General features: G+C 65.9%; 47 protein-coding genes (2 of these 47 only partly in view). 22 read left to right on the top strand and 25 right to left on the bottom strand.

What is annotated here, in order from left to right:
* A protein-coding gene (tssC, locus tag ACIPK7_RS15845) for a type VI secretion system contractile sheath large subunit (protein ID WP_192432656.1) crosses the window boundary here: on the bottom strand, positions 1-1,505 show its 5' portion. It extends 34 nt beyond the left edge of the window; only the first 1,505 of its 1,539 coding nucleotides appear in the window; the start codon lies at positions 1,503-1,505; the stop codon falls past the left edge of the window.
* 10 nt (positions 1,506-1,515) lie between these two features.
* Positions 1,516-2,025: a type VI secretion system contractile sheath small subunit gene (tssB, locus tag ACIPK7_RS15840; protein WP_401088792.1), complete on the bottom strand. Its 510-nt coding sequence runs from the start codon at positions 2,023-2,025 to the stop codon at positions 1,516-1,518.
* Positions 2,026-2,659: 634 nt separating this feature from the next.
* Between tssB and ACIPK7_RS15835 the strand changes: the two genes are divergently transcribed.
* Positions 2,660-3,856 (top strand): MFS transporter, encoded by a 1,197-nt coding sequence (locus ACIPK7_RS15835; RefSeq protein ID WP_401088790.1) that lies wholly within the window; start codon positions 2,660-2,662, stop codon positions 3,854-3,856.
* Between the two features lie 126 nt (positions 3,857-3,982).
* Here ACIPK7_RS15835 and ACIPK7_RS15830 read toward each other — a convergent pair whose 3' ends face one another.
* Positions 3,983-4,897 carry a LysR family transcriptional regulator gene (locus ACIPK7_RS15830; RefSeq protein ID WP_401088788.1) on the bottom strand — a complete coding sequence of 305 codons (915 nt, stop codon included), beginning with the start codon at positions 4,895-4,897 and terminating at the stop codon, positions 3,983-3,985.
* A gap of 180 nt (positions 4,898-5,077) precedes the next feature.
* Here ACIPK7_RS15830 and ACIPK7_RS15825 point away from each other — a divergent pair, with 180 nt between their 5' ends.
* From ACIPK7_RS15825 to ACIPK7_RS15815, 3 genes are read left to right on the top strand one after another with little or no spacing between them, the layout of a single operon-like run.
* A complete protein-coding gene (locus ACIPK7_RS15825) occupies positions 5,078-6,415 on the top strand; it encodes a nucleobase:cation symporter-2 family protein (protein ID WP_401088786.1) in 1,338 nt (445 codons plus the stop codon).
* A gap of 56 nt (positions 6,416-6,471) precedes the next feature.
* Positions 6,472-6,981 carry a nucleoside deaminase gene (locus ACIPK7_RS15820; protein WP_401088784.1) on the top strand — a complete coding sequence of 170 codons (510 nt, stop codon included), beginning with the start codon at positions 6,472-6,474 and terminating at the stop codon, positions 6,979-6,981.
* Positions 6,978-7,328: a hydroxyisourate hydrolase gene (locus tag ACIPK7_RS15815; RefSeq protein ID WP_401088782.1), complete on the top strand. Its 351-nt coding sequence runs from the start codon at positions 6,978-6,980 to the stop codon at positions 7,326-7,328. Before ACIPK7_RS15820 ends, ACIPK7_RS15815 begins: the two co-directional genes overlap by 4 nt.
* 33 nt (positions 7,329-7,361) lie before the next feature.
* Here the strand turns inward: ACIPK7_RS15815 and ACIPK7_RS15810 are convergent, their stop codons facing one another.
* On the bottom strand, positions 7,362-8,135 hold the full coding sequence (locus tag ACIPK7_RS15810; protein WP_401088780.1) for an ABC transporter ATP-binding protein: 774 nt from the start codon (positions 8,133-8,135) through the stop codon (positions 7,362-7,364).
* Positions 8,136-8,252: 117 nt separating this feature from the next.
* Between ACIPK7_RS15810 and ACIPK7_RS15805 the strand changes: the two genes are divergently transcribed.
* The 4 genes from ACIPK7_RS15805 (at position 8,253) to ACIPK7_RS15790 (ending at position 11,798) form a co-directional block, all read left to right on the top strand.
* Complete coding sequence (locus ACIPK7_RS15805) at positions 8,253-8,594, top strand: hypothetical protein (protein WP_192432664.1); 342 nt, start codon at positions 8,253-8,255, stop codon at positions 8,592-8,594.
* Between the two features lie 291 nt (positions 8,595-8,885).
* Complete coding sequence (locus ACIPK7_RS15800) at positions 8,886-10,679, top strand: acyl-CoA dehydrogenase (protein WP_192432665.1); 1,794 nt, start codon at positions 8,886-8,888, stop codon at positions 10,677-10,679.
* Positions 10,680-11,006: 327 nt separating this feature from the next.
* The gene (locus ACIPK7_RS15795) at positions 11,007-11,453 is read left to right on the top strand and encodes a hypothetical protein (RefSeq protein ID WP_192432666.1); all 447 of its coding nucleotides are present in this window, start codon (positions 11,007-11,009) and stop codon (positions 11,451-11,453) included.
* 165 nt (positions 11,454-11,618) lie between these two features.
* A complete protein-coding gene (locus ACIPK7_RS15790) occupies positions 11,619-11,798 on the top strand; it encodes a hypothetical protein (protein ID WP_024762799.1) in 180 nt (59 codons plus the stop codon).
* 33 nt (positions 11,799-11,831) lie between these two features.
* Here ACIPK7_RS15790 and ACIPK7_RS15785 read toward each other — a convergent pair whose 3' ends face one another.
* The 9 genes from ACIPK7_RS15785 to ACIPK7_RS15745 form a co-directional block, all read right to left on the bottom strand.
* Positions 11,832-12,941, bottom strand: coding sequence for a M14 family metallopeptidase (locus tag ACIPK7_RS15785; protein WP_401088777.1), 1,110 nt, complete (start codon positions 12,939-12,941; stop codon positions 11,832-11,834).
* 57 nt (positions 12,942-12,998) lie between these two features.
* Positions 12,999-14,273 (bottom strand): MFS transporter, encoded by a 1,275-nt coding sequence (locus ACIPK7_RS15780; protein ID WP_401088775.1) that lies wholly within the window; start codon positions 14,271-14,273, stop codon positions 12,999-13,001.
* The gene (locus ACIPK7_RS15775; protein ID WP_192432669.1) at positions 14,270-15,478 is read right to left on the bottom strand and encodes a M20 aminoacylase family protein; all 1,209 of its coding nucleotides are present in this window, start codon (positions 15,476-15,478) and stop codon (positions 14,270-14,272) included. The genes ACIPK7_RS15780 and ACIPK7_RS15775 overlap by 4 nt, the downstream gene beginning before the upstream one ends.
* Before the next feature lie 108 nt (positions 15,479-15,586).
* Entirely contained in the window at positions 15,587-16,504 is a 918-nt protein-coding gene (locus ACIPK7_RS15770) for a LysR family transcriptional regulator (protein WP_192432670.1), read from the bottom strand.
* Positions 16,505-16,731: 227 nt separating this feature from the next.
* Positions 16,732-17,565: an HpcH/HpaI aldolase/citrate lyase family protein gene (locus ACIPK7_RS15765; RefSeq protein ID WP_401088770.1), complete on the bottom strand. Its 834-nt coding sequence runs from the start codon at positions 17,563-17,565 to the stop codon at positions 16,732-16,734.
* 14 nt (positions 17,566-17,579) lie between these two features.
* The gene (locus ACIPK7_RS15760) at positions 17,580-18,770 is read right to left on the bottom strand and encodes a CaiB/BaiF CoA-transferase family protein (RefSeq protein WP_192432672.1); all 1,191 of its coding nucleotides are present in this window, start codon (positions 18,768-18,770) and stop codon (positions 17,580-17,582) included.
* 80 nt (positions 18,771-18,850) lie between these two features.
* Positions 18,851-20,200, bottom strand: coding sequence for an MmgE/PrpD family protein (locus tag ACIPK7_RS15755; RefSeq protein WP_401088768.1), 1,350 nt, complete (start codon positions 20,198-20,200; stop codon positions 18,851-18,853).
* Positions 20,201-20,218: 18 nt separating this feature from the next.
* The gene (locus ACIPK7_RS15750) at positions 20,219-21,379 is read right to left on the bottom strand and encodes an acyl-CoA dehydrogenase family protein (RefSeq protein WP_401088766.1); all 1,161 of its coding nucleotides are present in this window, start codon (positions 21,377-21,379) and stop codon (positions 20,219-20,221) included.
* Positions 21,380-21,426: 47 nt separating this feature from the next.
* Entirely contained in the window at positions 21,427-22,254 is an 828-nt protein-coding gene (locus ACIPK7_RS15745; RefSeq protein ID WP_192432675.1) for a MaoC family dehydratase N-terminal domain-containing protein, read from the bottom strand.
* A 154-nt stretch (positions 22,255-22,408) separates the two neighbouring features.
* On the opposite strand from ACIPK7_RS15745, the gene ACIPK7_RS15740 reads away from it, so the two are divergent.
* Positions 22,409-23,323 carry a LysR substrate-binding domain-containing protein gene (locus ACIPK7_RS15740; RefSeq protein ID WP_401088764.1) on the top strand — a complete coding sequence of 305 codons (915 nt, stop codon included), beginning with the start codon at positions 22,409-22,411 and terminating at the stop codon, positions 23,321-23,323.
* A gap of 465 nt (positions 23,324-23,788) precedes the next feature.
* Here the strand turns inward: ACIPK7_RS15740 and ACIPK7_RS15735 are convergent, their stop codons facing one another.
* Positions 23,789-24,622: an oxidoreductase gene (locus ACIPK7_RS15735; protein WP_401088762.1), complete on the bottom strand. Its 834-nt coding sequence runs from the start codon at positions 24,620-24,622 to the stop codon at positions 23,789-23,791.
* Between the two features lie 92 nt (positions 24,623-24,714).
* Between ACIPK7_RS15735 and ACIPK7_RS15730 the strand changes: the two genes are divergently transcribed.
* From ACIPK7_RS15730 to ACIPK7_RS15710, 5 genes are all read left to right on the top strand, one after another.
* Positions 24,715-25,668: an AraC family transcriptional regulator N-terminal domain-containing protein gene (locus ACIPK7_RS15730; RefSeq protein WP_401088760.1), complete on the top strand. Its 954-nt coding sequence runs from the start codon at positions 24,715-24,717 to the stop codon at positions 25,666-25,668.
* A 182-nt stretch (positions 25,669-25,850) separates the two neighbouring features.
* Complete coding sequence (locus tag ACIPK7_RS15725; RefSeq protein WP_192432679.1) at positions 25,851-26,597, top strand: helix-turn-helix transcriptional regulator; 747 nt, start codon at positions 25,851-25,853, stop codon at positions 26,595-26,597.
* Positions 26,598-26,698: 101 nt separating this feature from the next.
* Positions 26,699-28,186 carry an efflux transporter outer membrane subunit gene (locus ACIPK7_RS15720; protein ID WP_401088758.1) on the top strand — a complete coding sequence of 496 codons (1,488 nt, stop codon included), beginning with the start codon at positions 26,699-26,701 and terminating at the stop codon, positions 28,184-28,186.
* On the top strand, positions 28,183-29,328 hold the full coding sequence (locus ACIPK7_RS15715) for an HlyD family secretion protein (protein ID WP_401088756.1): 1,146 nt from the start codon (positions 28,183-28,185) through the stop codon (positions 29,326-29,328). Before ACIPK7_RS15720 ends, ACIPK7_RS15715 begins: the two co-directional genes overlap by 4 nt.
* Positions 29,321-30,865 carry an MDR family MFS transporter gene (locus ACIPK7_RS15710; protein ID WP_401088755.1) on the top strand — a complete coding sequence of 515 codons (1,545 nt, stop codon included), beginning with the start codon at positions 29,321-29,323 and terminating at the stop codon, positions 30,863-30,865. The genes ACIPK7_RS15715 and ACIPK7_RS15710 overlap by 8 nt, the downstream gene beginning before the upstream one ends.
* Positions 30,866-30,868: 3 nt before the next feature.
* Here the strand turns inward: ACIPK7_RS15710 and ACIPK7_RS15705 are convergent, their stop codons facing one another.
* The 3 genes from ACIPK7_RS15705 to ACIPK7_RS15695 are packed head-to-tail and all read right to left on the bottom strand — an operon-like array spanning position 30,869 to position 35,833.
* A complete protein-coding gene (locus ACIPK7_RS15705) occupies positions 30,869-31,273 on the bottom strand; it encodes a g-type lysozyme inhibitor (RefSeq protein ID WP_192432683.1) in 405 nt (134 codons plus the stop codon).
* 29 nt (positions 31,274-31,302) lie between these two features.
* Positions 31,303-32,859, bottom strand: coding sequence for an EAL domain-containing protein (locus ACIPK7_RS15700; RefSeq protein ID WP_401088753.1), 1,557 nt, complete (start codon positions 32,857-32,859; stop codon positions 31,303-31,305).
* A 49-nt stretch (positions 32,860-32,908) separates the two neighbouring features.
* A complete protein-coding gene (locus ACIPK7_RS15695) occupies positions 32,909-35,833 on the bottom strand; it encodes an autotransporter outer membrane beta-barrel domain-containing protein (protein ID WP_401088751.1) in 2,925 nt (974 codons plus the stop codon).
* Between the two features lie 149 nt (positions 35,834-35,982).
* Between ACIPK7_RS15695 and ACIPK7_RS15690 the strand changes: the two genes are divergently transcribed.
* From ACIPK7_RS15690 to ACIPK7_RS15680, 3 genes are all read left to right on the top strand, one after another.
* On the top strand, positions 35,983-37,722 hold the full coding sequence (locus ACIPK7_RS15690; RefSeq protein ID WP_401088749.1) for a response regulator: 1,740 nt from the start codon (positions 35,983-35,985) through the stop codon (positions 37,720-37,722).
* A 91-nt stretch (positions 37,723-37,813) separates the two neighbouring features.
* Complete coding sequence (locus ACIPK7_RS15685) at positions 37,814-38,077, top strand: DUF2892 domain-containing protein (RefSeq protein WP_401088747.1); 264 nt, start codon at positions 37,814-37,816, stop codon at positions 38,075-38,077.
* Positions 38,078-38,221: 144 nt separating this feature from the next.
* Positions 38,222-40,795 (top strand): PAS domain-containing protein, encoded by a 2,574-nt coding sequence (locus ACIPK7_RS15680; RefSeq protein WP_401088745.1) that lies wholly within the window; start codon positions 38,222-38,224, stop codon positions 40,793-40,795.
* A gap of 171 nt (positions 40,796-40,966) precedes the next feature.
* Here ACIPK7_RS15680 and ACIPK7_RS15675 read toward each other — a convergent pair whose 3' ends face one another.
* Positions 40,967-42,007, bottom strand: a complete 1,041-nt coding sequence (locus tag ACIPK7_RS15675) for an ABC transporter substrate-binding protein (RefSeq protein ID WP_192432689.1) — start codon at positions 42,005-42,007, stop codon at positions 40,967-40,969.
* Positions 42,008-42,269: 262 nt separating this feature from the next.
* Between ACIPK7_RS15675 and ACIPK7_RS15670 the strand changes: the two genes are divergently transcribed.
* Positions 42,270-43,745 (top strand): PucR family transcriptional regulator, encoded by a 1,476-nt coding sequence (locus ACIPK7_RS15670; RefSeq protein ID WP_401088743.1) that lies wholly within the window; start codon positions 42,270-42,272, stop codon positions 43,743-43,745.
* On the opposite strand, the gene ACIPK7_RS15665 is transcribed toward ACIPK7_RS15670, so the two are convergent.
* The 4 genes from ACIPK7_RS15665 to ACIPK7_RS15650 all read right to left on the bottom strand — a co-directional run bounded on the left by ACIPK7_RS15665 (position 43,735) and on the right by ACIPK7_RS15650 (position 48,429).
* On the bottom strand, positions 43,735-44,079 hold the full coding sequence (locus ACIPK7_RS15665) for a cupin domain-containing protein (protein ID WP_192432691.1): 345 nt from the start codon (positions 44,077-44,079) through the stop codon (positions 43,735-43,737). The two genes, ACIPK7_RS15670 and ACIPK7_RS15665, sit on opposite strands and share 11 nt — an antisense overlap.
* 10 nt (positions 44,080-44,089) lie before the next feature.
* On the bottom strand, positions 44,090-45,475 hold the full coding sequence (locus ACIPK7_RS15660) for an NAD(P)/FAD-dependent oxidoreductase (protein ID WP_401088741.1): 1,386 nt from the start codon (positions 45,473-45,475) through the stop codon (positions 44,090-44,092).
* Between the two features lie 134 nt (positions 45,476-45,609).
* Positions 45,610-46,233: a hypothetical protein gene (locus ACIPK7_RS15655; RefSeq protein WP_192432693.1), complete on the bottom strand. Its 624-nt coding sequence runs from the start codon at positions 46,231-46,233 to the stop codon at positions 45,610-45,612.
* A 198-nt stretch (positions 46,234-46,431) separates the two neighbouring features.
* Positions 46,432-48,429, bottom strand: coding sequence for a TonB-dependent receptor family protein (locus tag ACIPK7_RS15650; RefSeq protein WP_401088993.1), 1,998 nt, complete (start codon positions 48,427-48,429; stop codon positions 46,432-46,434).
* Between the two features lie 352 nt (positions 48,430-48,781).
* Between ACIPK7_RS15650 and ACIPK7_RS15645 the strand changes: the two genes are divergently transcribed.
* From ACIPK7_RS15645 to ACIPK7_RS15630, 4 genes are all read left to right on the top strand, one after another.
* Positions 48,782-51,208: a glucose/quinate/shikimate family membrane-bound PQQ-dependent dehydrogenase gene (locus ACIPK7_RS15645; RefSeq protein WP_401088739.1), complete on the top strand. Its 2,427-nt coding sequence runs from the start codon at positions 48,782-48,784 to the stop codon at positions 51,206-51,208.
* Positions 51,209-51,315: 107 nt separating this feature from the next.
* Positions 51,316-52,581: a carbohydrate porin gene (locus tag ACIPK7_RS15640; RefSeq protein WP_401088737.1), complete on the top strand. Its 1,266-nt coding sequence runs from the start codon at positions 51,316-51,318 to the stop codon at positions 52,579-52,581.
* A gap of 148 nt (positions 52,582-52,729) precedes the next feature.
* A complete protein-coding gene (locus tag ACIPK7_RS15635; protein WP_192432696.1) occupies positions 52,730-53,062 on the top strand; it encodes a hypothetical protein in 333 nt (110 codons plus the stop codon).
* Positions 53,063-53,422: 360 nt separating this feature from the next.
* Positions 53,423-54,994, top strand: coding sequence for a diguanylate cyclase (locus ACIPK7_RS15630; protein ID WP_401088735.1), 1,572 nt, complete (start codon positions 53,423-53,425; stop codon positions 54,992-54,994).
* Here the strand turns inward: ACIPK7_RS15630 and ACIPK7_RS15625 are convergent.
* The 3 genes in view from ACIPK7_RS15625 to ACIPK7_RS15615 are tightly spaced (at most 2 nt apart) and all read right to left on the bottom strand, a layout consistent with a single transcriptional unit that may run on beyond the window.
* Positions 54,991-55,887, bottom strand: coding sequence for a LysR family transcriptional regulator (locus ACIPK7_RS15625; protein WP_401088733.1), 897 nt, complete (start codon positions 55,885-55,887; stop codon positions 54,991-54,993). The genes ACIPK7_RS15630 and ACIPK7_RS15625 overlap by 4 nt on opposite strands.
* A gap of 2 nt (positions 55,888-55,889) precedes the next feature.
* Positions 55,890-56,210: a DUF202 domain-containing protein gene (locus ACIPK7_RS15620; RefSeq protein ID WP_401088731.1), complete on the bottom strand. Its 321-nt coding sequence runs from the start codon at positions 56,208-56,210 to the stop codon at positions 55,890-55,892.
* Positions 56,207-56,254: the final stretch of a YidH family protein gene (locus tag ACIPK7_RS15615; protein ID WP_401088729.1), read on the bottom strand. 318 nt of this gene lie beyond the right edge of the window; 48 of the gene's 366 nt are visible here — the last part of the coding sequence; its start codon lies off the right edge, out of view; its stop codon occupies positions 56,207-56,209. Before ACIPK7_RS15615 ends, ACIPK7_RS15620 begins: the two co-directional genes overlap by 4 nt.

The following is a 56,254-nucleotide window of genomic DNA, read 5'->3' as shown; positions in this document are numbered from 1 at the left end:
GACAGGTTGACGTCCATGCCTTCCACCTGGAAATGCGGGATGGCATAGAGCTTCACGCGGAAGAAGCCGGGGTTGTCTTCGATGTCCTCTACCGTCACTTTGGCATCGCGCAGCGGATGCGATGCCTGCAGGTCGTCGCTGGGATCGGTCATCTCGGTGACCAGGCCACGGATCCAGTTGTTCAGCTCTAACTCCAGGACGCGACGGTCCTTGGTGGTGCCGATGTTTTCGCGCTGGATCAGTTTCAGGTAGTGAGCGATGCGCGAGAGCAGGAAGATATACGGCAGGCGCGCGTTAATGCGGCTGTTTGCGGTTGCGTCGGCGGTCTCGTACAACGCCGGTTTCTGTGCGCTATTGGCGGAGAAGAAGCAGGCGTAGTCGCGGTTCTTGTAGTACGAGAGCGGAATGAAGCCGAGGTTGGCGAACTCGAATTCGCGGGTTTCCGGGATCATCACTTCCGACGGGATTTTCACCTGGTTGCCAGTGCCAAGGTCATACAAGTGAATTGGCAGGTCGGTAACCGCCCCGCCCGCCTGCGGACCGCGAATCTGCACACACCAACCGTTGTTGATGAAGCTCTTCACCATATTGGCGGCGAAGGCGAAGGAGGCATTGGTCCAGAGGTATTTGTCGTGGTCCGGCCCCTTCACGCTTTCGATGTAGTTGAAGCTGCGCACCGGCACGGTATCAGGCCCGTACGGCAGACGCCCCAGTACTCGCGGCATGGTCAGTCCGATGTAACGGGCATCATCGGAATCGCGAAATGACTTCCACTTCAGGTACTCGGCGCGATCAAAGTAGTTGCCGATGTCCTTGATCGCGGCCACTTCCTCCATGGTGTCCTTGCCGAAGAAGGCCGGCCCGACAGCGCCAATGAACGGCATGTGCGCCGCCGCCGCTACTTTGGAAATGCTGCGCAGCAGCGCGATATCCTGCGGACCCCGATCGAACTCGTAGTTGGAGATTGCCGCCGCGATCGGTTCGCCGCCGGGGGTGTCGTACTCCTGGGTATAGGCGTGGACGTACAGACCGCTCTGGGCGATTTCGGGAGCATCCTCGAAATCCTGCACCAGGTCGTCCTTGCTGATGTCCAGCAACTCGATGCGCACGTTGCGACGGAAATCGGTCTGATCGACCAGCGACTTCACACCACGCCAGGTGGACTCGACACGCTGGAAGTCAGGGTGATGCATGATTGCATCCAACTGGCGGCTGATCTGCCCGTCCAATTGGGCGATGTGCTCATCCAGCAGGGTCTTGTCGAGGCGTTCGACTTTCTGCGAAGAGCGCTTGAGCAGATCGAGGAAGACACTGACCGCTGCGGTGACGCGCTCGTCGGCGGATACATCGGAAAGCGCATCGGTATTCTGGAAGACCTCGATATCGGTCAGGGAAGACACCGGGCTGAGGTTGATCCTGTCGAACAGCGTGGCATAGACACCCTGCCCATCACGGGCCAGGACGGTGCTGCCGGCGGCGGATACGGTGCTGGTTTCTACGGACATGTCACTCTCCTTATTGTTTTGCTTCGTCGTACGGAGCCAGCGCGGCCAGTTCGGCGCGCAGTTCATTGCTCAGGGCGTCATCCTTTAGGATTCGCTCCAGCTCACGACGGAAAGTGACGTTGTCCAGAAGGTTCGACTTGAGGTCACGCAGCAGGTTGCGCATGGCCAGTAAAGCGCGAAGTTCGGGCAACTGGCGCGCTACCTGCTCCGGCTCGAAGTCCTTCACGTGGCGGAAAGTGAGTTCGACGCTGGTGTCAGAACCATCGCCGGTCAGTGTATTGGGAACCGCCAGTTTCACGCTGGGGCGAAACTCGCTCAGTACACTATTGAAATTATTCTTGTTGATATCGACTTTGCTGCGCTCCGACAGCGGCCGGTGCTCTCGGCCGTTACTGTAATCACCCAGCATCAGCAACTTTAGCGGCAATTCGACCTTCTTTTGCGCGCCGCCAGTATGCAAATCAAGCTTTATATTGACGCGAGCCTTTGGAACTTCATTCTGAAAACTATCAGACGCCATGATCACCCTGCCTTACAATCCCTTTGTTAATGCAAGCACGCACCGCGGCCAGCACTGAAAGTACGGACCGACATACGAGACGAATCGAAAAATCGAGTTACTTGAATCACCCGAACTATCGACCAGATATTCAGGCCACCTCTTAAGCTCTCTCTGGAAAATCCAGAAATTCGAATACTGAACAATCACCCTTGCCTTCTGAAAGAGGCTCAAGACTGCCATGAACCTTTCTTAATTCAACCCCACCTACAATGGATAAATAAATCTAGGAAACAGCCTACAAATCCGAATCGAAAATCGCTTCTAACAAGTAGAAATTCAAACTCCCAAAGGACAATTCGCCGCAAGAAAAATCAGAGCAGGCCAAATTCAAACCGCGGAGACCACGCAATTCATTCGCGCAGATCGAATCAGTCAGAACCCGCATCCCATTAATTTCATTCCACCGAGCGCCAGTCAGAAGGCTCAGGGCTCGGCCCGCTCTGCTGGCGGAACTGAGCACCTTCGGGTTGATCTCCGCTCTGCTGGGCGATGGAGCTTTCGACATGTAGTCGCGGATTTCCCTTGGTGTTCCGCTGCTGCTGATCGTCTTTGTAGAGGAGAATGCCTCGCCATCCCAAGGAGCCACGCTGAAATGACTGCCATGCCGCCCCAGGCGCCCCCGCTCAACCTGCGCCCACTGATGTTCGAAACCTTCGTCTGCACGGTGGCGGTAATGTCCTTCGTCGCACTGATTGGTCCGGTAGCGCGCACCCTGGGCCTGGCACCCTGGCAGGCGGGGATGACGGTCACTGTCGGCGGCATCGCCTGGATGCTCATGGCGCGTGTCTGGGGTATCGCCAGTGACCGCCTCGGCCGCCGTCGCGTGCTGCTCAGCGGCCTGGCTGGCTTCGCAGTGACCTACGCGCTGCTCTGTGCGTTCATGGCACTGGCACTGAACACCTCCATGTCACCGCTGCCGGCCTTCATTGGCATCGTTGCACTGCGCGGGTTGGCGGGAGGTTTCTATGCCGCCGTGCCGGCTTGCTCCGCGGCGCTGGTCGCGGACCATGTGAGCGCGGACAAGCGCGCCTCGGCCATGGCCGGGCTGGGGGCCGCCAGCGCCGTGGGCATGGTAGTCGGGCCGAGCTTCGCGGGCCTGCTGGCCATGCTCGGTCTGGCACTGCCGCTGCTGCTCACCTGCCTGCTGCCGCTGCTTGCGTTGGCCGTGCTGTGGAAGTGGCTGCCGCATCACGAGCGCGCCCACCAGCGCAAGGGCCCAGCCCTGGCGATCAGCGACAAACGTCTGCGCCGCTCGCTGACCCTCGGCTTCATCGCCATGGTGTGCGTGACCGTGGCGCAGATGACTGTCGGCTTCTTCGCCCTCGACCGGCTGCAACTGCCGCCGGCGGACGCCGCCCGCGTGGCCGGCATCGCGCTCACGTCAGTGGGTGTGGCGCTGATCTGTGCGCAGATGCTGGTGCGCAAGCTGAACTGGGCGCCGCTGCGCCTGATCAGCGTTGGTGGCACCGTCTCCGCGCTGGGCTTCGCCACGGTGTGCTTCGCCGTGGCACCCTGGATGCTCTACGCCTCCTGCTTCGTCGCTGCCGCCGGCATGGGTTGGGTCTTCCCCGCCGTCTCGGCGCTCAACGCCAATGCCGTAGAGGCAGACGAGCAAGGCGCCGCTGCCGGCAGCCTGGTGGCCGTGCATGGGCTAGGCATGATCAGCGGCCCGTTGCTGGGCACCCTGCTGCATCAGATGGACAGCCGCGCTCCCTATGTACTGGTCGCCGCACTTCTGCTTTGCGGCGTCGCCTGGACCATGCTGCCGTGCAAGAGAGCCGTTAGGTGACCTATACCAACATTGCGCCGTAGATGCGCAGCGGCAGCAGGTCCAGTGGCGCATTGATCGATACACCAACAACGCTTGTACTGGAGCACTTCGACCACTACCTAAGCCCCTGTCGGCTGATTACCTTCACAAGGTCGTGGACACGCCTCGCCGATCCAATTCGAACACCTTGCTGCGCTGCAGGCATTCGCGTAGCCAGCGCTCGGCCTTGCCTGGCCGTCGCTGGCGTTGCCAGAGCAGGTCGACGCCCACCAGCCAATCGGTGTGCGGGTAGGCCTCCAATTGCAACTCCACCAGCTCGCCCGCCGCCAGCTCACGCTGGATCAGTTGCCGGGGAAGCGTTGCCCAGCCGAGCCCGGCCCGGACCATTTCCACCAGCGCCAGGTAGCTCTCCGCCTGCCAGACCTGGGTGGCGCGAAGGTATTCGCTGCTGGGAAGCTTGTGGGCATGCGCAACGTAGGCCAGGCGACGGTGCGCGCGCAGGTCTGCGAATCCGACCTGTTCGCGCTGCGCCAGCGCGAACTGCGCATTACAGACGTGAGCCATGATCAGCTTGCCAAGCTGCTGGAAAGCCAGTTCCTGCGGGTATTCCGGCTGGGAGAACGCCACACCGAGGTCGGCCTCCCCCTTGAGCACCAGCTCGCTGACGTCGCCATGCACGGGGTGGCGGATCAGCAGGTCAACGAAGGGAAACACCGCGTCGAACTCACGCAGCGCCGGGATCAGGGAACCGTACGGCACCTCGATAGCGAGGGTCAGCGATGGCTCGATCTGCTCTGCCAGGCTGTCGGCACTGCCCTCCAGGGCATAGCAGCGCTCCAGTACTGCTTCCGCCTGCAGCAGCAGTTTGCGACCCGCCGCGGTGAGTGCCGGGATCCGACTGGAGCGGTCGAACAGCTCCACCCCCAGGTCCGCCTCCAGGTTGGCGATCGCCGCACTGACCGTGGACTGTGTCCGTCCCAGGCGCCGCGCCGCTGCGGAGAAGGACCCTGCCTGGACCGCCATGACGAACACCTGTAACTGCTCCAGCGAAAAGCGCATGGTGATTCCTTTCCTGACTCGATCCATCGATGCTAGCGATGGTTATTCATTTGTTCCATCGCTTATTTCGCAGGACTATCTCCCGCGACATCGGCAGCAGCTGCCCCCGACCACTGTGCTGCGTGTCACTCCGGGCGCCCGTAATAACAATAAGAGCCGCACCTTCAGGAGATTCATGACATGAGCCTTACCCGCGTTCACCCGGTGGACGAGATCCTGCCCCTGCGGCAGCTCTTCACCTTCGGCCTGCAGCACGTCCTGGTAATGTACGCCGGCGCCGTCGCCGTGCCGCTCATCCTCGGCAGCGCCCTGGGCCTGACCCAGGCGCAGATCGTCACGCTGATCAACGCCAACCTGCTCACCTCCGGCATCGCCACGCTGATCCAGACCCTCGGCTTCTGGCGCTTCGGCGCGCGCCTGCCGTTGATCCAGGGTTGCTCCTTCATCGCCCTGGCACCGATGATCATGATCGGCAAGCAGTTCGGCCTGCAGGAAGTGTTCGGTGCGGTGATAGCGGCCGGTGCCATCACCATCGCCATCGCGCCGGTGTTCAGCCGGATGCTGCGGTTCTTTCCGCCGGTGGTCATCGGCAGCCTGATCACCATCATCGGCATCTCGCTGATGCCTGCCGCCGCCATCTGGCTGGGCGGCGGCAATCCGGGCTCGGAGGACTTCGGCAAACCAGCCAACCTGCTGCTGGGCATGACTACGGTGGCGATTACCCTGGTGATCTACGCACGCTTCTCGGGGTTCATCGGCAACCTCAGCGTGCTGATCGGGCTGATCGCCGGCAGTCTGGTCGCCGCCGCCTTCGGCATGACCCACTTCGGCCAGGTGGGCGAAGCAGCCTGGTTCGAGCTGAGCCCGCCAATGGCCTTCGGTGTCCCGCAGTTCTCGCTCACACCGATCCTGATCATGGTCCTGGCAATGCTGGTGATCATGGCCGAGACCACCGGCAACTGCTTGGCCATCGGCAAGCTGGTGGGCAAGCCGACCGACCAGCGCACCCTGGGCAACGCCTTCCGCGCCGACAGCCTGTCAACCCTGCTCGGCGGAATTTTCAACAGCTTCCCCTACAACGCGTTCACCCAGAACACCGGACTGATCGCCCTTTCCAACGTGAAGAGCCGCTTCGTGGTCGCCGCCGCTGGCGCAATCATGGTGCTGATGGGGCTGTTCCCCAAGCTCGGCGCACTGATCGCAGCAGTCCCCACGCCGGTGCTGGGCGGCTGTGCCATCGTGATGTTCGGCATGACCACCGTGGCCGGCATCCAGGAACTCTCCCGCGTGCGCTTCGAAGGCACCCGCAACGGCATCATCGTCGCGGTCTCGGTCAGCGTCGGTGTGCTGCCGATGTCCTTCCCGGCCCTTTTCGAACACGCCAGCGGCCCGCTCAAGCTGGTGCTGGAGAGCGGCATTTTCCTCGGCGCGATCACCGCCATCCTGCTCAATCTGCTGCTCAACAACGACAAGAGCCCTGCCGCCAAACCCGCCGGCCAGGCCAGCGTCACCGAGTGACCATTCCGGCGTGCGCCTGCGGGCGCACGCACTACTTCACTGCCCACGGATCCCCTATGACACACTTCAACAAACTCACCCCCGCCGGACTTTCCGAACTCGATCTCGACCTGCTGCGCCAGTCGATCCGCCTTTCCGAGGAATCCCGTGAACGCGGACGCCATCCTTTTGCCGCACTGGTGGCCGATACCCAGGGGCGGGTGATCGCCAGCGCCGGCAACAACTCCATGCCGCCCGAAGGTGACCCGACCCAGCACGCCGAACTGGTGGCAGCGGCTCTTGCCGCACGTCAGTTGAGCCCGGAAGAGCTGGCCGACTGCACGCTCTACACCAGCGCCGAGCCCTGCTGCATGTGTTCCGGGGCGATCTACTGGACCGGCATCGGTCGGGTGGTCTACGCGCTCTCCGAGCACTCGCTGCTGGGCCTGACTGGCGCACATCCGGAGAACCCGACCTTCTCCCTGCCCTGCCGGGAAGTCTTTGCCCGTGGCCAGCGTGTGATCGACGTGCACGGTCCAATGCTGGAGGACGAGGCGGCGACGGCCCATGTGGGGTTCTGGGAATGAATGGCGGCCTCTCCATCCATGTCGTCGACATCGCCAGTGGGCATGTCGCGCAGGGGCTGGAGCTATGCGTGAAGCGGCAGGATGGCGACGTCATCCTGCGCGGCAGCATCGATGGGCGAGGACTGCTACCGGGGCTGGAGGCGCTCGCCGAGCAGTTTGGCAGCGGGGTCTACGAAGTGCGCCTGCAGGTCGCCGACTTCTATCGGGCAAACGGAACTGCGCTGCCCGAAACTCCCTTTCTCGACGAGCTGATCTATCGCTTCGGCATTGGCGATGCGCACCAGCACTATCACCTGCCGTTCAAGCTCACCGCCTGGGGCCTTTCCTGCTTCCGTGGCGGAGCCTGACCAGCGCCGGGGTTGCGAAAGCCCTGGCGCTGCTCAGGCATGCCAGCAGCGATACCAGCCATCCTGCTCAGTCACTTTCAACGGTGCCTGGTACAGCGCGGACAGGTGCTCGCTGGTGAGAATCTCGGCCTTTGGCCCGTCAGCCACCACCTTGCCGTTGGCGATCAGCACCACGCGTTCGATTTCCGGGATGATCTCGTCCAGGTGATGGGTGGTGATGATCATTGCGTGCTCCGGGCCACAGAAGCGCCGCAGCAGGGTAAGCATCTGCAGGCTGGCGCCCATGTCCAGGCCATTGGCCGGCTCATCGAGGATCAGTGCCCGGGGCTCGTGGATCAGCGCACGGGCCAACAGCAGGCGGCGCTTCTGGCCGGTGGACAGGCGCTGGAACATGCGCTCGGCATAGTCGCCCATCTCCACGGCGGCGAGCATTTCGCGGGACTTTTCGACCTGTTCTGGCGTCGGTTGCAGGTGGCTGTGGCTGCCGATGGCGCCGAAGAAGCCCGAGATCACCACATCCAGCGCCTGGGTGAACGGCGTATAGTCTTCCTGGAGGTCCTGGGAGACGAAGCCGATGCGGCTGCGCAGGTCCCACAGGGTGACGTTCTGCAGGCCGAACAGGTTCAGCAAGCTGTCCGGGCGATCCACCGGGTAAAGCTCGCGGCTGATCAGCTTGAGCAGTGTGCTCTTGCCGGCGCCGTTGGGACCGAGGATGGCGACCTTCTCGCCTTCGCCAATGTGCAGGGAAAAGCCATCCAGCACGCGGGTCTGCTGCTGGTAGGCGGTGACGTTATTGAATTCGATCATGGACTTTTCATATCGGGCTGAGGGCAGCCGCTGACAGTAGGCGCGTTAGGCCTGGCACTCAAGTCTTCATCGAATCGCAACTACGCTTTCGGTATTTCCCACAAGCGGGCGCGCCCAATGAGCGAACATGAACCTCCCAGCCTGGATGACGATATCTGCGTCCACATCTTCTCCGTCTCCGCCACCATGGTCGGCGTTTGCCTGACGGTGATTGGCATCATCCGGGTGATCCTGACGCTGCGTCATGATGACTTGATCATCGACGACCTGGTGGCGGTGAATATGCTTCTCTACGTCGTATCCGCTTTCTGTGCCTACTGGAGCCTGCGCGCCCACCGCACACGCCGCGGCCAGATCATGACCCGCATCGCCGACAGCGTATTTCTTGGTGCCCTGCTGTTCACCGCGGCCAACGCCAGCTTCATTACTTGGGCAATGACCTCCACACCCACCACCTGACCCGCTCGACCGCAACAGGCACACTGAACCGCAATTAAATGCCCCGTAGTCCAGCGATATAGAGCGGCGCGCCGCACCCGAGCGCCCAATCTCCGTCTCGACCTCCAACTTCCTCGCTCGCTCGAAAATTACCCTTCAAAACTTCCAGCGCCCAAAACAGGTCCACTGTCTGACCCTGCCCGATCGGCACCCACTCGAAGAGAGGGGCGAAGCACCGCTCGTCCCCCCTTCTAATGGGGTCTTCGACCAATCTGGGCCAGGACGCGCCGCTGGCCATACAGGAGTTCCGACATGAGTGAATACATCGCCCCGCTGCGCGACATGCAGTTCGTCCTGCGCGAACTGCAGCAACTCGACAAGCTGAATCAGCTGCCCGGCCAGGAAGAGATGAATGCCGAGTTGGTGGACGCCATCCTCAACGAGGCCGCGCGTTTCGCCCAGGGCGTGCTGGCGCCGCTGAACCGCGTGGGCGACCGCCAGGGTGCGCGCTGGCAGGACGGCGATGTGCGCACGGCCGAGGGCTGGCGCGAGGCCTACGGACGATTCGCCGACAAGGGCTGGAATGCGCTCTCCTGCCCGCCCGACTTCGGCGGCCAGGGCGCGCCCCGACTGGTTTCGGCGCTGGTGGAGGAAATGTGGAACGCCGCCAACGTCGCCTTCGGCCTGTGCCCGATGCTCACCCGAGGGGCCATCGAGGCCATCGAGCTGCGTGGCTCGGAGGAACTGAAGCGGACCTGGCTGCCCAAACTGGTGAGCGGCGAATGGACCGGCACCATGAACCTCACCGAGCCCCAGGCAGGCTCCGACCTCGCCGCCGTGCGCACGCGCGCCGAGTCGCAGGCGGACGGCAGCTACCGGGTATTCGGGCAGAAGATCTTCATCACCTACGGCGAGCACGACCTTACCGACAACATCGTCCACCTGGTCCTGGCGCGCGTGCCGGGTGCGCCGGCCGGCGTGAAAGGCATCTCGCTGTTCGTCGTGCCCAAGGTGCTGCTCAACGCCGATGGCAGCCTGGGCGAGCGCAATGACGTGCGCTGCGTCTCCATCGAGCACAAGCTTGGCATCCACGGCAGCCCGACCGCCGTGCTGGCCTTCGGCGACCAGGGCGGCGCCCAAGGCTGGCTGGTAGGCGAAGAGAATCGCGGCCTGGAGTACATGTTCATCATGATGAATGCGGCGCGCTTCTCCGTTGGCATCGAAGGGATCGGCTTGGCCGAACGGGCCTATCAGCGCGCGCTGGCCTATGCCCGGCTGCGCATCCAGGGCTCGGAGATTGGCGTACCGGGGGGAGAAAAGGCCGCGATCATCCGCCACCCGGATGTGCGTCGTCTGCTCATGTCGATGCGCTCACGGGTGGAAGCCATGCGCGCGCTGGCCTGCGAAGTGGCACTGGCGACCGATCTGGCCCACAGCCACCCGAGCGAAACCGTGCGCCGTGAGCGGCAAGCCTTCGTCGAGCTGATGATCCCAGTGATCAAGGGCTGGTGCACCGAGAGCGCGGTGGACATCGCCTCCCTTGGCGTGCAGGTCCATGGCGGTATGGGCTTCATCGAGGAAACCGGTGCCGCCCAGCATCTGCGCGACGCTCGGATCACGCCGATCTATGAGGGCACCACGGCCATCCAGGCGCTCGATCTGATCGGTCGCAAGATTGCCCGCGACAAGGGCGCGGCCGCCTTCGCCCTCATCACCCGCTTGCGTGAAGCGCAACTGGCGCTACCGGACGACGACCCGCAACTGGCGGCGATTCGTCATCGCCTGTTCTCGGCGATCAACGCCCTTGATGATGCGGTGAACTACGTGGTGAACCACTTCGACGATCAGGTGCGCCAGGTAGCACTGGGCTCGGTACCGCTGCTGGAGCTGTTCGGCATCGTCACCGGCGGCTGGCAGCTGGCGCGCTCCGCCCAGGTGGCCCGCCACCGCTTGGCCGACAACAGCGGCGACGCCGCGTTCTACCGGGCCAAGCTGCGCACCGCGCAGTTCTATGCCGGGCATTTCCTCACCCGCGCACCGGGCCTGGCGCAGGTCATCGTCGAGGGGGGCGACGCCGCTCTGGCGATGGAGGACTTTGCCTTCTGAGCGGATATCGCCGCCCGTCCGAAGTGCCTGAGGGCGGCCACATTCCGTAACGCAAACTTTACACCCCCTGTCGGTCCTGTCGCCCGTGGCCACAACAGGCCGCGCACCAAGCGTGCGCACACTTGGCTATTGCGGAAGGATCCCGTTATGCAGGAATGCTCGTTGACAGGGTCTCGCCGCTTCAGTGAGATGGCCTTTCGTTCAGGCAAATGGCATTGCTGGCCGACTGTGTGCGTTGTGTCCTGCAATGCCGCGATGACGAAACTTTGGCGATCCCGACTCGCTTACGAAAGTTTTCTCGTTTCATCGACACAGGAGATGCCGGCGATGTTGAACCAGGCACCCCGGAATACCCAGGACGTCGAATTCGACGAGCAATTCCTCCTCGCCTTCGAGATCCAGGTCCTGCAGAAGGCCCTGCCGGCCTTCGAAGAGGCCTCGCGCTTCGCCCGCGACCGGGGCCTGCGCTGTAGCGTGGAATTGATCACCAACGCTGACGGCCATCCCGAACTGAGCCTTAGCGCGACCCAGCGCGATGACCTGCCGGACAGTTGCTATCGACTGATCGCGGACCCCGCCGCCCAAGGCATAGTCCACGAGGAGTTCACTGCGGTGAACCGCCGCACGCGCCGCCAGGGCGCGCGCCTGGCGACGCTGACTTCGCGCTCGCTGGAGCTGCAACTGGAAGCCTTCTTCATGCACGCCTTCGGCATGCGGCTGGACTACAACGTGCTGCGCCTGGACTACTCTTACGAGCATGCTTCTGGGCTTTAGGCCTTTTCCGACGCCGCCGGTCGTCGGTTCGGCCGGTGGCGGAACGAGCGTTCCGTCGGACTGTTCCTGCAAAGGATGATTTATGGCAACGATGAACGCGTCGAAGTCGCTATTATTCGCGCCCTGTGCGCCACCTCGTGCGTGTTTCCTCGTTGTCGCTTCGCCATGAATGAATTCCTCGTGCATTTTCAGGACGGTCACTGCCTGGGCAAGACCGTGCTGCGCTCGTTTTCCCGCCAGATGACCCTCTCCGAGGCGCGCGTGCGCCTGCAGGCCTGCTACCCGCTGCGCGTTCCGCACCTGCTGAACATCCTGCATCTGACGCCGATGCTGCCTGGCCGCTGATCGGGCCCACGGTCCGCAGCGCAAACCTCTCTGTTAGCGAGACGCGCGAACCGGCGCCGCCTGAGCCTCGCCGAGCCCGGCGAGGGCTTGCCGCGCCGCTTCGCCCGCCTGTTCCAGCACGCGGCGCTTCCAGCCATCTTCATCCACGTAGAAGGCATCGCGCAGCTGGCGATGGATGCGCAGGGCTTTCTCCGCCGGTACGCCGGGGTTGTTGGCCAGCCACTGGTCCGCGCGCAGCGCCTTGAGCACCTGGAGCCCTGGCAGCGTGCCGAACTCCAGGGCGATGGCGGTCAGCTCGGCCTGCGGACACTCGCTCGCAGCGCTGAGGATCATCTGCCCATGCAGTTGCACCGACACCGATCCCCCCTCGTGCGCCGAAGTCACCTCATCGCTCCACCAGCGGCGCGTGCGCGCCAGCGTCTGCGGGTCGTTCCCGCCCACATAGATGCGCTCGCCGTGGCCTTTTGGCCCAAGGCCGGTGTGCACGTCGATCCAGCCCAGTCGTGCGCAGTTGCGGGCGTGCTGGCGCAGCACCTGGCGCACGGCTTGGTTGCTCCAGGTCGGTTTGGCGCCGATGTAGAACAGGCCGTTGGGATGGCTGTCCTGGCCGCTGGATATGGCCGCCTGCAGTTGCTTGCGGCCGTGGCGCATGGCGTAGCGCAGCAGGCGCAGGTGGCTGGCGAAGGACGGCCAGCGGTGCGGGATCAGGATCGGGTCGAGCGCCGCGTAGGCCTGGTTGCGCTGTCGCGGCTGGGAGAAGTCGATGAAGTTGCGGTTGAGGTCGACGTTCTCGTGGGTCCAGCGCCGCCACCAGGAAAAACCGTAGGGGTTGGCCGCATGCAGGTAAAGCACTGCGCAATCGGCCTTGGCGCATTGCTCCAGCCAGTCAGGGTCATTGAGCAGGGCAACCTGCACCGCGGAGCCGCAGAAACCTTCCACCCCGTGGCAGCCGCTGCTGATGATCAGCAAGTTCTTGGCATCGCGCGGACCACTCCGCGCTACGTCCAGCGCGAGCGGTTCGCCATCGCGGCCGGCCAGCGGGTGGCGGTGGGATTCGACGACCAGGCCGGCGGACAGGCACGCGGCGAGAAACTTGCCACGCGCTTCGGCGTAGCTCTGGGAGAAACAGGCAGACGGGTTCATCACCGCTCCGGATGATTAGATGTTGCAGGGCCCGCTGGGCGGGCCCTTCGGGGAATATCAGGCGTGGCCGACCGCACCGGGCAGCGGCGCTTCGCTGTGCTCGCCCTGCAGGGACTGGCGGGTGCGCTCGGGGGCGATGATCCGGCAGCCGAGGATGGCACCGACCACGGTCAGCACGCCGAACAGGCCGAGCGCCGTCTCGAAGCCATGGGCGATGTCACCACCACGCAACTCGACCAGCTGGCCGACGATCCACGGCGCGAGCATCCCGGCGCTAGTCATGCCGCCAATGTGAATGGCCAGCATCGAACCGCGCTGGGCGCTCGGGGCGATGTAGGCAACCAGAGTGTTGCAGAAGGTTGGCAGGACGTTCACCAGGATCGCGCCCAGGGCGTAGAGCACCAGGATCGCCAGGCGATCGCCGTGCAGCAGGGTCAGCGCGCAGAAGGCGACACCGGCGACCACTGCGAAGGCCATCGGCGGCAACACCATGGCGCGCTGCACCGAGGCGCCGCGCTTCATCGCACGCTGCGAGAGCGTGGAGAGCAGCAGGTTGGCGAGAATCACCCCGACCGTCACCACCATCACCGTGTAGCCGGACTGCATGGGCGTCATGCCCTGGCCCTTCTGCAGGTACACCGGCACCCAGCTGTACACCAGCGCGGTGGGCAGGTAGCTGAGGAAGCCCATCAGGGTGATCCAGAGGAAACTGCGGTTGAGCAGCAGGCGGCTGTACGGCAGGCGCAGCGACGGGCCCGGCCCCTCCTCCTCGGTCTGCTGGCCTTCGCGGCCGAAGATCAACCAGACCACCAGCCAGACCAGCCCGAGCAGCGCCAGCAGGAAGTACGCGGTGCGCCAGCCGAAGTGCTGGATCGCCAGTGGCAGGCTCAGTGCGCCAAGCACCGCGCCGAGCATGATCGACACCTGGATCAGCGCCGAGGGCAGCACGCGCTCCTTGGGGCCAAACCACTTGAAGCAGGCGTGCTGGGTAACCGCCGTGCCCGGCCCGGTGCCGGCGCCGAGCAGCAAGCGCCCGGCGACCAGCGCGGCAAAGCCGCTGGACAACGCCACCAGCAGTTGCGAGGCCATCCAGACCACCGACATCCCGGCGAGAATCCAGCGCGTCGGGAAGCGGTTGGCGAGGAAGCCCACCAGCACGCCGGAGATCGAATAGAGGAAGAAGAACGCGCTGCCGATGAAGCCGAACTCGGTCGGTGAAAGCTTCAGCTCATCGATGATCTGCGCGCCGGCGAAGGCGAAGATGGTCTTGTCCAGTACGCTGATGACCATCACCAGCATCAGCAGGATGAGGACTACGGTGCGCTGTTTCATGCCTGCTCCTCTCTCGACAGCGAAGTCTCCACCAGCCGCACCCAGAGCGCCGCGCCGAAGGGAATGGCGCCGTCGTTGAAGTCGTAACCGGGGTTGTGGACCATACAGCCGCTGGGGCCGCTGTTGCCATTGCCCAGGGCGATGTAGCAACCGGGACGGCGCTCCAGCATCCAGGCGAAATCCTCGCTGCCAAGGAATCCCGAAGGAATCTCGGAGAGCAGCCGCTGCGGTCCGACCAGTTCAGTCAGTACCTGGCGCGCGAGGCGGGTTTCCTCCGGCGTGTTGACCAGCACCGGCACCAGCTCTTCGTACTCGTAGTGCAGTTCCATGCCGTGCACATCGGCGACGCCACGGGTGATCTCGCCGATGCGCCGCTTGAGCAGCTCGCGCACCTCCGGTTTGGTGGCGCGCACGCTCAGGCGCAGGTCGGCGTGGTCAGGAATGACGTTCGCCGCCTCCCCCGCCTTGAGCATGCCCACGGTCACCACGCCCACTTCGGTGGACGGCACGTTGCGAGCGACGACGCTTTGCAGCGCCAATACCAGTTCCGCGGCGGCGACAATCGGGTCCTTGGTCAAATGCGGCATGGCGCCATGGCCGCCGACGCCCGTCAGGCGGATCGATACACGGTCCGAGGATGCAGTCAGCGCGCCTTCGCGGGTCAGGAAGCAGCCCACCGGCAGACCCGGCGCGTTGTGCAGCGCGTACACCGCGTCGCAGGGGAAGCGCTCGAACAGGCCGTCGTCCATCATCGCCACGGCGCCACCCAGGGTTTCCTCGGCGGGCTGGAAGATCAGGTTGAGGGTGCCGTCGAAGTTGCGCTGCTCGGCCAGGTCGCGGGCGGCGCAGAGCAGGATGGCGGTGTGGCCGTCATGACCACAGGCGTGCATGCGCCCAGCGTGCTGGCTGGCGTAGGGCACGCCGCTGGCTTCGTCGATGGGCAGCGCGTCCATGTCGGCGCGAATGCCGATGCTGCGTGCACTGTTGCCTTGGCGCAGGACACCGACCACCCCGGTACCGCCTACGCCTTCATGGACGTCGTAGCCCCATTCGCGCAGGTAGCCGGCGACGATGGAGGCGGTACGCGCCTCCTCGAAGCCCAGCTCGGGATGCTGGTGAAGGTCCCGGCGAATCCGGGCGAAGGCTTCCTGGGAAGCGAATAGTCTTTCGACTGTCTCGTGCTGGGTAAGGGGGTGCTGACTCATGCCGCATCCTGCTCATTGTTCTGATGTGGCCGGCAGGATGCCCCACGCGCGAGGCGCTGAATAATGACCTTCGCGCATGCTTATCAAGGCTGGTTATCGACGCGGCTTTCATCCACCAGGATCAGTCGCCTTGCGCAGGTGCGGCCCCTTGAAGGCGTAGACCAGCTCGTCCACAAGGGTCTGCGCCTCGCGGGTCATCAACTCTGGCGGACGGCAGACCAGCGAGATGTCGGTGCCCGGCACGGTTTCGGCGATGTCCAGCGCTTCCAGTGTGCCGGATACCACCGGCAGGTCGAACACCCGCCGCGACCAGAAGCTCACTGCGTCGGTGTTGGCCGCCAGCTCTGCGTAGAGCACCACCGAGGCACACTCGATGACGCGCTCGGGGTGGCGCACCTGGTACTGCTCGAACATCTGCCCGGCAAGGGAGACGTCCAGCGAATCAGGCACCAGCCATTCTTCGTCCAGCAACTCGTGGAGCGACCGCGCGTTGCGCAGCGGATGCCCCTTGCGCACCGCCAGTGTGGTGGGTTGGGCGTAGAGTTCCTGCCAATGGAAGCCATCGACGTTGCGCGAGGACGGCTGCGAGGTCAGCACCAGGTCCAACTGGCCTTCACGCAGGCCTTCGAGCAGCTTTGCCGGGCGCAGCTCGTTGATCTGCAACTGCACCTTGGGGTAGCGCTTGCGATAACGCAGCAGGCAACTGGCGAACTGCTGGCTGGGCGTAACCGGTGACACCCCGATGGCCACGCGGCCGTCCATGGCGCCTTTCAGCGTCTCGATCTCGTCTCGTGCGCGGCGCACCTCTTCCACTACCAGGCGGGCGCGGCGCACCAGGCGCTCGCCGTATTCAGTGGCGGTGATGCCGCGGTTGGAACGCACCAGCAGCGGCACGCCCAACTCGGCCTCGAGCTCCTTGATGCTCTTGGACAGGGCGGGCTGCGAGATGTGCAGCAGGCGCGAAGCTTCCTGGATGCTGCCGCTTTCGCAGATGGCGACGATGGCGCGGAGTTGATGCAACTTCATGGAGTGGTCGTCGGCTCGGGGATCGGTAACAGATCGGAACATAAAGCAAAATCGAGGCCGGCGTGAGTAACGGTTGGTAAACGAGATTGGACTGGTGGGTCGCGGAGCGCCTCTGGGCGTCGCCGCATCACTGAAAGGACAGGGTGTGATGCGGCGGTGCATCGCAGCGGCAATCCGGAGCGACGCCTACTGGCTGGTCCCATCAAAGGCTGCCCCGCCAATGGCGATCAGTTTCCAGCACTGGCCAGCAGACGCCGCGCGCGGCCCAATACCGGGGCATCGACCATCTGCCCGTCGACCTGGAAGGCCGCCGCACCGCTCTCGGCGGCAGCCACCACCCGTCGCGCCCAGTCCAGTTCGTCGGCGCTCGGGGCCAAAGCCGCATGGGCGACGTCCACCTGCTTCGGATGAATGCACAGCGCGCCCAGCAAACCGAGGTCGCGGCCATGGCGGATGGTCGCGGCGAAGCCTTCGGCATCGTCGAACGCCGGGAACACGGTATCCAGCGGCGGTTGCAGGTCGTTCACCCGCGAATGCAACAGCAGGCTCAGGCGCACCTGGTCATAAACCACCGCGGCAGCCTCGGTGCCGCTGCTCATGCCGATATCCAGCGCCAGGTCGAGGCCACCGAAGGTCAGGCGTTCCACACCCTCGCAGGCGGCGATTTCGTCCAGTGCGAGCAGGCCACGGGCGCTTTCGATCAGCGGCCAGACTGGTTTGCCGCAGGAAGCGGCGATGCGCACCTGCATGGCGCGCTCGGCCTTGGGCAGCAGGATACCGATGACGCCGGGCAGGCGCCGACACAGTTCGAGATCGGCTGCCTGTTCCGGATCGCCAGCGGCGTTCACTCGAACCCGCACGCGGGCCTCCGGGTTGGCGCCGAGGAAGGCCTCCAGATTGTTGCGAGCCTGGGCCTTGAGCGACGTCTCGACGGCGTCCTCGAAGTCGACGATCACCACGTCGGCGCCGCTGGCCAGGGCCTTGGCGAAACGCTCCGGGCGGCTGCCGGGGACGAACAGCGCGGTTCGTACGATGGAATCCGCCGGGCTTTGCTGAATCATTGGGTTCTCCTGGGTCATACCGCGCCCTGCTCGTGCAGGCGCTGGATATCACCGGGGGTATAACCCAGTTCCTGCAGCAGGTCATCCGTCTGCTGACCTAATGCCGGCACGGCATCCATGCGCGGCGCGTAGGCATTGCTGTTCACCGGCGGCAAAAGCGCCGGCAGGCGGCCGGCCGGGCTGTCGATCTCACGCCAGCGGTCGCGGGCGGCCAGCTGCGGGTGTTGCCAGAGGCCACGCATGTCGTTGACGTGGGCGTTGGCGATCTGCGCCTGCTCCAGGCGTTCGACCACCTGTTCGGCGCCGAGGCTGGCGAAGGCTTCGACGATCAGCCCACGCAGGGCGTCGCGGTTGGCCACACGCAGGCTGGTCGCAGTGAAACGCGGATCGACCGCCAGCTCCGGACGCTGCAGGACCACTTCGCAGAACAGCTTCCATTCACGCTCGTTCTGCACGCCGAGCATGACGCTGCCGCCGTCGCCGGTGGGGAACGGCCCGTAGGGATAGATGGTGGCGTGGGCAGCGCCGGCGCGCGGCGGCTGCGACTGGCCGTCGAAGGCGTAGTACATGGGGAAGCCCATCCACTCGGCCATGCCTTCGAGCATCGATACCTCGACGCGACTGCCCTCCCCCGTGCGGCCGCGCAGCAGCAGCGCGGAGAGGATGCCGCTGTAGGCGTACATGCCGGCGGAAATGTCGGCAATCGAGCAACCGGCCTTGGCCATCTCGTCGGCGCCCGGTCCGCCGGTTACCGAGAGGAAGCCGCTCTCGCTCTGGATCAGCAGGTCATAGGCCTTCTTCTGCTCGTAGGGGCCGCCTTCGCCGTAGCCGGAGATGTCACAGACGATCAGCCGCGGGAAGCGTTCATGCAGCGCGTCGAAGGACAGGCCCAGACGCGCGGCGGCGCCCGGCGCGAGGTTCTGCACCAGCACGTCGGCGGTTTCCAGCAGTTGCTCCAGCACCGCCTGCGCCGGTTTCTGCTTGAGGTCCAGGGACAGGCTTTCCTTGGAGCGGTTGGTCCAGACGAAGTGCGAGGCCAGGCCGCGCACGCGCTCGTCATAGCCACGGGCGAAGTCGCCGACGCCGGGGCGCTCGACCTTGATCACGCGGGCGCCAAGGTCGGCCAGCTGACGGGTGCAGAACGGCGCGGCGATGGCGTGTTCCAGGCTGACGACGGTGATGCCGTCGAGGGGACGCGAACTCATGGGCAACTCCAGACGCCGGCCGGCTGGCCGACGTGCATAGTCAGAAGTACCGGGCGGCCATCCAGCCGCCCGTGGCAGACTCAGTGGAAGACGTCGAGGCTCGGCAACTGGTGCAGAGCCCAGCTGGCCTGCACCAGGCGATCCGCTTCGGCCTGGCTGCGCTGGCCGGCGAAGGCCAGCAGGCGGCGGAACTTGTCTTCCAGCTCCGCACGGCTCAGGCCGTTGCCCGGATCGCCCTTGGGCTCGTCGATGGCGCCGTGCAGCTGGCGGCCGTCGGTGGTGAGTACGTCCACACGGCCGAGCCAGCGCCGCGGGTAGGCACCGTCCACTTCCGCATCGAGCTGCATGCTGACCTTCTCGCGGAAGGCAGAGACCTCGGCATCGTTCAGGGAGAACTCTTCGAACTCCACCAGACCGGCCTTGCCATGCACGGCGATCAGACCCAGCACGGTACCCATGGAGAATTTCGCCTGGTGCACGGTCTGCGGCACGACTACGCGGCCGAGCACGTCGATGGCGCCCTGGTGCACGCGGGTGGTGACCTGGGCGATGTCGCCATGCTCGAGCCCTTCACGCTGCATCAGGCCCAGCAGCGCATCGGCGGCGGGATGGGTGTGGCGGCAGGAAGCGTGGAACTTGTAGGAGGTCTCGCAGAGCGCCCAGCGGGTGCCCAGGCCGTCCACCAGACGGCTCGGGTCGGCGTCGCTGGACATGCCGGCAGCCATGCCCTGCTCGCCTTCGAGGATGTTCTGCGCGCCGGTCAGGCCATCGGCCGTCAGGTAGGCGGCGAGCAGGCCGTCAGCGGCGGCTTTCGCAGTGTGCAGCTGCTTGGAGTCGGCGGCGTCGCGCAGGAACTCCCAGAGCCCGGCGGCCTGGGTGCCGGCGCTGCCCAGGCAGTTGACGAACTGCCGGCTGTCCAGGCCCAGCAACTTGCCCACGGCCACTGCGGCAGCCAGGGTGCCGACCGTGGCGGTGGTGTGGAAGATGCGGTAGTGCGAGCGACCGAGGAACTCGCCGATGCGGATGCCGGCCTCGTAGCCGGCGACGCTGGCGAGGATCAGTTCGCGGCCGGACTTGCCCAGCTCCTGCGCGGCTGCCAGGGCCGCCGGGAAGACCACGGTGGCCGGGTGCAGCACGGAGCTGTTGTGCAGGTCGTCCTGCTCCACCAGGTGCGAGCTGGCACCGTTGACCAGCGCGGCGAAGTACGCGGAGGTCGAGGTGCCGTCCACCAGCACGCGGCTTTTACCGCTGGCCGGGCCCATGCGCTGGGCGTAACGCTGGAACAGCGGGATCGGGTGGCGATTCTGGCTGGCCAGGGCCGAGCCGAGCCAGTCGAGGAACAGTTCCTCGGTGTACTCGACCACGGACGTGGGCAGGTCTTCGTAGCGCAGGCCGGCAAGGAACTCGGCCAGGGCATGGGTATTGTTCATTGTTCTTCTCGTCCCGGCTTAGAAGGAGCGCGGCAGTTCGAGCAGATGCTCGGCCACGTACGACAGGATCAGGTTGGTGGAAATCGGCGCCACCTGGTACAGGCGGGTCTCGCGGAACTTGCGTTCGACGTCGTATTCGTTGGCGAAGCCGAAGCCGCCGTGGGTCTGCAGGCAGGCGTTGGCCGCTTCCCAGCTGGCCTTGGCAGCCAGGTACTTGGCCATGTTGGCGGCGGCGCCGGCGTTCTTGCCGCTGTCGTACTCCTGGCAGGCGCGCCAGCGCATCAGGTCAGCGGCCTCGATCTCGATATGCGCCTCGGCGATGGGGAACTGCACGCCCTGGTTCTGCCCGATCGGACGGCCGAACACCACGCGGTCACGGGCATACTGCGCGGACTTCTCGGTGAACCAGCGGCCGTCGCCGATGCACTCGGCGGCGATCAGCGTGCGCTCGGCGTTGAGGCCGTCGAGGATGTACTTGAAGCCCTTGCCTTCCTCGCCGATCAGGCTGCTGGCCGGCAGCTCCAGGTTGTCGAAGAACAGCTCGTTGGTCTCGTGGTTGACCATGTTGGCGATGGGCTGCACGATCAGGCCGTTGCCGATGGCCTCGCGTAGGTCGACGAGGAAGATCGACATGCCTTCGGACTTCTTCTTCACCTCGGCCAGCGGCGTGGTGCGGGCCAGCAGGATCATCAGGTCGGAGTGCTGGACGCGCGAGATCCACACCTTCTGGCCGTTGATCACGTACTTGTCGCCCTGGCGCACGGCGGTGGTCTTGATCTTGGTGGTGTCGGTGCCGGTGGTGGGCTCGGTGACGCCCATGGACTGCAGGCGCAGCTCGCCGCTGGCGAGCTTGGGCAGGTAGTAGGCCTTCTGTTCGGCGCTGCCGTTACGCAGCAGGGTGAACATGTTGTACATCTGCCCGTGGATGGTGCCGGAGTTGCCGCCGCAGTGGTTCACCTCCTCGAGGATCACCGAGGCTTCGGCTAGGCCCAGGCCCGAACCGCCGTATTCTTCCGGGATCATCGCCGAGAGCCAGCCGGCTTCGGTCATGGCGCGAACGAAGTCCTCGGGGAAGCCTTTCTCTTCGTCGATCTTGCGCCAGTACTCGGCGGGGAACTCCGCGCACAGGGCGCGCACGCCGTCACGAATGGCCTGGAGTTCTTCGGGGGTGGACGTCATCGAAACACCTCATGTCTTTCTTGTTGGAGGCACCGGGAAAGGTGCGGTCAGTCGAATTCCACTTCGCCGCGCTGGGCGATGCCGGCGCCGTTGCCGGCCCAGACTTCGGCCTTGCCGGGGCCGCTCAGGCGGCCGCCGACGTCGAACGGTTCGGGGCTGATCAGCGGGCGCAGGCCACGGTAGGCGTAGCGGCGCAGGCGTGCCTGGGGGTTGGCGCGGCAGAACGCGCGCAGGTTCAGGGTGCCGATCAGCGGGCCGTGTACCACCAGGCCGGGGTAGCCCTCGGCCTCGGTGACGTAGGGCCAGTCGTAATGGATGCGGTGGCCGTTGAAGGTCAGCGCGGAGTAGCGGAACAGCAGGATCGGCGACGGCACCACGGCCTCGCTCCAGTCGCCGGCGGGCAGCGCATCGCCGCTGGTGAGCTTGGGCGGAGTGGGCTCGCGGTAGACGATGTCCTGCTCCTCGCTGAACGCCAGGCGGCCGTCCTGGGCGAATTCGTGGCGCAGGGTGACGAACAGCAGCGAGCCGGTGCGGCCGTGCTTTTCCTCGACGTTCAGGATGGTGGTGGTGCGTTTCGCCACGCCGCCGACCCGCAGCGGCTCATGGAACTCCAGGCGACCGCCCGCCCACATGCGGTTGCGTCCATCGGCCGGGGGCAGGAAGCCGCCGCGCGCCGGATGGCCGTCGGCGCCCAGGCCCGGCTCGGTCACTTCATCCTGGAAGAACATCCAGTGCCACAGCGGCGGCAGTGCCTCGCCGGCGGCCGGGGCGTCTTCGGCCAGGGTCACGGCCAGACGGCGGACCAGCAGCGTACTCAGTTCTTCCTCGCGCTCCTGGGAGCGGCCGATCCAGTCGGCGTAGGGTGAATCGCTCATTGCGGACCTCTTGGCAGGTTTGATGAACGGAGCATGCAACAGGGCTTGCGTTCGTCGAATCCACATTTTCATAATCCAGCGTTAGGCAATTCCTAACGCCATTTCCACACTTCAAGCCTAGCGCCGCTGTCGGTCGCTTCGCGGAGAACCGCTCATGCACTTCGACCTCGCCGACCTGCGGCTTTTCGCGCACATCGCCGAAGCCCCCAGCCTGACCCAGGGCGCCCGCCGCGCCCATCTCTCGGCGGCCGCCGCCAGCGCGCGGATCAAGGCGCTGGAAGGCCAACTCGACTGCCGCCTGCTCTACCGCGACAACCGTGGCGTCGAGCTGACCCCGGCGGGCCAGCGCCTGCTGCAGCACGCGCGCCTGATCCTGCGCCAGGTGGACCACCTGAAAAGCGATTTCAGCGGCCAGGCCGGCGACCAGGTCGGGCACATCCGCATCTTCGCCAACACCACGGCGGTCACCGAATTCCTCCCCGAACTGCTGGCGGACTTCCTCGCCGAGCGCCCCGGCGTCAGCGTCGACCTGCAGGAGCGGCTGAACCGCGACATCGTCCGCGCCATCCTCGACGGGTCGGCGGACCTGGGAATAGTCGCCGGCCCGGTACGCGCAGAAGGCCTGCAGATCGTCCACTTCAGCACCGACCGGCTGGTGCTCGCCGTGGCGCCGGAGCACCCGTTGTGCGCCCTGCCCCGCCTGACCCTGGCCGACACGCTGGACTATCCGCACATCGGTCTGCACGAAGGCAGCACGCTGCAGAGCTTCCTGCGCGAACGGGTGGAGCGCGTGGGCGGCGACCTCAACCTGCGTATCCAGGTGGCCAGCTTCGAAGCCATCTGCCGGATGGTCGAGGCCGGGGTCGGCATCGGCGTGATTCCGGAGACCGCCGCCATCCGCCACAGCCGCACCATGAATCTGCGAATTCTGCCGCTGGACGAGCCCTGGGTGGTGCGCGAACGCAGCGTGCTGCTGCGCGACCGCGAGGCGCTGCCGGCCTGCGCCCGGGCGCTGGTGGACTTGCTGCGCGGCATGCAGGACGTAGGTTCAACTGAGCAGCCCCAGTGACTTCGCGCGGACGATGGCCTGGGTCCGCCGACGCACGCCGAGCTTCACTGTGCAAGGCATGCTCGACCTCGCTCGCCAGCGCCTGACACGCAGGATCTGGCATGCCTCGCGCAACTGCTACAGGCGTGCCCGCTCCGCCAAGACCCAGCAGGCCATGGAGGATGTAGGGGGCGGCGCAGGATCGCGCCAGGCGCACGCCGTTCTCCAGCAGCGCCGCAGGCGCTTCGGCGTCGCCCTGCAGGAGTACCAGTTCGCCATCGAGCAAGGCCTGGCCCCTCGCAGCAATTCGTGCCCTTCGCCGCTGGCCCGCAATCGCTCGGTTCAGGCGTCCAGCGCCTGGGCGACGTCGGCCACGCCATCGAACGGCACGGCAGGCAGCACGGCTCCACCGTGGCGGTTACCGCGACGGATTAGCAGGTGCACCCTACGCCCAGAGGCGCGCAACGCCGGCTACTGACCGGCAACTCAGCCGTCGGTGGAACGGCTGAACGCCTCCCACTGGGTGATCTCGTCCTGCAGTGCCGACAGCTTCTGCCGCACCAGGCCCAGCGCGTCGCTGCCCAGCAGCAGATGCCGTGGCGGCACCGAAGCACCGATAGCCGCCAGCATCGCTTGCGCGGCTTTCTGCGGGTCGCCCAGTTGCTTGCCGCTCTTTTCCTGCCGCGCCTGGCGCAGCGGGTCGAACAGCGCGTCGTAGTCGGCGATGGAGCGCGGGCTGCGCACCATGGAGCGCCCGGCCCAATCGGTGCGGAAAGAACCCGGCGCCACGGCGGTCACCGCGATGCCGAAGCCCTCGACTTCCTTGCCCAGCGCGTCGCTGATGCCCTCCAACGCAAACTTGCTGCCGCAGTAATAGGCGATGCCGGGCATGGTGATGTAGCCGCCCATGGAAGTGATGTTGAGGATGTGGCCACGCCTGCGTTCGCGCATGTGCGGCAGCACGGCCTGGATCATCGCCACGGCGCCGACGACGTTGACCTCGAACTGCCGGCGCATCGCATCCAGCGGCGACTCCTCGAGGATGCCCTCGTGGCCGTAGCCGGCGCTGTTCACCAGCACGTCCAGGGGGCCGACGCTGGCTTCGATTTCCTCGACCACGCCGGGGATGGCGTCAAAGGCGGTCACGTCGAGCAGCCGGCCGAAGCACTGGCCGGGCGCCAATGCTTCGAGATCAGCGCGGGCCTGCTCGGTGCGCACCGTGCCGACTACGCGATGCCCAACGGACAGCGCCTCGCGCGCCAGGGCCAGGCCGAAGCCGCTGTTGGCGCCGGTGATCAGCAGGGTCTTGGGAGATGACATAGGGTGGCTCCATTGCAGGGAAATTGAGTGCACAATACGTGGCCTCAACTCCCTTTCGCAGGCCTGAATCTCTGCCTTTATTGCCTGATTCTATGAATACGCCTGTCGAAGTACCCGGCACCGAACCGGCTCGCATGATCGCCCTGCTGGCAGCACTGGCCCCACAGGAGGGCTACAACTTGACCGCGCTGCCGAGTGTGCGCTTGCTGCGCTCGAATCGCCCGCTCGCGCGCACCCCGGTGCTTTACGACCCCGGTATCGTGATCGTCTGCCAGGGCTGCAAGCGCGGCTATTTCGGCGATGAAATCTACGTCTACGACGAACAGCATTACCTGGCCGTCGCGGTTCCGGTGCCCTTCACCATGGAAACCGACGCCACACCAGAGCGCCCGCTCCTGGCCATCTACCTGCATCTGGACTTCCAGCTTGCCGCCGATCTGATGTTGCAGATCGACCAATCGGGCACGCCGCTGACCGAAGATGCGCCGCGCAGCCTGTTCTCCAGCCCGATGGACCCGGCACTGACGCAGTCGGTGTTGCGTTTCCTCGAAGCCCTGGGCGATCCGCTGGCGGCAACGATCCTCGCGCCAGCGCTGCTGCGCGAGCTGTACTTCCGCGTGCTCACTGGCGCCCAGGGCAATGCCATGCGCGCGGCGCTGGCCATGCGTGGCCGCTTCGGCAACATCGCCAAGGCCCTGCAACGCATTCACACGAGCTACGCGCAGCCCATGGACCTGCCGCAGCTGGCGAGCGAAGCCGGCATGAGCGTTCCGTCCTTCCACAGCCACTTCAAAGCCATTACCCGTACCTCGCCCATGCAGTACCTCAAGTGCACGCGGCTACACCAGGCGCGGCTGCTGATCGTGCGCCAGGGTATGACGGCGCAGGCGGCGAGCTTGGCGGTCGGCTACGCCAGCGCCTCGCAGTTCAACCGCGAGTTCAAGCGTCTGTTCGGCCGCACGCCACTGGCGGAGGCGCAGCGCATGCGGGAGAACTTCGCGATTCCGCCGGTGCAGGAAGCTTCGGCTTACGTTTCGTCTCACTGAAGCGTGAAACATGGGAGAAATTTCATGAATCCACCGCTTCTAGATTATTTATTGCTGAAACAGGATATTTACAGCCACATATCGCCGATTACCTGCCTCAAGTTTCACTTAGACTGCAGGCTCCCCCAGGAGCCCTGCATGAACCCGCTCGACACGCCCACCCGCCCCGAAGGCACGACAGCATGACCTGCGCCCTATCCCTCGAAGCGCTGGCCTACGACCATCAGGATGGCGAGGAAATCCTCCTGCACTGCCACTCGCAGGCGCAGCTGATCCACTCCATCTCCGGCGTGATGCTGGTGGGCGCGGCGCAGAAGAACTGGGTCGTGCCAGCCGGCCACGCGCTGTGGGTGCCGCCGGGCACCGAGCACCAGATCCGCATGTTCGGCAGCGTGCGCATGCGCACCCTGTTCATGCCCGCCTCCACCTGGCCCTGGGGCGGCCAGCATTGCCAGTTGATCGCGGTAACACCGCTGCTGCGCGAGCTGCTGGTTGCGGCCACTGCGGTGCAGGCCGGCGATGGCAGCGAGCACCGCCGCCGCTGCCTGCACGAACTGTTGCTGGTCGAAATGGACGCAGCGCAGACGGTCGGTATCCACCTCGCCATGCCGCGGGACCTGCGCCTGCTGCGCCTGTGCAACGCGGTGATCGCCGCACCGGCGGATGAAACCGGCATGGAGGATTGGGCGCGGCAGCTGAACATGAGCAGCCGCACCCTCGCCCGCCTGTTCCAGCGCGAACTGGGCATGAACTTCGGCGACTGGCGCACCCGCGTGCGCATGGTCCTCAGCCTGCAACGCCTGATCGCCGGCGCCTCGGTGCTGGAGGTTGCGCTGGAGCACGGCTACCAGAGTCCGAGTGCGTTCTCGCAGACCTTCAAGCGCATCCTTGGGCAATCGCCCAGCCACTACCTGGCGGCGCGCGGCTGAGCAGTTTGTCATTTTCGCGAGACAGGTTGTCGGCCTTGCGAGAGAGCCGCACCGGCTGAATCCCTAACCTGCGGAAGTCCGAAACCACGTGACTTCCCGACATGCCCATACCTTCTTCCAACCCGCGACACTCACTGCTCGCGCTCGCTTGCGCCGGCTTGCTGCTGGGCGGCTGCGCGGCGGTCAGCGAACATGAAACGCCGGCGGCCCATTTGCCTGCCAGCGGCGACTGGCAGGCGCTCGCCGCCGCCACCGCCGAGCAGGCACCACCCACCGACTGGTGGCGGTTGTATCAGGACCCACAGCTCGACCAGTTGGTAACCCAGGCACTGCAATACAACCGTGACCTGCAAGCCTCCCTCGCCCATGTCGACGAACTGCTGGCACAGCTTGGCCAGGCTCGGGCCCAGCGCTGGCCGAGCACCACGACGAGCTGGCAGACCTTTTACGGTCGCACCCGCGATGACCAGACCGAGGCCAAAGTCAGCGACAGTCGCGCCGGCTCGCAATGGAACCAGGCGCCGGGGTTCGCCCTGGACTACCAACTCGACCTCTGGGGCCAGGTGCGCCAGTCGATCCTCTCTGCCCAGGCCAATGCTGAAGCCGCGCAGGCAGCCCATGACCAGTTGCTGGTGAACATCGCCGCAGGCACTGCCCGCGCCTACGCCAATGCCTGCGCCTACGCCGCGCGGGCCGCTATCCAGCAGCACTCGGTCTCAACGGTGGAACGCAGCCTCGACCTCACACTCCGCCAGCGCCGCGCCGGCCTGGTCACCGAGCTGGAGGTGGATCGCGTGCGCAGCCTGCTGGAAGAGACACGTGCCCTGCTGCCGCACCTGCAGGCGGAACACCAGGCCGCACTGGAGGAACTCGGCGTGCTCACCGGCAACGGGCCGGAACAACTCCCGGCAGCCGTCAGCGATTGCCAGGACGTACCGCAACTCAGCCGGGCGCTCCCGGTCGGTGATGGCTGGGCACTACTGCAGCGGCGTCCTGACATCCGTGCCGCCGAGCGCACGCTGGCCGCCGCTGGGCACGAAGTTGGCGCACGCCAGGCCGACTTCTACCCGAGCGTCTCCTTCGGCGCGTCGATCAGCTCTTCCGCCCAGCGCCTGCATGACCTCGGCGAACACGAGGCGATCACCTATGCGGTCGGGCCGCTGATCAGCTGGAGCTTCCCCAACCTGTTCACTACCCGAGCCCACCTCGACGGCGCCCAGGCCCACGAACGCCAGCAGCTCGCTCGTTTCCAGCAGCAGGCGCTGGTTGCGCTCAAGGAGGTACGCCAGAGCCTGGCTCGCTACAACGGCGAGAGCCGCCACCGCGACGCGCTGACTGGTGCCCTGGTCAGCAGCCGCAACGCCTACCGCCTGGCACAACTGAACTACCAGGCCGGCGCGCTGGACTTCCTCGATGTGCTCGACAGCGAGCGCGCCATGGTCCGCCTCGAAGCGGACAAGGCCGAGGCCGACCGGCAACTGGTCGAGCGCCAGATCGACCTCTTCCACGCCCTTGGCGGCGGCTGGCAGGAAACGCCGGCCCGGGAACTCGCCGAGTACTCCACCCATTCCACAGGACCCGCCCGATGAACATGGCCGTCGATGAACAACAAGCCAACTCCGCCGAACAGACCAGCAGGATCGAGCGCAAGCGCCGACTGTTGTGGCTGGGCGGCGGCGTGCTCACTTTCGCCGCACTGGGATACAGCATCTATTGGACCGGTGTCGGCCGCTACCTGGAAGAAACCGACGACGCCTATGTACGCGCCGACTGGATCGCCATCAGCCCGAAGCTATCCGGCTATGTCGCCGAGGTGCTGGTGGAGGACAACCAGAGCGTCGCCGCCGGCACTCCGCTGGTGCGCATCGAGGACCGCGACTACCAGGCCCGCATGAAGCAGGCAAGGGCGCGGCAAACCGCAGCCCGGGCTGCCATCGCCGTACAGCAGGCGGCTCTGGTAACGCTGGATGCGCAGCTGAAGGAACAGCAGGCGCTGATCGACCAGGCCGTCGCCGATATCGACAGTGCCCGCGCCGAACGCCAGCGCGCGCAACTGGACTTCCAGCGCTACCGCGATCTGGTAGCCCAGCAGGCCGCCAGCAGCCAGCGACTGGAGAGCGTCACCGCGGACTTCGCCCGCGCGCGCTCGGCACTCAGCCGTGCCGATGCGGCGGCGAGCCGGCAGCGCACCCGCCTGAGCGTGCTCCAGGCCAGTCGCGAACAGGCCGCCGCCCAGTTGCGACAGCAGCAGGCCCACGCCGCCGAAGCGGACGCCAGCCTCGCCCTGGCGCAGCACGAACTGGACGACACGCTGATCCGTGCCCCCATTGCCGGCGTGGTCGGCCAGCGCCGCGTGCGGCAACGCCAGTACGTCACGCCCGGCCTGCCGCTGCTCGCACTGGTACCGGTGGAACAGTCCTACGTGGTGGCCAACTACAAGGAAACCCAGCTGCGCCGGATGCGTCCCGGCCAACCGGTGGAAGTGCGTGTGGACAGTTTCCCCGGTGCCGTGATGCACGGTCGCGTCGAGAGTTTTTCGCCTGGCTCCGGGGCGATCTTTGCCCTGCTGCCGCCGGACAATGCCACCGGCAACTTTACCAAGATCGTCCAGCGCTTCCCGGTGAGGATCGCCCTGGATGGCGGCGCGCGGCAACAGGCGCCGATCCTGCCCGGTATGTCGGTGATCGCCGAAGTCGATACCCGCGACGGCGAGGTGCAACCGCATGACTAGCGCAGCCAGTAACAGCGAAAAGACCTCGTTCAAGGCCTGGGTAGCGGTGATCGGCGGGCTGTTCGGCTGCTTCATGGCCGGCATGAACGTCCACGTCACCAGCGCCGCCCTGCCGGAAATCCAGGGTTCGCTGAGCGCCAGCTTCGAGGAGGGGTCATGGATTTCCACGGCCTATCTGGTCGCCGAGATCGTGATGATCCCGCTGACCGCCTGGCTGGTGGAGGTGTTCTCCCTGCGGCGGGTGATGCTGGTGGGTTCGGCGATTTTCCTGGCGGCCTCGGTGGCGTGCTCGTTCTCCCCCAACCTCGCCACCCTGATTGCTATTCGCGTCATCCAGGGTGCGGCCGGCGCGGTGCTGATCCCGTTGTCGTTCCAGCTGATCATCACTGAGCTTCCGGCCTCGCGGGTGGCCATGGGCATGGCGCTGTTCAGCCTGTCCAACAGCGTCGCCCAGGCCGCCGGCCCGTCCATCGGCGGCTGGCTCACCGATGCCTACAGCTGGCGCTGGATCTTCTACCTGCAGCTGATCCCCGGCGTGCTCCTGCTGGCCGCCGTGGCCTGGGCCATCGAGCCCAAAACCATGCAGTTGGAAAAACTGCGCAATGGCGACTGGCTGGGCATCGCCAGCATGATCGTCGGTCTGGGCGCGGTGCAGATCGTGCTGGAGGAAGGCGGCCGCAAAGACTGGTTCGGTTCCGATTTCATCGTCTGGATGCTGGTCATCGGCGTGATTGCGCTATTGCTGTTCATCTACACACAGTTGTTCGGGCGGCGCTCCTTCATCAATCTGCGTCTGCTGGCCGGCTACAACTTCGGTGTGGCCAGCGCGGCGATGTTCATCTTCGGCGCGGCGACCTTCGGGCTGGTGTTCCTGGTGCCCAACTACCTGTCCCAGCTGCACGGCTACAACGCCCGCGAGATCGGCGTCAGCCTGATCGCCTATGGCCTGGTGCAGTTGCTCCTGGCCCCGCTGATGCCACGCCTGATGCGCTGGCTGAACCCCAAACTGATGGTCGCCAGCGGCTTTGCCATCATGGCGCTGGGCTGCTATCTGGGTGCGCACCTGAACGCCGACAGCGCAGCCAACGTGATCATCCCCTCGACGGTCGTGCGCGGCATCGGCCAGCCTTTCATCATGGTGGCGCTGTCGGTGCTGGCAGTCTCGGGCCTGTCCAAGCAGCAGGCCGGCTCGGCCTCGGCGCTGTTCTCCATGCTGCGCAACCTCGGCGGCGCGGTCGGCACGGCGGCGCTGACACAGATCGTGTCGCAGCGCGAGCGCTTCCACTCCGAACGCATCGGCGAGCAGGTGACACTTTTCTCCCCTGCCCTGCAAGAACGCCTGCAAGGCGAGCCCGCCAGCACCTTCGGGATCAACGAGTGGTTGCCGGCACAGGCCGAATCCTTCGCCCGCCTCGGCGCACATATCCGTCATGAGTCATTACTCATGGCTTATGGAGATGCGTTCTACCTGTCCTTCCTCGCCCTGCTGGCCTGTGCAGTGGCCGCGCTGGCTCTGCGCAGCAACCGCCAGGCCTGATCGTCACTGGATGCCGACGTGAATGCTGTAGTCCACCTTCGTCCCGCGGCGGGCGGTGGCGCGCATCTGGTAGACCTGCACGCTGTAGGTCCCCGAGGCCGGCAATGCACCGCTCCAATCCTGGCCGACGGCGCCGCTGCCCAGGGCGGTGGATTCGCCTGGTTCGTCGCCTGGCGCGTAGAGGTTGAAGTTGGCGTTGTTGCTGCCGCTGACAGCGACTTTCATGTGCTGCCCGGCCTTTGCCGAAAGGGTGTAGAGAACCGTGTCATAGCCCTTGAAACTACCTTTGACGGTGGTGCTGCTCGCGCCCTTGGCGAAGTGCACCGGGACCGTCGTAATGGTATCGGCGGCCAGCGCGAGTGCGGGGCTGGCACTGAGCAGGCAGAACAGCAGCAGGGAGGTTTTCATGGTGATCATCCTGTTTCAGGAGTTGGAAGTCATGAGGCCGCCAGCCAGGTCTGGCCGGCGATGTAAGCGAGGAATTCGTCCAGCGGCATCGCCTTGCCGAACAGCCAGCCCTGGCCGTATTGCACGCCGCGCTGGCGCAGGTACTGCAGTTGCTCGTCGGTCTCGATGCCTTCGGCGACCATCAGCAACTCCAGCTGGCGCGCCATGGCGATGGTGTGATCGGTGACCGGGCACGGCGTGCCGGCCGACAGCGACTGGACGAAGGAGCGGTCGATCTTCAGCAGGTCCAGCGGCAGGCGCCGCAGGTATTGCAGGCTGGAGTAACCGGTGCCGAAGTCGTCCAGGGCAATCGGGTGGCCCGCTTCTCGGCTTTGCGCCAGTGTCCGGTGCGCGGCGTCGATACTCAACAGGCTGCTTTCGGTCACTTCCAGCCAGATAGCCTGGGCTGCAATTCCCACCCGCTGCCGCTCCCGGGTCAGGTGCGGCAGGTAGGCGGCGCTGGCGATGTCCCGCGCTGAGAGGTTGATCGATACATGCTGCAACTGCCCCGAGGCAAGCGTTTCGCCCAGCTCTCGGCACACCGTGGCGATCACCTGGGAGGTGATCGGCTCGATCAGCCCGCTGGTTTCTGCCAGTGGCAGGAAGCGGTCTGGCATCACGACCGAGCCATCCTGGCGGCGCCAGCGCACCAGGGCTTCGGCACCGATGCAGCGGCCATCGCGCAGGTCGAGGATGGGCTGGTAGAAAGCGCTGAACTCACCGTTGGCGACCGCCCGTGTGAGCACCGCCAGGGGCGACAGGCTAGCGCTTACGCGGCGCTCGACTGCCCAGCACCACAACCCGGCGAGCAGCAACCCGAGTGGCGCGAGCATCAGCAGCTCGCGCCAGAGGTCATGGAGCATTTCCTCGCGGCTGACGGCCGCAACCGTCTGCCAGTTGCCGTGGGCAACCCGTGTGTAGATATAGCCATCGCGCAGCGCGGTCTGCGGCTCGCCGTGGATGCGCGTAAGCACCTGGGCGAAACCGGCGGCTGGCTTGCCCAGCCACTGCCCGGTCGGCGTACCCAGGGCCAGGCTGACGCCGGGCGCCAGGGACGTCTCGAGGAAGTGCTCGGGGTCGATCAGCAGGTTGAAGGCCGCGTCCTGCAGCGACAGCATCGGCTTGGCCGGCGCCACGAAGGGCGGCACGTTGACTGATACGCCCAGTCCCTCTCGTGTGCGGAACTCGGCAGGCCAGCGCTGTATCCCGCGGTCGGTCAACCCCCACGAGCTGCAGACGAAGACCTCTTCCTCGACATAACCCACCGCCTTCACCGCCAGCGTGTCGATGGCTACCAGGCGCATCTCTTCGATGCCCTCCACGGAGCACGGCGGTAGCGGCGAACGGTTCAGTTCGCGCAGCGCCGAGGCAGCCTGGGCAAAGGTTTCGTCGGCCCTTTGCGAAGCCAACCGGACCAGGGTTTCCAGGCGTTCGGCGGTGTGCTGCAGGACCAACCTCCAAGCCAGGTAGCTGGTGCCGGCCAGTATCAGGGCAACCCCCAGCACGCTGGCGGCGATGCCGGTCCTGACGATGCGAGCGCGACTCATGATGAGCCTCCAGAGGGCGCACGACGTGCGCCCGAGCGGGGAAGATCGATTACCAGAGGTAGCGGTAACCGAGGGTCAGGGAAAGCGGTTGCTCGATCTCGTGGCCGTTGGCGTAGTGGGCCTCGACTATCAGCTTCTGATGGGCGCTGAGCAGCAGCGAGCCACCGGCACCCAGCTCGGCGCGCGAGCCGGGAAGCTGGTTGTCCAGTGAATGGCCGTTGACCTTCACCGTGCTGTCGCCAGCCAGTTCGTCGATCCACGAAGCGCTGAGGTAGCCCTGCACCTGCGCACCGGAATCCAGCTGCCAGTTGCGCCCGGCGCGGCCGCCGGCTCGGGCCTGCACGGAGTCCACGGCGTCGCCGTCCACCTGCAGATCGTCGCTGCTGGTGTACTGCGGGCCTTGCAGATGGGCCGCGGCCAGTTGCACCTGCGGTTCGACGAACCAGCCCTGGCCCAGTTGCACGGTGCGACCCAGCTCGACGCTGGCGCCGTAGGCGTCGGAGTCGTAGTGGCCGCGGACCTGGCCACCGGTGTTGGTCGGCACCTTCACTTCGCCGCGCAGGTGGTCGTACTTGAGTACCGAGTCCAGGTACCAGCCGTCTTCGCGCACGTAGGTGGCGTAGAGGCCGACGCTGCGGCTGTCGAGGTCGCCGGAGCTGTGCTCGCCGAAGTCCTGGTCGGCATGGCCAGCCCCGAGCATGCCGCCGACGTAGAGGGTGCCGTCAGCCTGTTCGAAGGCGCGGTCGGCGCCGATCTCGGCCCCGCCCAGGCTCTGCTCGAAAGCACGGCTGTCGCCGCTATCGACGTTCAGCTTGCCACCCATGGCGCGGGTCCACAGGCCGCCCTGGTCGTGCCCCTGGCGCAGTTCGCCGAGGCGGCGAGTCAGGGTGCCCAGTTCGCTCTGCCAGAGGTTGGCGGCGGCGCTCTGCATGCCCAATGCGGCGTTGGCGCCCTTGGACAGGCGCTGGGCCTGACTGGCCGGGTGCGATGCCGGGGTCAGTGTGCTCATTGCAATGGACGGGGTACCCGTGGCGACGGCGGGTTGATTCGCCGGTGTCAGCGCCGTCATCGGCAGCGTATCGACCTTGGGCTGGGGCACCAGCTGAGGGCGCATCGAGGGGTTCAGCGCCGTCATGGGAATGCTCGAGCCATTGGGCTGCGGCACGAGTTGCGGGCGCAGCGACGGATTCAACGAAGTCATGGGCACGCTGCTGCCGTTGGGCTGGGGCACCTTCTGCGGTGGTATCGAGGGGTTGAGCGCCGTCATCGGGATGCTGCTGCCATTGGGCTGCGGGACCAACTGCGGGCGCAGCGACGGAGTGAGCGCAATCATCGGCACCACCTGCCCGTTCTGCACCAGGTACCAGTCGTTGCCCTGCTGCTGCAGCCCATAGCGGAAGGCGCCGGCGTCGACGTGGCCGCCCAGCAGGCTGAACTGCCCGGCTCCGCCAGCGGTGCCGACCAGCTTCAGCGGCGCACCCTGCGCGTCCCGGCCGCTGTCGGCCACCAGCAGTTCGTGGCTGCCCTGGGCCTGCCCCAGCACCTGCAACAAGTCACCCTGGGAGGTGGAAAGGTCGGTTTTCATCTGGAAGCGGCCGTTGCCGGTAAGGTCGCCGTTGACCGTCAGCACCTGGTAGCCCGGCCCGCTGAAGAACACCGTGGAATCGCGCAGCTTGAGATTGCCCAGCGATGCGTTACCGGCAAACTCCCAGGTGCTGGTGCCCAGGTCCATGTCCAGCCGGCCACGGGACGGAGCCAGCAGCTGCGTGTTGCCGTGCAGGCTGCTGCCCTCCGCGAGCAGGTCGAACTGGCCGTTGTCCTCGACGCTGGCAAGGGTCGGAGCCTCGACCGTCGCCCCCTGCACGGCCGCGCTCAGCATGCTGCCCGGACGGACCAGGAAGGCACTGCCGGCGACGGCATGCAGGTGCGCGGAGTGGGCATCGACATGGCCCTGGCTGCCGCTGGCGGTTTCGATCAGGTCCTGCTGGCCGGTGAGCGTCGAGTCGGTCAGTTCCAGCTGGCCGATACCCTGCCCTCCGGAGAACAGCACGGTGCTGCCATCAACGTTGGCGGCTTGGCTGTCCTGCAGGCCGATACGGCTGCCGCCGCTGATCTCCAGCGCAGGGGCCTGGACGCCGGCACTCAGCAACTGGGTGCTGTGCAGCTCGATCTGGCTGGAGCGGCCGGCCCAGGCGGCTGCGGACTGGCGCCCCTGGGTGAACACCGAGCCGTCGCTCATGGCGATGGCGGAGCCCTCCCGCGCGCTCAGCGCAGCGGCATGGTCACCCTGCGTGTTCACCGTGCTGCCCTGGCTCAGCAGCACCCGGCTGCCGTTGTTCGCGGAAACGCCGTAGCTGGAACCGCCCTCAGTGAGAATCCGTGTGTCGACCAGCTCCAGCGGGCCACTGGCGCTCAGGCCGACGCCGGCGCTTTCGGCCTTGTGCGTGTGGATCTGCGAGTGGCTGACCAGACCGGGGAGCGCGTCACTTTCCACGAGGATGCCGGTACTGCTGGTCTCGAAGGTTTCGATGCGCGAGTGCTCCACCTGCAGGGCCGAGGCCCCCGACACCTGTATGCCGTAGCTGAGGATGCCGCGCGTCACCAGGCTCGAATCGCTCAGCCGCAGGGAGCTGCTGTCGACGCGGATGGCCGGGCTACGGCCACCCAGCGTCTGCGCATCGAGCGCCGTCGCGTCCAGAACCGCGCCGCCGAGAGCTTGCAGCGCGCCGCCGCTGCCGGCGTTGCGCAGCAGCACATCACGCAGGGAAAAGTCAGTGCCCTGCACGTTGACGGCAGGGCCGTTGCCGGGGATATCGACGCGCGACTGCACCAGCGCGTGGGGTAGCGCGCTGGTGGCGGTGAAGACCTGCGGGGAGTTGAAGTCCACAGCCAGCGCCGGAGAGGCGATGAGCATGGCAATGAACAGTGCCAGCGGTGTGCGGGAAAGGTTGGGACTGCGTGTGAGGGGTTCCATGGCGAGTCACCTTGAGGGGAAGCGGTTGAGGCCATTCTTGGCGTGCCCGCTCAAAGTGAGGATGCGAAAACCAGTCACGATTTGTAGGAAAATGATTACACGAGTGCGATCACCATGCCCTAGAGTGAAGGGCAACCCAGGGGGAACAGATGGCGCGGATACTGATCGCGGACGAACACCCGATGACCCGCTACGCGGTGCGTATGCTGCTGCAGGCGGAGCGCCACAGCGTGGTCGGCGAGGCCTGCAACGGCCTGGAGGCGCTGAGCCTGGCCACCCGCCTCGCGCCGGACCTGCTGATCATCGACATCGACCTGTCGCAGCTCACCGGCCTGGATGTGATCTCGCGCCTGCGCAGCCGGGGCCTGACGCTGCCGATCCTGGGCTACAGCACGCAGGACTCGGAGCACTATGTTGGCCGTTTCCTGCAGGTGGGCGCCTCGGGCTTCGTCAGCAAGCACCAGGACATCGACCGGCTCAAGGAGGCCCTGGCGGTGGTCCTGCGCGGGCACAGCTACTTCCCCGCCGACATGCTCGGCAGCGTGCACCGTGGCAGCGTCCACGAGAACGACGCCGAGCGCGTGGCAGCGCTGTCCAACCGCGAACTGAGCGTGCTCAGCCTGCTCGCCAGCGGCTACAGCAACCAGGAAATCGCCCACGAGCTGACCATCAGCGAGAAATCCGTCAGCACCTACCGCGCACGTATGCGCAGCAAGCTCAACCTGTCCAGCATGCTCGAGCTGATCGACTTCGCGCGCCGCAACCATCTTGCGGCACCGGCAAGCCATACCCATGACGCGGGCGCCGACGGAGGCGAAGCGCCCATGTGGCGCTCCATGGTGGAAAGCCTGCCGGCGGCTTTCTACGTCCGCGATACCGAGGCACGCCTGGTGTACGCCAACCCGGCGCACCTGGAGCTGTACAAAGCAGAGCTGGACGACGTACTCGGCACCCGCACCACCGAGGTGGACTGGTACCAGCCGGGCGACGCACGCAACATGCTGCGCTTCCTGCAAAGGGCCATCAGCGAGGAACAGTCCTTCAACAAGGACATCGAACTCACCGTCCATGGCCAGCGCCGCGTATTGCACCATTGGGGCACGCCCTACCGCGACGGCGACGGCAACCTGCTCGGAATGATCTGCTGCAGCACCGATATCACCGAGCGCTACGACCAGCTCAACGAACAGCGCAGCCGCGCCGAAGCCAGCGAACTGGCGCACCAGCAACTGACCGACCTGTTCACCAGCGCGACGACGCATCTCAACGAGCGTATCGAAGCGCTAGCCCACACCCTCGCGCAGCCCGGCGCCACAGACCTTGACCAGGCCCTGGCGATACTCGAAGAGCTGCGGGTTCACGGCGCCTCGCTCAAGCGCGCGCTCATCGCCCAGGACGAAGTCCCCCTGCTGCCGACGCGGCTGGACGAGCTTGCCGCCGAGGTCCTCGACGTTCTGCACGCACCGGCCGACCAGAAACAGCTGCCGCTGAAACTTGAGGCCGACAGTCGCTCGCGCAAGTCCCTGCTGGTCGACGCCAAGTCTCTGCGCGAAGCCTTGCGCCACCTGGGTCTGTACGTGATCGACCTGACCGACGAAGGCAGCGTCCAGCTGCGCATCGCCGCCAGCCCGAAGCAGCAGCAGATGGGCGTGCGCATCACAGTCGAAGGCCTGCCAGGCAGCAAGCGCAGCGAAATGCGCGCATATTCCCTCTCCGAACTGACCCGCGACTACCCCGCGCGCAACCCGGCCCGCAACAGCCTGAGCCTGAACATCGCTCAACACCTGATCAACAGCATCGGCGGCGAGCTGCAGGTTACCCACCTGCCGGGGCAAGGTTGCTGCGCCACCGTGCATCTGCTGCTTTCGCGCCAGGGCGACCATTCGTAGCTTCGACTGAACCTGCGCGCGCTCCGCTGGCTCCCAGCTTCAGGGCGTGGCCTGTGCGCCCGTTCCGCACAACCGGATTGGGAGACCTGAAATGAATCAGCAGAATGTCGGCAACTGGGAGCGCGCATTGTCGGTCGCCATCGGCCTTGCCGCGATTGGCAAAGGCGTGCGCCGTGGCGGCCTGACCGGCTGGCTGGAAGTCGCGGCGGCCGTGCTGGTGGTAAAGCGCGGGCTGACCGGGCACTGCAATGTCAAAGAAGTCTTCAGCGGCCTGGGGCAGGCTGCCGTTTCCGAGGTGCATCCGTTGCCCGAGCCGTCCCCGCGCCGGCGCCCTGCCCGGCCCGCAAGGCGTTGACGGAGCGTCACCACGCCATTCGCCGGCCGGCTATAGTCAGGGGCTCCGTCGCACAGGAACTGTTCATTCAAACGGAACGCGGCGACGGATCCTGTGTTCATAATCACAACTGCCCTTCGCCCGACCCTTGCGGCCTACGACGACATGGAACAGCTCTCCGAAATCGCCGCCGAACCGGCGGCTCTCGAAGTCACCGGTGCCTTCGCACGCAACGGCGGCCAGCCTCATCAGGACGTCGCCACGCTGATCCGCCTGCGCGATTGGAGCGACTCGCCGCTGGGCGACCCTGACGGCTGGTCCGCCAGCCTCAAGACCCTGATGAGCACGGTGCTGCCGGTGAAGGCACAGATTGTGCTGTTCTGGGGTCCACACTATGTCGCTCTGTACAACGACGCCTATGCACCCAGCATCGGCGGCAAACATCCCCGCGCCCTTGGCCGCCCCGCTATCGAGAACTGGACCGAGCTGTGGGACGACCTCGAACCGCTGCTGCGCGGCGTGCGTGAGACCGGCGAGACCTTCTCGGCGAAGGACCGGCCTTTCTATATAGAGCGCTTCGGTACCGGTGAAACCGTGTACTTCGATGTTTCCTACTCCGCGGTGCAAGACGACGATGGCTCCATCGGCGGCGTGTTGTGCATCGTCACCGAAACTACCGAGCGCGTGCAGTTCGAACGTCGACAGGCCTTCCTGCTGGAGCTTGGCCGCACCCTGCCGGCCATTGCCGAGCCCGAGCAGATCGAAGCCCTCGCCGTGCGCAAGCTGGGTGAGGTGCTGGGCGCTGCACGGGTGTTCTTCGGCGAGGACAACGGCGATGGCGTCACCTTCAATGTCACCCGCGAATATCTCCATGCGACCCAAAGCGCCGTGGGCCGCCACCGTTACCGCGACTTCGGTGGCGAGCTGTTGCGCTCGCTGCAGGCCGGTCTTCCGGTTGCCCGGCACTATCGCAACCAGGACGGCAACCTCCCCGCCAGTGAAGCGCAGGCCTGCCGCGACCTCTGCCTTGCCGCAACGCTGCATGTGCCGGTGATCCGCCACGGCGTGCTGGAGGCGGTACTGGCGATCCATCACGAGCGCCCGCACAGCTATGCCGAGTTCGAGCTGCGCCTGGCCGAGGAAACTGCCAAGCAAGCCTGGACCGCCATCCTCCATGCCCGCGCGGAAACTGCGCTACACCAAAGCTCCGCGCAACTCTCGGCGATGTTCGAGCAGGCCAGCGCCGGTATCGCGCTGTGCGATCGGGACGGCTATTTCACCCGCGCCAACGAGCGCTACTGCGAGATCGTCGGGCGCTCCCGCGAGGACCTGCTGCGCACCAACCTGGAGGAGATTGGCGAGCTGTCGCTGGCCGAAGTGCTGACCGGAACACCCGCGCCAAAGGAGAAGGTCCACCGCCACCTGCGCCCCGACGGTAGCGAAGTCTGGGTGCAGGACCAGCTGACGCCGCTGCTCGACGAACAATTGGCGGTTACCGGGATGCTCTGCGTCTGCGTCGATATCAGTGCGCGCATCCATGCCGAAAACGAGCTGCGTCGGCTCAATGAAGGCCTGGAAGAGCGCGTGGCCTCGATGGTCGCCCAGCGTGAGTCGGCCCTCGCGCAACTGCACGAAGCGCGCAAGATGGAAATGATCGGCCAGCTCACCGGCGGCATCGCCCATGACTTCAACAACCTGCTGACACCGATCATGGCCTCCCTGGAACTGGTGCGCCGGCGCCTGGATGACGAGCGCTCCACCACCCTGATCGATGGTGCGCTGCAGGCCGCAGACCGCGCGCGCATCCTCGTCGGCCGCCTGTTGACCTTCGCCCGCAGGCAGACCCTCAAGCCCCAGGCGGTATCGCTGCGGGAACTGGTCAGTGACATGCGGGACCTGATCGCCCGCTCGCTGGGCAGCATGATCGAAGTGGTCATCGCCGTGCCCGAGGGCCTGCCGGCCGTGATAGTCGACCCGCACCAACTGGAGCTGGCGATCCTCAACCTGGCAGTGAACGCGCGCGACGCCATGAGCGATGGCGGCCAACTGAAGATCGGCGGCAAGCTCAGCGACATTGCCGAGGGCCAGGTCGAAGGCCTTTGCGCCGGGCGCTACGTCGGCCTGGTCGTTAGTGACAACGGCAACGGCATGAGCGCGCAGACGCTGGCACGCTGCCTGGAACCGTTCTTCTCCACCAAGGGTGTCGGCAAGGGCACGGGGCTAGGGCTTTCCATGGTGCAGGGGCTGGCAGCGCAATCCGGCGGCGGCCTGGCCATTGCCTCGCGGGAAGGCAGCGGAACCCAGGTGACGGTGTGGCTGCCGATCACCGACGAACTGATCGGCAGCGAAAATGTCGATGCCTTCGATGCCCCGGTGGCACCCCGGCCGATCCATGTACTGCTGGTGGATGACGAGGACATGGTGCGCTACACCACGCGCCTGCAATTGCGCGACCTGGGCTACCAGGTCACCGACGCGCCCTCGGCCGCAGCGGCCCTGGCACTGATCGACAACGGCCTGCTGCCGGATGTGCTGGTCACCGACCACATCATGGCCGACCGAACCGGCGCGCAACTGGCCCAGGACCTGCGCCGGCGCTTCCCCGAACTGCCGGTGCTGATCATCACCGGCTATGCCAACCTGACCCCGAGCCAGATCCGTGGCTACGAGGTGCTGTCCAAGCCCTTCCGCCGAGCAGAACTCGCCGCGCGCCTGCTGCAACTGGTGAGCGCTGGCTGAGAATGCGCGGCAGGCGACCCCTTCCAGCGCCGTGATGCGGCCCCGCGGCGCACAGGGCCGCGCCGTTCGCGGGCATTGCCCACTCCTGCAGGGAGCCGCTGCTGCCGCGCCCATAAAAAAGGCCGCCCGAAGGCGGCCTGAAAGTGCGGCGACGCCGCACACTGTGAAGCCTTACTGCTTGGCGGCCCAGGCGTTGAAGCGCTGCTCCAGCTGCTCGCCATGGTCGGCCCAGAAGGCTGCGTTCATCGCCACCTGACCGGCCAGGTTGGCCTCGTCGGTGGGCATGTTGGGGCGGCGGGCGGCATCCACCAGCGGAACCGCGGCGCGGTTCACCGGGCCGTAGGCGATCTGCTGCGCGTAGTTCTTCTGCTGTTCGGTCTGCAGCACGTACTGGATGAAGCGCAGGCCTTCCTCGGTGTTCTTCGCGCCCTTGGGAATGGCGAAGGCGTCCATGTCGTAGATGCCGCCGTTCCACACCACGCGCAGCTGGCTTTCATCCTGCACGGCGGCGATCCGGCCGTTGTAGGCAGAGCTCATCACCACGTCGCCGGAAGCCAGGTACTGCGGCGGCTGGGCGCCGGCTTCCCACCACTGGATGCTCGGCTTGATCTGGTCGAGCTTCCTGAAGGCGCGATCCTGGCCTTCCTTCGTCCCGAGCACGGCGTAGACGTCCTTCGGCGCCACGCCGTCGGCCATCAGGGCGAACTCCAGGGTGTACATCGCGCCCTTGCGCAGGCCGCGCTTGCCGGGGAATTTCTGCGTGTCCCAGAAATCCGCCCAGCCGGTTGGCGCGCTCTTGAGCTTGTCGGCGTTGTAGGCCAGCACCGTGGACCAGACGAAGAAGCCCACGCCGCACGGCTGTACCGCGCCGTCCAGCAGCTCCGGGGCAAGCTTGGCGATGCCCGGCTGCTCGCCGATTTCCTGCAGCAGGCCCTCGTCGCAGGCCCGCGCCAGTTCCGGCATTTCCATCTCCACCACGTCCCAGGAGACGCTACCGGTATCGACCTGCACCTTGACCTTGGCCATCTCGCCGTTGAACTCGTCGGCGATCAGGCGGCTGCCACTCTGCTGCATGTAGGGTTGGTAGAAGGCCTTGACCTGGGCAGCCTTGTTGGCGCCTCCGTGGGAGACCACGGTGAGGTCGGCGAAGGCAGGGAAAGTCGCCGCGCAACCCAGGGCGCAGGCGATGGAGGAACTCAGGATATTGTTCATTGTTATGGTCTCCGGTGAGTAGACGGCCCGCCTCGCGGCAGACGGCGCCATCCGAGGCCTCCAAGGGCTCGCATGGCGCACTGCCAGCTAGTCTTGGGGCCGCCGCCGAGCTCCACAATCAGACGGAACTACAATTCTGAAGGCCCTGCTCGTATCCCGGTACGAAGCCCGCAAGGTTCGCTCAGGCCAGGCGCGACAGGCCCTCGCGCTTGGTGGCATGCTTGCCGCCCGATCGATAGCCACTCATGCCCGCGGACTCGCCATGCCTTTCCATATCCAGGACATCCTCGACAACGCCTCCCTGCGCACCCGCCTGCTCGGCGGCAGCGAAGGCATCGGACGGCGCCTTCGCTGGGCGCACGTCTGCGAACTGGCGGACCCGACCGAATGGCTGGGCGAAGGCGACCTGCTGATGACCACCGGCATCGGCATTCCCGCCCAGTCCCAGGCGCAACGGGATTACCTGCGACGGTTGGCCGGGGCACGCATCTCGGGGCTGATGATCGGCGAGAACATGCAAGCCCCGGCGGATATCCAGGCCCTGCAGGACGAAGCCTGCCAACTGGGTTTCCCGCTGCTGATGACCGATTACGCGGTGCCCTTCTCCGCCGTGACCCGCGCCATCGTCGACGCCAGCAAGCAGGAAGAGCACGAACGCCGCAGCGCAGTGACGCGTATCTATGAAAGCGCCCGCATCGGCCTGCGCGGTCTCGGCCTCTCCGGGCTGTTGCGCCGGCTGTGCAGCGACGTGCGCGCGCAGCTCTATCTGTTCGACTCGGCCACCCTGCGCCCCTGGCAGGATAGCCTGCCGCCGCTGCCGGCCAGCTGGCGGGCAACCCTCACCCAGCGCCGCTCGGTGCCGGACACCGTGACCCGCTGCAGCAATGGCGAACAGGAAGCGCTGGTGATGCCGCTGCCGTCGCTGACCACCTGCGAAATTCTCGCCACGGGCGGCGAGCTGCTCGACTACGGCCTGCTGCATCACATCGTGGCGGTGCTGGGTATCGAGCTGGAGCGCGCCCAGGTCGAGCACGAGCGCATGCTGCGCCTGGGTTCTGAATTGCTGGACGACCTGCTGCAGCAGCGCCTCACCGAGCGCGCCGCGCAGGAGCGTCTGACGCAGCTGAACTGCCCGGTGGATGCCGCCTGCCTGGCGCTGGCACGCGCTACGGGCGAGTTGCCGCAACACTGGCAGCAGCGTCTTCAACGACTGGGAATGGGCCTGTTGGTGCGCCATCAGGGCAATGAATTGATCCTGCTGCTGAGCAATCCGGCGCAGGCCGAAACGCTGCAGGCCGAGCTGGACTGCACTCTTGGCCACAGCAATCCGCTGGGCCAAGCACTACGCGCGGTAGAGGCATTACGCGAGGCGCGTCTCGCGCTTGCCCATGCCAACCGCCAGCGGCCGCTGGTGGCCTATGCCGATGCCCAGGGCGAGCAGTCCTGGCTGCCGGCAAGCCTGGAGGAAGCACGGCGCGTGCATCGCCGGGTGCTCGGTGCGCGGGCGGATTACGACGCGCAACAGGGTGGCCAGTTGCAGCACACCCTGCGCGTCTTCCTCGAGCAGAACCGTTCCTGGCAGAAGGCCGCGCAACTGCTCAACGTGCACAAGCAGACGCTGGTCTATCGCATCCGCCGCATCGAGGAAATCACCGAGCGCTCGCTGGATTGCACCGAGGACGTGGCCGTCCTCTGGATCGCGCTGCGCTCGGCCGACATAGCAGGGATCAAGGAATGATCACGAAGCTCTTGCGCACGGTTTCGCGGATGTCCCAGGTGCCCTGACAGTTCGCCGGGAACAGCACGGCGTCGCCGGCGCGCAGTTCGATTGGCTCGCCGTCGTCCGGAATGAACAGGCAGTGGCCGCTGACGAAGTGGCTGAATTCCCGCGACAGCACCTGGCGCCGCCAGCGGCCGGGCGTGCATTCCCAGACGCCGGTGAGCAGACCGCCCTCGCCTTCCTCGGCGTGGGTCGCGGCGCTGGATACCGGAGTGCCCAGGGGTTCCTTCACCGGTTGCGGCACCGGCAGTTCGAGTCCGGCGGTGCCGGTGAGCAGGATCGGTTGGGGCATGGTTTTTCTCCTAGAGGTCCTTGTCTTCAAGCCCCGCCGGGGCGAAGCCGGCCAGGGTACGGTCGAACCAACTGCCTTTGCGGCTCTGCGCCTCGGCCTGTTCCTTACGTTGCACCGCGCCGCGAACCATCAGGCCGCCGACGTAGCGCACCGGTTCGAGCGGGAAGCGCTTGGGCTGCCGGCCGACCAGGCCGCAACGGCTCCATTCGTCATCGATGCCCAGCGCCAGGCTGGCGAGGATGCGCCCGCCCAGGCGGCTCGGGCCGACGCCGTTGCCGCTCCAGCCGATGCCGTAGACGATGTGCGGCGCGTCCTCCAGGTGTCCGAACACCGGCAGGCTGTCGTAAGTACGGTCGATGGGCCCGGACCAGCTGTGGGTCACCGGCACGTCGTCCAGTTGCGGGTAGGTGCGGCGCAGGTCCTGCTCGGTGTCTTCGCTGAGCTGCGGGTTGTGGTCGTAGTTCTCGTCGATACGACTGGCGAAGCTGATCATCCCGGTGCCCTTGCCGAAGGCAATGCGGCCGTCCTGCGTGGTGCGGTAGTAGTCGACCATCAGCTGCGAATCGGTGATGGCTTCGCCACCGGTCCAGCCGATCTGCTCCAGGCGCTCGGGGATCGGCGCGGTGGCGACCACGGTGCTGGTCACCGGCAGGATGGTACGGCGCAGTTCGGGAATCGCCGCTGCCCAGGCGTTGGTCGCCATCACCACCTTCGGTGCGCGCAGCTCGCCGCCGGGGGTACGGATCACCGCTGGCCGGCCGCGATCCAGGCTGACCATCGGAGTGTTCTCGAGGATGCGCACGCCCTTCTCCAGCGCCACCCGACGCAGGCCGCGCACCAGGCGGGCCGGCTGTACGGTGGCGTTGCTAGCTTCGAGCACGCCTTCGAGGTGCTTCGCGGAGCCCGCGCGGCGCGCCACTTCGCTGTCGGAGAGTGACTGGAACACCGGCTCGCCGAGGCGCTCGCAGGTCTGCTGCACGCCCTTCCAGGCACCGCGCTGGGCGGCGGTGGTGGCAGTCCACAACCAGCCGGCACGGCGGAAGTGCGCGTCGATGTCGTGGGCCTTGCAGAAATCCTCGATCTCACCGATGGCCGCCGCCGAGGCACGGGCCAGGCGCAGTGCCTCGTCCTTGCCGCACTGGGCGGCCAGCGAACTGATCTTCGGCCACCACGACATGACGAAGCCGCCATTGCGCCCAGAGGCGCCGCCGCCGCAGATATCGCGCTCGATGATGGCGATACGGCAGTCAGGCTTGAGCTCGAGCAGGCGCAGCGCAGTCCAGAGGCCGACGAAGCCGCCGCCGACGATGGCCACGTCGACGTCGAGCGGGCCTTCCAGTGCAGGCAGCGGAGTGAGCTCGGAGGCGATTTCCTCCAGCCACAGGGAACGTTTCATGTGCGGATTCCAGGTTGAACGGTAGTGGCGCCACTGTCCTGCCTCAGGCCAGTGGCGAACAATCGTCCGTTCCATGCAATCCGGGGAAAGGCCTCATACGAAGATATGAAGCCGGTGCGCTCCTGCCGGGGAAATCAGGCCTTGGGCTTCTTCGGCGCCAGCCCCGGCTTGGCGAACTTCACGATCAGCCAGTTCTCCGACTTGCCGTGTTTCACCGTGACTTCGGCCACGCGAATGCTGGCCGGCACGGTGGCCAGTACCTGGCGGGCGTCGAGGCCCGGCTTGATGTACTTGTCGAGCTGTTCGTAGAGGCGGTAGCTGATCATCCCATTGCGCAGCGCATGGGTCTCGAAGTCGCCGATGGCCTTGGCGTCGGCCTCGGTGCGGTTCGGGTTGAGGGTGTGCGCCAGGACGTCGACCACGTTCTTGTCGTCGGCGATGGCCACCAGCATGAAGCGCTTGGCCACCTCCTGCAGCACGCGCCGGTAGGCGGCGTCGTTGTATTCGCTATAGAGCACCGCTTCGACCAGTTTCTGCTTGTCGAAGGTCAGCGCCAGGCGGAAGCGCGTGCCAGCGTAGTCCACGCCATCCTTGCAGCGTGCGGTGACGCCCATCGGCTGCAGGCATTCGACGAAACCCTGCTGCTTGCCGAAGCCTTTCTGCGCCGCACCGTAGTTGTACTTGCCGAACAGCGGATCAGCCGCCGACGCCATGCCCGCCACGCACATCAACAGTGCGCCCATTGCCCATCTGCCCATTACCAACTCGTCTCAGGAAATGCAAAGGACGCGAGGATAGAGGATTCGCAGCCTTTATGGTCCCCCGATGCCGATGATCGGCCACAGAGACATGCGGGTTCGCGAGCAAGCTCGCTCCTACAACGAAAGCTCCGGCGCTTGCCTGTAGGAGCGAGGGGACGCCTAGTCCTTGCTCGTGAACCACACGGCACCGCCCCCTCAATCGAACCGGTACTCCAGCCCCGCCCCCGCATACCACGACCGCCCCGGCGCCGCCTCGTAGTAACGCCCGTTGCTGTCGCCGACGATCACCGAGCCGACGTACTGCCGATCCAGCAGGTTGTCCAGGCGCACCAACTGGTGGAAGGTCCAGGGCCCGAGATGCTGTTCGAAGCGGGTGCGCCAGTTGAACACCGCGTAGCTGGGCGCGGGCTTGTCCTCGTTGCTGTCCTCGACATAGACCTTGCTGCGGTACTGGCCTTCGAAGCCCATGCTGATGCCATCCTGCGGCTTCCACACCAGCTCGCCGAACAGGCTGCTGCCGGGCACACCGGGCAGGTGATTGCCCTTCTCGATGGTACTGCCGCTCTCGACGAAGTCCTCGTCGTAGGTGGCGTCCAGGCGGGTGTACGCCAGGTTGGCCTGCCAGTGTTCGGACAGGTCGCTCTGCACGCCCAGCTCGAAACCGCGGCGCAAGGTCTTGCCGGCGTTCTGGTAGCTGGTGCGGCCTCCGCTGGAGCTGGCGACGACGATCTCGTCGTCGGTGCGTATCTCGAAGATCGCCGCGTTGACCCGTGTACTGCCGGCAATCTTGGCCTTCAGGCCGATCTCATACTGGGTACTGGTGGCCGGATCGAGGCCGAAGTTGAAGCTCTCGGCGAGGCCCGGCGCGTAGGCCATCTCCGCCTGGGTCGGGGTCTCGAATCCCTTGCCGACGCTGACATAGCCATGGAGCTCGGGCGTGAAGGCGTACATCACGGAGAGCGACGGGTTGTTCTGCTGGTACTTCTTCGAGCCGCTGGAGTCGCCGTTGGCCAGGTAGCGATCATCCACTTCCATCTTCATGGTGCTGTGCCGAAGACCGGCGTCGAAGGTCCAGTTACCCAGTTCCCAGCGTGCCTGCACGTAAGGATCGAGGCTGGTGGCGATGTCGTTCTCGTTGCGCCGCATCTCGCCCTTCACGCCCAACTGGTCTCCGCTGAAGTTCTGGAAGCCCTTGCGGTCATCCTCGCTGCGGTCGTAGTCCACCCCGGTGGTGACCGTCAGCTCGCCCGGCACGCCGTGCACCGGCTGAATCCAGCGCAGGGTACCGCCATGGAATTCGCGGTCGAAGTCCACCACGCCGCCGCCACGCTGGGAGTTGGAGGCCACGGTCCGGGGGATCGACAGGTACTGCACCACGCTGCGCTGGCCGGCGTAGAGGTTGAACTGCAGGGTCGCATCGCCGAAATAGCGCTCGTAGTTCATGCCCAGCTGCTGGTGGTCGATGCTCTTGCGCGTGTTGTACAGCTCGGCCGCCGGCGCGACGGAGCGCGGGTCGTGCTTATAGGCGTCCCAGGTCTGGCCCAGCGGATCCTGCGTATTGTTCTGCTCCAGGCTGCTGTAGATCAGCGCCATCCGGCTGTCTTCGTCTGGCTTGAAGTTGAGCTTGGCGAAGGTCTGGTCGCGGCGCGCGGCGCTGTGGTCGCGGTAGCCGTCGGTATCCATGCGCGAGGCGTCCAGCAGGAAGCCGGCCTGGTCGGTGCCACCCTCGGCATAGAGGTGGTTCTTGTTGAAACCGTCGCTGCCGAAGGTCGTTTCTGCCCCCACCTTCGGCGGGCCGTAGCCGTCGCGGGAGAACATCTGGATCACTCCGCCGCTGTTGCTGCCGTAAAGCGTCGAGGCCGGGCCGCGCAGCACTTCGATGCGGTCAGCGACGTCGAGGTTCAGCGTGGCTGCCTGGCCCTGGCCGTCCGGTGTGCTGGCGGGGATGCCGTCGCTGAGCAGCTTCAGTCCGCGAATGCCGAAGGCCGAGCGCGCACCGTAGCCACGGGAGGAAATCTGCAGGTCCTGCGCGTAGTTCTGGCGGTTCTGCACCACCAGGCCGGGCACCCGCTGCAGCACTTCGGAGGCATTGACGCCGAGCTGGCCGTCGCTGAGCTGCGGCTGCTGCACGGTGTCGATGGAAAACGGCAGGTCGAAGCTCGATACCGGTGCGTAGGCGCCCGTCACCACCATGGGTTCGGCCAGGGCTTGCTCGGCGCTCTGCGCGTCGGCGGCGCGGGCCAATTGGCCGTGGGCGACACCGCAGATCAGCAGCGGCAGCAGTTTGAGGCGGGCGGGCACAACGGAGCGGGAAACAGGCACGGCGGCTAGGATTCTTCTGTAGGACCGAGCAGCGATGCTGCCAGTCTCGGCAGCCTCTGCGCAGGGCCATTGTGGGTCTGGAAGTTCTGGGCAAAAGCCGGAGAAGGCTATCTCATTCGTCCCGGTTTTTTTTGACAAAAGGCGCATCTTCGACGTTTGTACTATCTAGTTAATTAGCTTGCTAAGAGTATAATCGGCGAATCCAACAGTGAGAACCTTCTGTATGAAATCAGTACAGCGCGCCTCCCGCGTGAGCACTTTCATCCTCCTCGGCCTGGGTGTGGTCATCGCCCTCCTCGGCCTCGCCCTGGCCGCCGGCGGCATCCGCCTGGTCAGCCTCGGCGGTTCCTGGTACTTCCTCATCGGCGGTCTGGCCATGGCCGTTTCCGGCCTGCTGATCGCCCTGCGCAAGCCGGCCGGCGCCTGGCTGTTCGCCGCCTTCCTGGTGGCAACCGCGGTCTGGGCCGTGGCCGACACCGGCCTGGTGTTCTGGCCGCTGTTCTCGCGCCTGTTCATGTTCAGCGCGATCGGCGTGGTAGTTGCTCTGGTCTACCCGCTGCTGGCGCGTTCCGCCGGTCGCGAGGCTGGCCGTGGTGCATACGGCATCGCTGGCGTGCTGGCAGTGCTGGTGGTGATCGCCGCCGGCAACATGTTCGTCGCCCATCCCAGCGTTGCCCCCACAGGCAAGGGCCCTGGGCTGACACCAGTCGACCCGGCCCACGCGCAGAAGGACTGGGCCCATTACGGCAACACCGAGGGCGGCAGCCGCTTTGCCGCGCTGGACCAGATCAACCGTGGCAACGTCGACAAGCTCAAGGTGGCCTGGGCCTACCACACCGGCGACGTGGCGATCAGCGACGGCAACGGCGCGGAAGACCAGCTCACCCCGCTGCAGGTCGGCGACAAGGTGTTCATCTGCACCCCGCACAACAACCTGATTGCCCTCGACGCGGACACCGGCAAGGAACTCTGGAAGAACGAGATCAACGCCCAGTCCAAGGTCTGGCAGCGCTGCCGTGGCATGGCCTATTTCGATGCCACCAAGCAGATCGCCCAGCCGACCCAGCCGAACAGCTCGCAGGTCATCGTCGCGAGCGTTCCGGCCGGCGCCAACTGCCAGCGTCGCCTGCTGACCAACACCATCGACGCGCGCCTGATCGCGGTGGACGCCGACACCGGCGAGTTCTGCCAGGGCTTCGGCAACAACGGCCAGGTCGACCTGAAGGCCGGCCTGGGTGACGTGCCCGATTCCTACTACCAGCTCTCCTCCGCGCCGCTCATCGCCGGCACCACCGTGGTAGTCGGCGGGCGCGTCGCGGACAACGTCCAGACCGACATGCCCGGCGGCGTGATCCGTGGCTTCGATGTCATCACCGGCGCCATGCGCTGGGCCTTCGATCCGGGCAACCCGGAAGACAGGCAGGCCCCGGCGGACGGCAAGACCTATGTGCGCAGCACTCCCAACAGCTGGGCGCCGATGTCCTATGACCCGGCGATGAACACCGTCTTCCTGCCCATGGGCAGCTCCTCCACCGACATCTATGGCGTGGAGCGCACCAGGCTCGACCACACCTACGGCGCGTCAGTCCTCGCCCTGGACGCCACCACCGGTGCGCAGAAGTGGGTCTACCAGACCGTGCACAACGACCTCTGGGACTTCGACCTGCCGATGCAGCCGAGCCTGATCGACTTCCCGGTGGCCGATGGCAAGACCGTTCCCGCCGTGGTGATCGGCACCAAGGCCGGGCAGATCTACGTCCTCGACCGCGCCACCGGCAAGCCGCTCACCGAAGTGAAGGACGTACCGGTCAAGCCGGGCAACATCCCTAACGAGCCCTACTCGCCGACCCAGCCGAAATCCGTTGGCATGCCGCAGATCGGCGCGCAGACCCTCACCGAGTCGGACATGTGGGGCGCCACGCCGTATGACCAGCTACTGTGCCGCATCGACTTCAAGAAGATGCGCTACGACGGCCTCTACACCGCGCCCGGCACCGACCTGTCGCTGAGCTTCCCCGGCTCCCTGGGCGGCATGAACTGGGGCAGTCTCTCCACCGACCCGGTGCACGGCTTCATCTTCGTCAACGACATGCGCCTGGGCCTGTGGATCCAGATGATCCCCTCGGCCAACAAGGGCGCGGCAGCCGGCGGCGGCGAGGCGCTGAACACCGGCATGGGCGCCGTGCCGCTCAAAGGCACGCCCTACGCGGTGAACAAGAACCGCTTCCTCTCGGTGGCCGGCATCCCGTGCCAGGCACCGCCGTTCGGCACCCTCACCGCCATCGACATGAAGACCCGCCAGGTAGCCTGGCAGGTTCCGGTGGGCACCGTGGAAGACACCGGCCCGCTGGGCATCCGCATGCACCTGCCGATCCCCATCGGCCTGCCGACCCTCGGCGGCACGCTGTCCACCCAGGGCGGCCTGGTGTTCATCGCCGGCACCCAGGACTTCTACCTGCGCGCCTACGACAGCGGCAACGGCAAGGAAATCTGGAAAGCCCGCCTGCCCGTCGGCAGCCAGGGCGGCCCGATGACCTACGTGTCGCCCAAGACCGGCAAACAGTTCATCGTCGTCACCGCCGGTGGCGCCCGCCAGTCCAGCGACCGCGGCGACTACGTGATGGCCTACGCCCTGCCCGACAAGCAGTGAGCGGCCAGGCCTGACGATCCCATCGCGCCCGCCTCGTGCGGGCGCCTCCTTCCGGCGCGGCACTACCACCGCGCCTTTTTTTATTCGCTTCACGTTCAGGAAATCCCATGCGCACTTCCCTTCGCCTCACGCCCGGCCTGCTGCTGTGCATCGCCTCGCTGCCCGCGCTGGCCGAAGAAGGCCTGCTCGAAAGACCGACCATGACCGGCGACTGGGGCGGCCTGCGCCACCAGCTGGAACAGGACGGCGTCAAGTTCACCGGCGACTACAGCGGCGAGACCGCCTACAACGCCCACGGCGGCCTGCACCGCTCGGCGCGCTATTCGCAGAACATCAAGCTGGGCGTGCAGTTCGACCTGTCGAAACTCTATGGCCTGGACAACGGCGGCAAGGTCCAGCTGACCATCAACGACCGTCGCGGCAACAGCGCCTCGGAAGACCTGGTGGGCAACCGCCTGCCGGTGCAGGAAAACTACGGCGGCCTCTACACCCGTCTGACCGAGCTGAGCTACGAGCGCGACCTGAGCCAGACGCTGAACCTCAAGCTCGGCTACATGTCCATGGGCAACGACGTCGGCGGGCTGGACAGCGGCATCCTCTGCAACTTCATGAACGCCGGCTTCTGCGGCCACCCGCTGAACATGTCCGGCGGCAGCGGCTGGACCAACTATCCCAACGCGCATCTGGGCGCACGGGTGAAGTACAGCTTCGCGCCGGACTGGCAACTGCGCATCGCCGCCTTCAACGTCGACCCGGAAAGCAACGGCAACTCCAGCCGCGCCTGGCACCTCACCCCCAAGCACACCACCGGCACCGTGGTACCCATCGAGCTGATCTACAAACCTCAGGGCGAGCTGCCCGGCGAGTACAAACTGGGCTGGTACTACGACAGCTCCGACGTGCAGCGCATCGGCAGCGACAAGCAGGAGTCCGGCCGCAGCGGTCATTACCTGCTGGTTGACCAGGCTGTGTGGAACGACCCGACCTCCATGGGGCGCAGCCTGCACGTCTTCGGCCAGGCCTCGGCCGCCAGCAGCGCCGCCTCGCCCTTCACCAAGTGGTATGGCGCCGGCGTCGTGCTCTACAAACCCTTTGAAGGCCGACCGAAGGACAGCCTCGCGCTGGGTTACGGCCGCGCCGTGCCCAACCCGCGCAGCCGCGAAGTGCAGGAAAACAACGCCCTTGCCAACGGCCAGGACTATCCGAATCTGGACAGCGGCGAGCAACTCATCGAATTGAGCTACGGCTACCAGGCCACGCCCTGGCTCATCCTGCGCCCGGACCTGCAATACGTCATCGAGCCGGGCGCATTCTCCGGCCAGGACATCGACAACAGCCTGCTGCTCGGCCTGCAGGTCAAGGCAACCTTCTGAGAAAGGCCACGCCTGAGACAAATTGATACAGTAACCCCATGATTCATAGGACTTTTCCTATACAAATAGAACGCCCGTACTCCTAAACTGGTCTGTCACCCTGCGGGAACACCCGCAGGACGTTGACACCGGTTATATGGAGCTACACATGCCCGGTTGGTATGAAATCAAGGAACTCAGCAGCGGCAACCGTCGCGTTCTGCTCAAGAACACTGCCCACGGTACTCTGCTGGAAACTCTCGCTTACCCGACACAGGAGGCAGCCGAGCAGGCCATCAACAGCCTCCGCAGCTCCTGTGCGGCCGTCGAGCGCTACAAGCGCCAGATGTCCCCCGGCGGCAAGAATTTCTTCGTGATCCGCGATAACACCGGTGCAGAACTGCTGACCAGCAAGCTGTACGACTCCGAGGCCACGCGCGAACAGGCGATCGCAACGATCGCCCAGGCCGGCCTCAGCACCGAGCTGCGCAAGCACGCTTGAGTGACGAGTGAATGAAAGAGCCCCGCGCAATGCGGGGCTTTTTTTTATGGCCGCTCGATCTGTTCGCCGGTTGGTTTGGCAGCTTGCTCGCGAACTCGCCCGATGCAGGACTACCTCATCGTAGGGCGCATAACCCCCAAGGCGTTATCCGCCCTACGGACATGGCTCATGCAACGGCATCAACACGGCCGGCGCCCGCCTGCCGCACCACCTTCGATGTGACGCGGGCCGCAAGCCTGCCTATCCTTAACCTCGCCCCGTCGCGGATCGGCGGGTAGGCTGCACGTCTTTCACCAGCGCCGGCGCTTACATGGCTCAGACCCCGCCCCTACGAACACGCCCTACTCCGCAGGCCAGCACATGAAGCGCTGGAGCCGCAAACCGCTGACCCTGCGGATGCTGATACTGGTCTTCGTGCTGCTCGCCGCGCTGGCCACCCTCGGTAATAGCCTGGTGGTCGCCTACAACGTGCAGCGCACCGCGCTGATCCACTCGACGCTGGAGGCCAACCGCGCCTACGCCGCCAAGGTGGCGTCGAGCATCAGCGAATTCCTCGGCTCCGCGCGGCGCAACCTGGCCTACAGCTCCGGGATACTCGCCAACCATTTTCACGAGCCACCGGTACTGCATGCAGAGGCGATGCGCCTGCAGTCGCAGGATACCTTCTTCAACTCCATCGTCATCGTCGACGCCAGCGGCAAGGTCCTGCAGGCCTACCCCGATTCGCTGCAGATAGTCGGCACCACGCTACGCTCGGAGGCGGTCCAGGAAGCCCTGCGCCTGAAACGGCCGACCATCAGCCAGGCCTATGAATCCATCGCCGGCAACCTGGTGGTGCTCATTTCACAGCCGATCACCAGCCCCAGCGGCGAGTATCTGGGGCTGATCGGTGGTTCGGTGTACATCTTGAAGCCCAGCGTGCTGCACAGCATCATCGGCAGCCACTTCCAGCAGGAAGGCACCTTCGCCTTCGTTGCCGACGCCAACCGCCGCCTGCTGCACCACCCGGACCGCCAGAGGGTCGGCGAGATCGTCAAACGCAGCACCACGATCGAAGCCGCCCTGCGCGGCGAGAGCGGCGCCCTGGAGGTGACCAACTACAAGGGCGTCCCCATGCTCGCCGGATTCGCCCCGGTACCCGACGCCAACTGGGCGGTAGTCGCCCAACAGCCACGCGACCTCAGCCTGTCTCCATTGCACCTGCTGATGAAGGACATGTTCCTCGGCCTGATCCCCGCCAGCCTGCTCGGCGTGCTGGCGATCTGGGCCGGCACCCTGCTGATCACGCGGCCGCTGCGTCAGCTGGCGCAGAGCGCCGAACAGCTGTCGAATCCGGAAACGCCCCGCGAACTGCAGGGTATCAACACCTGGTACCGTGAGGCCGCGGCGATCCGTAAGGCGCTGCTGACCGGCGTCGGGCTGATGCAGCAGAAGCTTGGCCAACTGAGCCAGGAGGCGCAGAGCGACGCCCTCACCGGCCTGGCCAATCGCCGCGCACTGGGCGTGGCGCTAGATGCGCTGGAGCAGTCCGGGCTGGCCTACTCGGTGCTGGCGGTGGACATCGACCATTTCAAGCGGGTCAACGACACTTGGGGCCACGATGCCGGCGACGAAGCGCTTCGCCGTATCGCAGCGGTGTTGCGCGATTATTCCCGCGCCGGCGACTTGGCCTGCCGCGCCGGCGGCGAAGAGTTCGTCCTGCTGCTGCCGCAGGCTTCCCTGGAAACCGCCGCCGGCATCGCCGAGCGCATTCGCGCAACGGTGGCCGTGACGCAGATTCCCGAGGTGGGCCTGCTCACCCTATCGGTCGGCGTAGCCGAACTCGGTCCGCTGGCGCAGACCCCGGATGCGGTGCTCAAGCTGGCTGACAAGCGTCTTTACAGCGCCAAGCAAAGCGGCCGTAACCGCGTGATCAGCAGCGACCAGCCCTAGGCGACTGGATCCCGGCTCGTCAAGGTGGCGACCAGCGCACGTGCCAGAGCGTTGATGCGCCCGCCATCGCCCAGACCGGGGGCGATGTAGAGGGCCACCGGAAATGCCACCGGCTCGCCCAGCGGCAACGCCTGGCTGCTCAGGCCGAGCAGGCGGGCCATGCGCGCCGGCAACGTCACCCCCAGCGGATGACGATCAAGCATCAGTCGCGCAGCCAGGGCGCTCTGTACGCGACAGGCAATATTCCGTCGCAGCCCGCGCAATCCCAACTGCAGGTCGACCGGACAGAGGCCGCCGCGGCGCGCCGAGACCTGGATCTGCGGTTGCTGCAGGTACTCGGCGAGGGTTTCCGGCACTTGCTCCAGCGCCCCGCCATGCGCGAAGACGTAGTGATCCGCCGGGACCGTGATGCGCTCGATGCCATAACCGAACGGCACCACCTGATCGATGTCCAGCAGGATGTCCAATTGGCCGCCGCGCAGTTCGTCGAAGGCCACGCGGCGTTGTGGCTGGTAGAAAGTCACCCGCCAGCCTTCGCCGAGCCGCGTCAAGGCCGTGTCGAGGAACAGCGGCTGCAGGCAGTCGATGCAGCTGACCCGCAGTTCCGGCGCGGACGGCTCACGTCCCGGCACGTGGCGCCAGCCTTCGCGCAGGCTCTCGAAGGCCAGGCGCACGTGATCGGCCAGGCGGTGCGCTGCCACGGTGGGCGTCACGCCCAGGTGGCTCTTGATGAACAGCGGGTCGCCGCAGTGCTTGCGCAGGCGGCTCAGGGCGTTGCTCACTGCCGGCTGGCTGAGCCCCATCAAGCGCGCGGCGCGGGTGATGCTGCGCTGCTGGTAGATGGCGTCAAACACCGACAGCAGGTTCAGGTCGAGGTCGTACAGGTCGTGCATGTTCAGAAGTCGTCGTGCAGCAGGATCAGGCCGAGCAGCAAGCCGGCGGCCAGCATCAGCGCCAGGCACAGGCAGGCCACGGCGCGACCATTACCGCCACGGCACACACCAGCGAGCGCCAGGCAACTGCGCCGGTAGTGGCCGCCCTGCCCGACCAGGCAGACCAGCGCGCAACTCACCAGCAGCGCCGCGGGTATCAGCGCCAGCGCAGACAATTCGCCGATCCGCCGCAGCACCAGCGCCGCCAACACCAGCAGCACCAGCAGGGTCCGCGTCCAGGCCAGCGTGGTGCGCTCGGCCTGCAATCCCTTGTCGCGGCTCATCGCTGGTAGCCGATCAGCCCGGCAGCCAGCACCACGCAGGCCAG

It is taken from the genome of Pseudomonas sp. NPDC086581 (assembly GCF_044746165.1).
Classification (GTDB): domain Bacteria; phylum Pseudomonadota; class Gammaproteobacteria; order Pseudomonadales; family Pseudomonadaceae; genus Pseudomonas.
This window is presented reverse-complemented; position numbering and strand designations above follow the sequence as displayed.

What these genes read in the sequence shown, in the direction of transcription:
- ACIPK7_RS15770 (WP_192432670.1), bottom strand. Translation starts at nt 16,504, where the DNA reads ATGAAGTTGCATCAACTCCGCGCCATCGTCGCCATCTGCGAAAGCGGC.
- ACIPK7_RS15705 (WP_192432683.1), bottom strand. Translation starts at nt 31,273, where the DNA reads ATGAAAACCTCCCTGCTGCTGTTCTGCCTGCTCAGTGCCAGCCCCGCA.
- ACIPK7_RS15810 (WP_401088780.1), bottom strand. Translation starts at nt 8,135, where the DNA reads ATGATCGAATTCAATAACGTCACCGCCTACCAGCAGCAGACCCGCGTG.
- ACIPK7_RS15755 (WP_401088768.1), bottom strand. Translation starts at nt 20,200, where the DNA reads ATGAACAATACCCATGCCCTGGCCGAGTTCCTTGCCGGCCTGCGCTAC.
- ACIPK7_RS15680 (WP_401088745.1), top strand. Translation starts at nt 38,222, where the DNA reads ATGGAACAGCTCTCCGAAATCGCCGCCGAACCGGCGGCTCTCGAAGTC.
- ACIPK7_RS15800 (WP_192432665.1), top strand. Translation starts at nt 8,886, where the DNA reads ATGAGTGAATACATCGCCCCGCTGCGCGACATGCAGTTCGTCCTGCGC.
- ACIPK7_RS15785 (WP_401088777.1), bottom strand. Translation starts at nt 12,941, where the DNA reads ATGAACCCGTCTGCCTGTTTCTCCCAGAGCTACGCCGAAGCGCGTGGC.
- ACIPK7_RS15690 (WP_401088749.1), top strand. Translation starts at nt 35,983, where the DNA reads ATGGCGCGGATACTGATCGCGGACGAACACCCGATGACCCGCTACGCG.
- ACIPK7_RS15820 (WP_401088784.1), top strand. Translation starts at nt 6,472, where the DNA reads ATGACACACTTCAACAAACTCACCCCCGCCGGACTTTCCGAACTCGAT.
- ACIPK7_RS15665 (WP_192432691.1), bottom strand. Translation starts at nt 44,079, where the DNA reads ATGCCCCAACCGATCCTGCTCACCGGCACCGCCGGACTCGAACTGCCG.
- ACIPK7_RS15745 (WP_192432675.1), bottom strand. Translation starts at nt 22,254, where the DNA reads ATGAGCGATTCACCCTACGCCGACTGGATCGGCCGCTCCCAGGAGCGC.
- ACIPK7_RS15805 (WP_192432664.1), top strand. Translation starts at nt 8,253, where the DNA reads ATGAGCGAACATGAACCTCCCAGCCTGGATGACGATATCTGCGTCCAC.
- ACIPK7_RS15790 (WP_024762799.1), top strand. Translation starts at nt 11,619, where the DNA reads ATGAATGAATTCCTCGTGCATTTTCAGGACGGTCACTGCCTGGGCAAG.
- ACIPK7_RS15735 (WP_401088762.1), bottom strand. Translation starts at nt 24,622, where the DNA reads ATGTCATCTCCCAAGACCCTGCTGATCACCGGCGCCAACAGCGGCTTC.
- ACIPK7_RS15640 (WP_401088737.1), top strand. Translation starts at nt 51,316, where the DNA reads ATGCGCACTTCCCTTCGCCTCACGCCCGGCCTGCTGCTGTGCATCGCC.
- ACIPK7_RS15695 (WP_401088751.1), bottom strand. Translation starts at nt 35,833, where the DNA reads ATGGAACCCCTCACACGCAGTCCCAACCTTTCCCGCACACCGCTGGCA.
- ACIPK7_RS15725 (WP_192432679.1), top strand. Translation starts at nt 25,851, where the DNA reads ATGACCTGCGCCCTATCCCTCGAAGCGCTGGCCTACGACCATCAGGAT.
- ACIPK7_RS15635 (WP_192432696.1), top strand. Translation starts at nt 52,730, where the DNA reads ATGCCCGGTTGGTATGAAATCAAGGAACTCAGCAGCGGCAACCGTCGC.
- ACIPK7_RS15750 (WP_401088766.1), bottom strand. Translation starts at nt 21,379, where the DNA reads ATGACGTCCACCCCCGAAGAACTCCAGGCCATTCGTGACGGCGTGCGC.
- ACIPK7_RS15710 (WP_401088755.1), top strand. Translation starts at nt 29,321, where the DNA reads ATGACTAGCGCAGCCAGTAACAGCGAAAAGACCTCGTTCAAGGCCTGG.
- ACIPK7_RS15835 (WP_401088790.1), top strand. Translation starts at nt 2,660, where the DNA reads ATGACTGCCATGCCGCCCCAGGCGCCCCCGCTCAACCTGCGCCCACTG.
- ACIPK7_RS15775 (WP_192432669.1), bottom strand. Translation starts at nt 15,478, where the DNA reads ATGAGTCAGCACCCCCTTACCCAGCACGAGACAGTCGAAAGACTATTC.
- ACIPK7_RS15830 (WP_401088788.1), bottom strand. Translation starts at nt 4,897, where the DNA reads ATGCGCTTTTCGCTGGAGCAGTTACAGGTGTTCGTCATGGCGGTCCAG.
- ACIPK7_RS15625 (WP_401088733.1), bottom strand. Translation starts at nt 55,887, where the DNA reads ATGCACGACCTGTACGACCTCGACCTGAACCTGCTGTCGGTGTTTGAC.
- ACIPK7_RS15720 (WP_401088758.1), top strand. Translation starts at nt 26,699, where the DNA reads ATGCCCATACCTTCTTCCAACCCGCGACACTCACTGCTCGCGCTCGCT.
- ACIPK7_RS15730 (WP_401088760.1), top strand. Translation starts at nt 24,715, where the DNA reads ATGAATACGCCTGTCGAAGTACCCGGCACCGAACCGGCTCGCATGATC.
- tssB (WP_401088792.1), bottom strand. Translation starts at nt 2,025, where the DNA reads ATGGCGTCTGATAGTTTTCAGAATGAAGTTCCAAAGGCTCGCGTCAAT.
- ACIPK7_RS15795 (WP_192432666.1), top strand. Translation starts at nt 11,007, where the DNA reads ATGTTGAACCAGGCACCCCGGAATACCCAGGACGTCGAATTCGACGAG.
- ACIPK7_RS15645 (WP_401088739.1), top strand. Translation starts at nt 48,782, where the DNA reads ATGAAATCAGTACAGCGCGCCTCCCGCGTGAGCACTTTCATCCTCCTC.
- ACIPK7_RS15825 (WP_401088786.1), top strand. Translation starts at nt 5,078, where the DNA reads ATGAGCCTTACCCGCGTTCACCCGGTGGACGAGATCCTGCCCCTGCGG.
- ACIPK7_RS15685 (WP_401088747.1), top strand. Translation starts at nt 37,814, where the DNA reads ATGAATCAGCAGAATGTCGGCAACTGGGAGCGCGCATTGTCGGTCGCC.
- ACIPK7_RS15630 (WP_401088735.1), top strand. Translation starts at nt 53,423, where the DNA reads ATGAAGCGCTGGAGCCGCAAACCGCTGACCCTGCGGATGCTGATACTG.
- ACIPK7_RS15760 (WP_192432672.1), bottom strand. Translation starts at nt 18,770, where the DNA reads ATGAGTTCGCGTCCCCTCGACGGCATCACCGTCGTCAGCCTGGAACAC.
- ACIPK7_RS15740 (WP_401088764.1), top strand. Translation starts at nt 22,409, where the DNA reads ATGCACTTCGACCTCGCCGACCTGCGGCTTTTCGCGCACATCGCCGAA.
- ACIPK7_RS15765 (WP_401088770.1), bottom strand. Translation starts at nt 17,565, where the DNA reads ATGATTCAGCAAAGCCCGGCGGATTCCATCGTACGAACCGCGCTGTTC.
- ACIPK7_RS15670 (WP_401088743.1), top strand. Translation starts at nt 42,270, where the DNA reads ATGCCTTTCCATATCCAGGACATCCTCGACAACGCCTCCCTGCGCACC.
- ACIPK7_RS15715 (WP_401088756.1), top strand. Translation starts at nt 28,183, where the DNA reads ATGAACATGGCCGTCGATGAACAACAAGCCAACTCCGCCGAACAGACC.
- ACIPK7_RS15780 (WP_401088775.1), bottom strand. Translation starts at nt 14,273, where the DNA reads ATGAAACAGCGCACCGTAGTCCTCATCCTGCTGATGCTGGTGATGGTC.
- ACIPK7_RS15655 (WP_192432693.1), bottom strand. Translation starts at nt 46,233, where the DNA reads ATGGGCAGATGGGCAATGGGCGCACTGTTGATGTGCGTGGCGGGCATG.
- ACIPK7_RS15815 (WP_401088782.1), top strand. Translation starts at nt 6,978, where the DNA reads ATGAATGGCGGCCTCTCCATCCATGTCGTCGACATCGCCAGTGGGCAT.
- ACIPK7_RS15620 (WP_401088731.1), bottom strand. Translation starts at nt 56,210, where the DNA reads ATGAGCCGCGACAAGGGATTGCAGGCCGAGCGCACCACGCTGGCCTGG.
- ACIPK7_RS15675 (WP_192432689.1), bottom strand. Translation starts at nt 42,007, where the DNA reads ATGAACAATATCCTGAGTTCCTCCATCGCCTGCGCCCTGGGTTGCGCG.
- ACIPK7_RS15650 (WP_401088993.1), bottom strand. Translation starts at nt 48,429, where the DNA reads ATGGTGGTGACGGGCGCCTACGCACCGGTATCGAGCTTCGACCTGCCG.
- ACIPK7_RS15660 (WP_401088741.1), bottom strand. Translation starts at nt 45,475, where the DNA reads ATGAAACGTTCCCTGTGGCTGGAGGAAATCGCCTCCGAGCTCACTCCG.
- ACIPK7_RS15700 (WP_401088753.1), bottom strand. Translation starts at nt 32,859, where the DNA reads ATGAGTCGCGCTCGCATCGTCAGGACCGGCATCGCCGCCAGCGTGCTG.